Source organism: Leucobacter sp. CX87 (assembly GCF_018682295.1).
Classification (GTDB): domain Bacteria; phylum Actinomycetota; class Actinomycetes; order Actinomycetales; family Microbacteriaceae; genus Cx-87.
In genome coordinates this window covers 285,010-342,026 of the sequence record NZ_JAFIRI010000004.1, presented here as the reverse complement: position 1 = coordinate 342,026, position 57,017 = coordinate 285,010, and the positions used below count along the sequence as shown (strand labels likewise).

At 66.0% G+C, this 57,017-nt stretch carries 53 protein-coding genes, 4 tRNA genes and 1 pseudogene (2 of these 58 only partly in view); 22 read left to right on the top strand and 36 right to left on the bottom strand.

Annotation, left to right across the window (positions count from 1 at the left end; genetic code table 11):
• From KOE53_RS07080 to KOE53_RS07060, 5 genes are all read right to left on the bottom strand, one after another.
• Positions 1 to 516, bottom strand: the 5' portion of a protein-coding gene (locus tag KOE53_RS07080; RefSeq protein ID WP_188057912.1) for a methyltransferase domain-containing protein. Its footprint begins 189 nt before the window's first position; 516 of the gene's 705 nt are visible here — the first part of the coding sequence; the start codon lies at positions 514 to 516; the stop codon falls past the left edge of the window.
• Positions 513 to 1,652 carry a type III polyketide synthase gene (locus KOE53_RS07075; protein WP_188057911.1) on the bottom strand — a complete coding sequence of 380 codons (1,140 nt, stop codon included), beginning with the start codon at positions 1,650 to 1,652 and terminating at the stop codon, positions 513 to 515. The genes KOE53_RS07080 and KOE53_RS07075 overlap by 4 nt, the downstream gene beginning before the upstream one ends.
• Before the next feature lie 130 nt (positions 1,653 to 1,782).
• Positions 1,783 to 1,859 (bottom strand) — tRNA-Met (locus KOE53_RS07070).
• Between the two features lie 4 nt (positions 1,860 to 1,863).
• Positions 1,864 to 1,935: transfer RNA gene (locus tag KOE53_RS07065), tRNA-Thr, on the bottom strand.
• Positions 1,936 to 2,026: 91 nt separating this feature from the next.
• Positions 2,027 to 3,229 carry a M23 family metallopeptidase gene (locus KOE53_RS07060; protein ID WP_188057910.1) on the bottom strand — a complete coding sequence of 401 codons (1,203 nt, stop codon included), beginning with the start codon at positions 3,227 to 3,229 and terminating at the stop codon, positions 2,027 to 2,029.
• 401 nt (positions 3,230 to 3,630) lie between these two features.
• On the opposite strand from KOE53_RS07060, the gene KOE53_RS07055 reads away from it, so the two are divergent.
• From KOE53_RS07055 to KOE53_RS07035, 5 genes are all read left to right on the top strand, one after another.
• On the top strand, positions 3,631 to 4,107 hold the full coding sequence (locus KOE53_RS07055) for a hypothetical protein (RefSeq protein ID WP_353055602.1): 477 nt from the start codon (positions 3,631 to 3,633) through the stop codon (positions 4,105 to 4,107).
• Positions 4,108 to 4,176: 69 nt separating this feature from the next.
• Positions 4,177 to 4,261, top strand: a tRNA-Ser gene (locus KOE53_RS07050).
• A gap of 168 nt (positions 4,262 to 4,429) precedes the next feature.
• Positions 4,430 to 5,602, top strand: coding sequence for a Fic family protein (locus tag KOE53_RS07045; protein WP_188045245.1), 1,173 nt, complete (start codon positions 4,430 to 4,432; stop codon positions 5,600 to 5,602).
• A gap of 330 nt (positions 5,603 to 5,932) precedes the next feature.
• Positions 5,933 to 6,541, top strand: a complete 609-nt coding sequence (locus tag KOE53_RS07040; RefSeq protein ID WP_188057909.1) for a hypothetical protein — start codon at positions 5,933 to 5,935, stop codon at positions 6,539 to 6,541.
• Positions 6,542 to 7,192: a DUF4166 domain-containing protein gene (locus KOE53_RS07035; protein ID WP_188057908.1), complete on the top strand. Its 651-nt coding sequence runs from the start codon at positions 6,542 to 6,544 to the stop codon at positions 7,190 to 7,192.
• 10 nt (positions 7,193 to 7,202) lie between these two features.
• Here the strand turns inward: KOE53_RS07035 and KOE53_RS13825 are convergent, their stop codons facing one another.
• Complete coding sequence (locus KOE53_RS13825) at positions 7,203 to 8,573, bottom strand: glycosyltransferase (RefSeq protein ID WP_188057907.1); 1,371 nt, start codon at positions 8,571 to 8,573, stop codon at positions 7,203 to 7,205.
• A 36-nt stretch (positions 8,574 to 8,609) separates the two neighbouring features.
• Here KOE53_RS13825 and KOE53_RS07025 point away from each other — a divergent pair, with 36 nt between their 5' ends.
• The 3 genes and pseudogenes from KOE53_RS07025 to KOE53_RS13820 form a co-directional block, all read left to right on the top strand.
• Entirely contained in the window at positions 8,610 to 9,311 is a 702-nt protein-coding gene (locus KOE53_RS07025) for an LbetaH domain-containing protein (protein ID WP_188057906.1), read from the top strand.
• A complete protein-coding gene (locus tag KOE53_RS07020; protein WP_188057905.1) occupies positions 9,308 to 10,408 on the top strand; it encodes a DegT/DnrJ/EryC1/StrS family aminotransferase in 1,101 nt (366 codons plus the stop codon). Before KOE53_RS07025 ends, KOE53_RS07020 begins: the two co-directional genes overlap by 4 nt.
• 130 nt (positions 10,409 to 10,538) lie before the next feature.
• Positions 10,539 to 12,743, top strand: a pseudogene (locus KOE53_RS13820) (rhamnan synthesis F family protein); the annotation flags it as partial.
• Between the two features lie 84 nt (positions 12,744 to 12,827).
• Here the strand turns inward: KOE53_RS13820 and KOE53_RS07015 are convergent.
• Positions 12,828 to 14,414: an ABC-F family ATP-binding cassette domain-containing protein gene (locus KOE53_RS07015; RefSeq protein ID WP_188057904.1), complete on the bottom strand. Its 1,587-nt coding sequence runs from the start codon at positions 14,412 to 14,414 to the stop codon at positions 12,828 to 12,830.
• Between the two features lie 177 nt (positions 14,415 to 14,591).
• On the opposite strand from KOE53_RS07015, the gene KOE53_RS07010 reads away from it, so the two are divergent.
• A complete protein-coding gene (locus KOE53_RS07010) occupies positions 14,592 to 14,966 on the top strand; it encodes a PH domain-containing protein (RefSeq protein WP_188057903.1) in 375 nt (124 codons plus the stop codon).
• A gap of 18 nt (positions 14,967 to 14,984) precedes the next feature.
• Here KOE53_RS07010 and KOE53_RS07005 read toward each other — a convergent pair whose 3' ends face one another.
• From KOE53_RS07005 to serS, 5 genes are all read right to left on the bottom strand, one after another.
• Positions 14,985 to 16,271, bottom strand: coding sequence for a dicarboxylate/amino acid:cation symporter (locus KOE53_RS07005; RefSeq protein WP_188057902.1), 1,287 nt, complete (start codon positions 16,269 to 16,271; stop codon positions 14,985 to 14,987).
• 153 nt (positions 16,272 to 16,424) lie between these two features.
• Positions 16,425 to 17,666 carry an LCP family protein gene (locus KOE53_RS07000; RefSeq protein ID WP_188057901.1) on the bottom strand — a complete coding sequence of 414 codons (1,242 nt, stop codon included), beginning with the start codon at positions 17,664 to 17,666 and terminating at the stop codon, positions 16,425 to 16,427.
• A gap of 161 nt (positions 17,667 to 17,827) precedes the next feature.
• Positions 17,828 to 17,915 (bottom strand) — tRNA-Ser (locus tag KOE53_RS06995).
• Positions 17,916 to 17,925: 10 nt separating this feature from the next.
• The gene (locus KOE53_RS06990) at positions 17,926 to 18,744 is read right to left on the bottom strand and encodes an HAD family hydrolase (RefSeq protein WP_188045236.1); all 819 of its coding nucleotides are present in this window, start codon (positions 18,742 to 18,744) and stop codon (positions 17,926 to 17,928) included.
• Positions 18,741 to 20,036: a serine--tRNA ligase gene (gene serS / locus KOE53_RS06985; protein WP_188057900.1), complete on the bottom strand. Its 1,296-nt coding sequence runs from the start codon at positions 20,034 to 20,036 to the stop codon at positions 18,741 to 18,743. Before serS ends, KOE53_RS06990 begins: the two co-directional genes overlap by 4 nt.
• A gap of 42 nt (positions 20,037 to 20,078) precedes the next feature.
• On the opposite strand from serS, the gene KOE53_RS06980 reads away from it, so the two are divergent.
• Positions 20,079 to 21,086, top strand: coding sequence for a diacylglycerol/lipid kinase family protein (locus KOE53_RS06980; protein WP_188057899.1), 1,008 nt, complete (start codon positions 20,079 to 20,081; stop codon positions 21,084 to 21,086).
• Between the two features lie 124 nt (positions 21,087 to 21,210).
• Here KOE53_RS06980 and KOE53_RS06975 read toward each other — a convergent pair whose 3' ends face one another.
• From KOE53_RS06975 to pyrE, 14 genes are all read right to left on the bottom strand, one after another.
• Positions 21,211 to 22,209, bottom strand: coding sequence for a hypothetical protein (locus tag KOE53_RS06975; RefSeq protein WP_188057898.1), 999 nt, complete (start codon positions 22,207 to 22,209; stop codon positions 21,211 to 21,213).
• Positions 22,206 to 22,550: a PadR family transcriptional regulator gene (locus tag KOE53_RS06970; protein ID WP_188057897.1), complete on the bottom strand. Its 345-nt coding sequence runs from the start codon at positions 22,548 to 22,550 to the stop codon at positions 22,206 to 22,208. The genes KOE53_RS06975 and KOE53_RS06970 overlap by 4 nt, the downstream gene beginning before the upstream one ends.
• A 259-nt stretch (positions 22,551 to 22,809) precedes the next feature.
• Entirely contained in the window at positions 22,810 to 23,769 is a 960-nt protein-coding gene (pheA, locus tag KOE53_RS06965) for a prephenate dehydratase (RefSeq protein WP_188057896.1), read from the bottom strand.
• A 29-nt stretch (positions 23,770 to 23,798) separates the two neighbouring features.
• Entirely contained in the window at positions 23,799 to 25,448 is a 1,650-nt protein-coding gene (pgm, locus tag KOE53_RS06960; protein ID WP_188057895.1) for a phosphoglucomutase (alpha-D-glucose-1,6-bisphosphate-dependent), read from the bottom strand.
• Between the two features lie 57 nt (positions 25,449 to 25,505).
• Complete coding sequence (locus KOE53_RS06955) at positions 25,506 to 26,300, bottom strand: sulfite exporter TauE/SafE family protein (RefSeq protein WP_188045229.1); 795 nt, start codon at positions 26,298 to 26,300, stop codon at positions 25,506 to 25,508.
• A gap of 56 nt (positions 26,301 to 26,356) precedes the next feature.
• Complete coding sequence (locus tag KOE53_RS06950; protein WP_188057894.1) at positions 26,357 to 27,901, bottom strand: gamma-glutamyltransferase family protein; 1,545 nt, start codon at positions 27,899 to 27,901, stop codon at positions 26,357 to 26,359.
• Complete coding sequence (locus tag KOE53_RS06945; RefSeq protein ID WP_188057893.1) at positions 27,898 to 28,629, bottom strand: FadR/GntR family transcriptional regulator; 732 nt, start codon at positions 28,627 to 28,629, stop codon at positions 27,898 to 27,900. The genes KOE53_RS06950 and KOE53_RS06945 overlap by 4 nt, the downstream gene beginning before the upstream one ends.
• 72 nt (positions 28,630 to 28,701) lie before the next feature.
• Complete coding sequence (locus KOE53_RS06940) at positions 28,702 to 29,568, bottom strand: ABC transporter ATP-binding protein (protein ID WP_188057892.1); 867 nt, start codon at positions 29,566 to 29,568, stop codon at positions 28,702 to 28,704.
• Positions 29,565 to 30,407: an ABC transporter ATP-binding protein gene (locus KOE53_RS06935; protein WP_188057891.1), complete on the bottom strand. Its 843-nt coding sequence runs from the start codon at positions 30,405 to 30,407 to the stop codon at positions 29,565 to 29,567. The genes KOE53_RS06940 and KOE53_RS06935 overlap by 4 nt, the downstream gene beginning before the upstream one ends.
• Complete coding sequence (locus tag KOE53_RS06930; protein WP_188057890.1) at positions 30,404 to 31,276, bottom strand: ABC transporter permease; 873 nt, start codon at positions 31,274 to 31,276, stop codon at positions 30,404 to 30,406. Before KOE53_RS06930 ends, KOE53_RS06935 begins: the two co-directional genes overlap by 4 nt.
• Positions 31,273 to 32,220, bottom strand: a complete 948-nt coding sequence (locus tag KOE53_RS06925; RefSeq protein WP_188057889.1) for an ABC transporter permease — start codon at positions 32,218 to 32,220, stop codon at positions 31,273 to 31,275. Before KOE53_RS06925 ends, KOE53_RS06930 begins: the two co-directional genes overlap by 4 nt.
• A gap of 70 nt (positions 32,221 to 32,290) precedes the next feature.
• The gene (locus tag KOE53_RS06920; RefSeq protein ID WP_188057888.1) at positions 32,291 to 33,940 is read right to left on the bottom strand and encodes an ABC transporter substrate-binding protein; all 1,650 of its coding nucleotides are present in this window, start codon (positions 33,938 to 33,940) and stop codon (positions 32,291 to 32,293) included.
• Entirely contained in the window at positions 33,940 to 35,160 is a 1,221-nt protein-coding gene (locus KOE53_RS06915) for a M24 family metallopeptidase (RefSeq protein ID WP_188057887.1), read from the bottom strand. Before KOE53_RS06915 ends, KOE53_RS06920 begins: the two co-directional genes overlap by 1 nt.
• 221 nt (positions 35,161 to 35,381) lie before the next feature.
• Positions 35,382 to 35,936 (bottom strand): orotate phosphoribosyltransferase, encoded by a 555-nt coding sequence (gene pyrE / locus KOE53_RS06910; protein WP_188045224.1) that lies wholly within the window; start codon positions 35,934 to 35,936, stop codon positions 35,382 to 35,384.
• A gap of 54 nt (positions 35,937 to 35,990) precedes the next feature.
• Between pyrE and KOE53_RS06905 the strand changes: the two genes are divergently transcribed.
• From KOE53_RS06905 to KOE53_RS06860, 10 genes are all read left to right on the top strand, one after another.
• Positions 35,991 to 36,587: a DinB family protein gene (locus KOE53_RS06905; RefSeq protein WP_188057886.1), complete on the top strand. Its 597-nt coding sequence runs from the start codon at positions 35,991 to 35,993 to the stop codon at positions 36,585 to 36,587.
• Positions 36,588 to 36,692: 105 nt separating this feature from the next.
• A complete protein-coding gene (locus tag KOE53_RS06900; protein WP_188057885.1) occupies positions 36,693 to 37,574 on the top strand; it encodes an exodeoxyribonuclease III in 882 nt (293 codons plus the stop codon).
• A gap of 118 nt (positions 37,575 to 37,692) precedes the next feature.
• Complete coding sequence (locus KOE53_RS06895; protein ID WP_188057884.1) at positions 37,693 to 38,727, top strand: proline racemase family protein; 1,035 nt, start codon at positions 37,693 to 37,695, stop codon at positions 38,725 to 38,727.
• A 135-nt stretch (positions 38,728 to 38,862) separates the two neighbouring features.
• Entirely contained in the window at positions 38,863 to 39,768 is a 906-nt protein-coding gene (locus KOE53_RS06890) for a dihydrodipicolinate synthase family protein (protein ID WP_188045220.1), read from the top strand.
• A 109-nt stretch (positions 39,769 to 39,877) separates the two neighbouring features.
• Positions 39,878 to 40,885, top strand: a complete 1,008-nt coding sequence (locus tag KOE53_RS06885) for a proline racemase family protein (RefSeq protein ID WP_188057951.1) — start codon at positions 39,878 to 39,880, stop codon at positions 40,883 to 40,885.
• Positions 40,882 to 41,859, top strand: a complete 978-nt coding sequence (locus KOE53_RS06880) for an ornithine cyclodeaminase family protein (RefSeq protein ID WP_188057883.1) — start codon at positions 40,882 to 40,884, stop codon at positions 41,857 to 41,859. Before KOE53_RS06885 ends, KOE53_RS06880 begins: the two co-directional genes overlap by 4 nt.
• Positions 41,860 to 41,876: 17 nt before the next feature.
• Positions 41,877 to 42,587 carry a GntR family transcriptional regulator gene (locus KOE53_RS06875; protein WP_188057882.1) on the top strand — a complete coding sequence of 237 codons (711 nt, stop codon included), beginning with the start codon at positions 41,877 to 41,879 and terminating at the stop codon, positions 42,585 to 42,587.
• Positions 42,584 to 43,738: an NAD(P)/FAD-dependent oxidoreductase gene (locus tag KOE53_RS06870; protein WP_188057881.1), complete on the top strand. Its 1,155-nt coding sequence runs from the start codon at positions 42,584 to 42,586 to the stop codon at positions 43,736 to 43,738. Before KOE53_RS06875 ends, KOE53_RS06870 begins: the two co-directional genes overlap by 4 nt.
• Complete coding sequence (locus tag KOE53_RS06865) at positions 43,735 to 44,004, top strand: (2Fe-2S)-binding protein (protein WP_188057880.1); 270 nt, start codon at positions 43,735 to 43,737, stop codon at positions 44,002 to 44,004. Before KOE53_RS06870 ends, KOE53_RS06865 begins: the two co-directional genes overlap by 4 nt.
• On the top strand, positions 44,001 to 45,440 hold the full coding sequence (locus KOE53_RS06860; protein ID WP_215401682.1) for an FAD-dependent oxidoreductase: 1,440 nt from the start codon (positions 44,001 to 44,003) through the stop codon (positions 45,438 to 45,440). The genes KOE53_RS06865 and KOE53_RS06860 overlap by 4 nt, the downstream gene beginning before the upstream one ends.
• Positions 45,441 to 45,549: 109 nt before the next feature.
• Here KOE53_RS06860 and KOE53_RS06855 read toward each other — a convergent pair whose 3' ends face one another.
• The 7 genes from KOE53_RS06855 to KOE53_RS06825 form a co-directional block, all read right to left on the bottom strand.
• Positions 45,550 to 46,353, bottom strand: a complete 804-nt coding sequence (locus KOE53_RS06855; RefSeq protein WP_188057879.1) for an endonuclease domain-containing protein — start codon at positions 46,351 to 46,353, stop codon at positions 45,550 to 45,552.
• A gap of 446 nt (positions 46,354 to 46,799) precedes the next feature.
• On the bottom strand, positions 46,800 to 47,507 hold the full coding sequence (locus KOE53_RS06850; protein WP_188045213.1) for an ABC transporter ATP-binding protein: 708 nt from the start codon (positions 47,505 to 47,507) through the stop codon (positions 46,800 to 46,802).
• The gene (locus tag KOE53_RS06845) at positions 47,507 to 48,331 is read right to left on the bottom strand and encodes an ABC transporter ATP-binding protein (protein WP_188045212.1); all 825 of its coding nucleotides are present in this window, start codon (positions 48,329 to 48,331) and stop codon (positions 47,507 to 47,509) included. Before KOE53_RS06845 ends, KOE53_RS06850 begins: the two co-directional genes overlap by 1 nt.
• Positions 48,328 to 49,452 (bottom strand): branched-chain amino acid ABC transporter permease, encoded by a 1,125-nt coding sequence (locus KOE53_RS06840; RefSeq protein ID WP_215401681.1) that lies wholly within the window; start codon positions 49,450 to 49,452, stop codon positions 48,328 to 48,330. The genes KOE53_RS06845 and KOE53_RS06840 overlap by 4 nt, the downstream gene beginning before the upstream one ends.
• A 2-nt stretch (positions 49,453 to 49,454) precedes the next feature.
• Positions 49,455 to 50,348, bottom strand: a complete 894-nt coding sequence (locus KOE53_RS06835; RefSeq protein ID WP_188045211.1) for a branched-chain amino acid ABC transporter permease — start codon at positions 50,346 to 50,348, stop codon at positions 49,455 to 49,457.
• A gap of 86 nt (positions 50,349 to 50,434) precedes the next feature.
• Positions 50,435 to 51,619, bottom strand: a complete 1,185-nt coding sequence (locus KOE53_RS06830; protein WP_188045210.1) for a branched-chain amino acid ABC transporter substrate-binding protein — start codon at positions 51,617 to 51,619, stop codon at positions 50,435 to 50,437.
• Between the two features lie 293 nt (positions 51,620 to 51,912).
• Complete coding sequence (locus KOE53_RS06825) at positions 51,913 to 52,488, bottom strand: HhH-GPD-type base excision DNA repair protein (RefSeq protein ID WP_188057878.1); 576 nt, start codon at positions 52,486 to 52,488, stop codon at positions 51,913 to 51,915.
• Between the two features lie 122 nt (positions 52,489 to 52,610).
• Between KOE53_RS06825 and gad the strand changes: the two genes are divergently transcribed.
• Complete coding sequence (gene gad / locus KOE53_RS06820; protein ID WP_188057877.1) at positions 52,611 to 53,996, top strand: glutamate decarboxylase; 1,386 nt, start codon at positions 52,611 to 52,613, stop codon at positions 53,994 to 53,996.
• Between the two features lie 119 nt (positions 53,997 to 54,115).
• On the opposite strand, the gene KOE53_RS06815 is transcribed toward gad, so the two are convergent.
• The 3 genes from KOE53_RS06815 to KOE53_RS06805 are packed head-to-tail and all read right to left on the bottom strand — an operon-like array spanning position 54,116 to position 56,102.
• Positions 54,116 to 54,826, bottom strand: a complete 711-nt coding sequence (locus KOE53_RS06815; RefSeq protein WP_188057876.1) for a hypothetical protein — start codon at positions 54,824 to 54,826, stop codon at positions 54,116 to 54,118.
• A gap of 17 nt (positions 54,827 to 54,843) precedes the next feature.
• Positions 54,844 to 55,746: an ATP-binding cassette domain-containing protein gene (locus KOE53_RS06810; RefSeq protein ID WP_188057875.1), complete on the bottom strand. Its 903-nt coding sequence runs from the start codon at positions 55,744 to 55,746 to the stop codon at positions 54,844 to 54,846.
• Positions 55,743 to 56,102, bottom strand: a complete 360-nt coding sequence (locus tag KOE53_RS06805; RefSeq protein WP_188057874.1) for a GntR family transcriptional regulator — start codon at positions 56,100 to 56,102, stop codon at positions 55,743 to 55,745. The genes KOE53_RS06810 and KOE53_RS06805 overlap by 4 nt, the downstream gene beginning before the upstream one ends.
• Positions 56,103 to 56,205: 103 nt before the next feature.
• Here KOE53_RS06805 and KOE53_RS06800 point away from each other — a divergent pair, with 103 nt between their 5' ends.
• Positions 56,206 to 57,017, top strand: partial view of a threonine aldolase family protein gene (locus tag KOE53_RS06800; protein ID WP_370566954.1) — the 5' portion only. It continues 292 nt past the right edge of the window; the window shows 812 of its 1,104 coding nt (coding positions 1-812); the start codon lies at positions 56,206 to 56,208; the stop codon falls past the right edge of the window.

Genomic DNA, 57,017 nt, shown 5'->3' with positions numbered 1-57,017 from the left:
GTACGCCAGGCGGCCGCGCGCGATGTCGGAGTGTATGGCGAGCGTGGTGGCGAGCGCCTCCGAGTCCGCGAGCAGACCCGTGAACTCGGCATCCCGCAGGTGGTGCAGCAGATGGTTCGAGAGCACGATGTCGAACGTCGCCCCCTCAGCGACGAGGTCCCGGCCAAACGCCTGCCGATAGGTGACCCCCTCGGTCTGCGGCGCGCTTCGGGCGACCTCGAGCGCGCGCCCGTCAGGATCCACCCCGATGCCCGTGACCGCGAAGCCGTCGCCGCGGGCACGCAGGACGAGCCGCCGGAGCACGTCGCCGCCACCGCAGCCGATGTCGAGGATGCGCGCGGGGCCGTTCGTCCGAGCGAGGGCGGGGCGCAGGTGCGAGCGGTACACGCCGTCCCAACCGGCGACGAGGCGGTTCACCACCGCGAAGCGCTGGAGCGTGCGCCGCAACCGTTCGGGGTCGCAGCCGGGATCGTCCATCAGCTCTTCGAGATGCTGATCGCGATCCGTGAGGCTCATGCCGCCGCCCGGCCGCTGCCGCGGGGCACGCGGCGGGTGAGCAGCGCCGTCTCGACCGTGAGCCCGGGGCCAAACGCGAGCGCCGCGATCCGGGAGCTCGGGGGAAGCGTGTCGTCCTCGAGAATGCGGCGCAGGATGAACAACACGGTCGCGCTCGACATGTTGCCGTGGTCGCGCAGCACCGCGCGGGAGTGCGCAAGCCGCTCGTCGGGCAACTCGAGGCTCGCCTGCACGCGGTCGAGCACGCTGCGCCCGCCCGGGTGCACCGCCCACGCATCGACGGCGGTCCTATCGACGGCGGCCGTGGGATCCCCGTGCTCGCCGAGCATCGAGCGCACGACCCCGGCAATCTCGCGGCCGATCACTCGCGGCACCTCGGCAGTGAGCCGCATCTCGAAGCCCTGGTCGCCAATGCTCCAGTCCATGTCCTGCTCGCCGTCGGCGGTGATCGACGTCGAAAACGCCCCCACGTCGAACACGGCTCCTGCGGTGCGCGGCTCCTGCGCCGATACGACGGCCGCGGCGGCTCCGTCCGCGAACACCGCTGACGCCACGATCTGTTCCGGATCCTGCGAGGACCGGATGTGGAGGGAACACAGCTCGGCGCAGACGACCAGCACGACCGCGTCGGGCTGACTCTCGCTGATCCGCGTGGCGACGCGGAGCGCCGGGAACGCGGCCGCGCAGCCCATGAAGCCGACGTGGGTGCGCTCGGCGTTTGGCGAGATCCCCAGCTGTTTGACCAGCAGGAAGTCGGGCCCTGGTGCGAAGAAGCCGGTGCACGAGGCGGTGACGACGTGGGTGACCTCGTCGGGCGCGAACTCCGCGCGTGCAAGCGCATCTCGCGCTGCCGCAGCAAAGAGGGGCGGAGCCTCGCGGCGGTAGACCGCGTTGCGCTCCCCCGTGCTCGGCGCCCGCAGCTGCCCATCCTCATCAACAAAGAGGCCGGGCTCGCCCGCGAGATCGCCGAGGACCGTGTACCGGCTGTCGATCGCGGACTGGTCGAATGCCGCCCCGATGAGCCGTGCCGCCAGCCTGCCCATTCCCGCCTGCGCAATGAAGAAGTCTCGTGTCCTCGACTGCGGCAGGTGGAACTGCGGAAGCGCGGTGCCGATCGCGTGGATCTGGGTGGCCATGCCTCACGCTACTCCCGCGGGAGTCGCCGCGTCGAGAGGTGGGGGCGAACGGGGTCAGGTCCAGCGCCAGGATCCTGCCGGAACGCAGAAACCCCCGCCGCATTCGCGACGGGGGTTTCTGGTGAGTAAGTGGTAGCTGAGGCGGGATCCGAACCCGCGACCTCACGATTATGAGTCGTGCGCTCTGACCAACTGAGCTACTCAGCCACAGAGCCCCGACCCAGGTTTGAACTGGGGACCCCTTCCTTACCATGGAAGTGCTCTACCACTGAGCTATCGGGGCGTACATCATCTTGCGATGACAACCGTTAGAGAATAGCACCAAAACTCGTGCCATATGAAATCGGCCAGACGCCCGGGCGTGCTGCCACTCGCTAACGGGAAATTGCGTTGTACTTCTGGAAGAACGGCATCGGGTCGACCGGCTCGCCGTTGATCTGGATCACGAGATGGAGGTGCGGGCCGAACGACATACCGGTCGCGCCCACTCGGCCGATCATCTGCCCGGCGTTCACCACACTGCCGACCTCGACGCGGGTCGATCCTTCTTGCATGTGACAGTAGCGACTCTCGACACTCAGTCCGTCGACCTCGTGCGCGATCTTCACGCCGGTGCCACATCCGTCGGTCGTCGGGCCGCTTTCGAGCACGGTCCCGTCGGCAATGCTCCGGATCGCTGCGCCGTTGCCGGCGGCGAAATCCTGGCCGTCGTGGAACTGCGCGATCGGTGCCGTGCGATAGCCGAAGGGGTCGGTCAGCGGGACGCCCTTGCTGAAGGGGTACTGCACGATGCCGTAGGGGTTGTTGACGAACGTGTCCGCGGAAATCAGCGCCGCGTCGGCCGCGACCTCGGCGCCGTCGACACCCTCCACGACGTCGACGTCGAGATTTGATGCGGTCGATCCGCCGAGGCTGAGCTGCTGGATCGCAGAGGCCTGCGTGCGGTCCTCGCCGCCCATCGGCGCGAGCGACGGGATAGCGGCCGTGAGAATGAGGCCCGCCACGCTCGCGGCCGCCAGAGTCACTGAGAGCGAGCGGCGCAGGATCCCGCCGAGGCTGATCGACGCAGCGTCGGTGACGGCGGAAAGGTCGTCGCGGCCGAAGTTCGGCGCGACCGGGGCGGCCAGCGGGAGAGAGGCAGAGTGCGGAGCGAGCGGGATCGTGCCGATGTCGAAGCGGAAACGCTGCGCTCCGGTCGTGGTCGACGGCTCAGCGACCGCGGGCGGGGCGACCGGCTCGACCAGCGCCGGCGGCTCGGGCGGTGCTTCTGTCGGTGCGGGTGTTTCGATTGCCTCGGTCGACTCGGACGCCTCAACCGGCTCAGGCACCTCTGCCGGCCCTGTTACCTCAATCGGCTCCTCGAGCACCGGCTCCGGCGCTGCAGGAACGGGCGCGGCCACTGGCACTGCTTTGAGCACCGGAGCGGCTGGCTGGGCGATGGCCGGTGCCGCAGAACTTCGCGCCTTGACTGCGGCGCGCGGGCGGATCCTGGGCGGTGCCGCGGACGGAAGAATCTTGACGGCACCCTCGACCGAGACCGGCTCGGTCGGCGCAGGCGCAGCAGGTCCTTCTGTCATCTGGGGGGCTTGTGCCAACTCACGCATGCGGCGTTCCCGGCGCGACTCCGCAGGCTTGGGCGCAGCGGCTGGCGACGCAACAGAGGAGCGCAGACGCTCCTCAGCAAGTCGCGCTTCACGCATGTCCCGACGGGTCAGCGGCGCTGCACGCCGCCCCCGAGGGCGTGAGTGGTCGCTTACGTCCAATATGTCGGTGTCCTTGATGCCAGTGTCAGAATCTGTGGACCGGAGTAAAAGCCGGTGGACTCTGCACGTTACACGACGACCCTGGGCGATGTCACGAGCCTTGACGTTCCCCACAACCGGCCCGACGTCGCGCCGAACTCCGACGCCCCGAGGCACCCGACGTGGAAGAATGGGGCCGCGCGGATACCCCGCGCCAGGCTCGTGGAGGTGGCTTCGTGTTCGCGCAAATTGTGGCGATTATTGGTGTCGTGTTGGCGCTCTGGATGAGCGTCGGGCGCTGGCTGTTCGGCATCGGCGGCGAGCTCACGTGGTGGTATCTCCCGACCATCGGGCTCGTGTTCGCCGGGCTCAGCCTCTGGACCGCGCGCCGCATCCGCATCACCCGCGAGCGAGGTCGTCCGCTCGGACGCGCCCCCATCGTCGCCCTCGTGCTCGCGTGGGCGTGCGCGCTCGCGTTTGGGATCACGGTGCCCGACAACCCGAACGGCGAGCTCGTCTCACTATTGAGCCTCTGGGCGGGGCCCGACGCGCTCGGCATGTCCATCGGCATCTGCAACCCGCTCGGGATCATCGCGTTCGCCTGCCTTATCGCCGCGCTCAGCTTCGCGGCCGCCGCCGGACGCGATCCGCACGTTGACCTAGACGAGCTCGATGGTCAGATGGCGGCGCATCCCCTCGACCCTCGGGCGTAACCCCGGGCGGGACAGAACCGCATGTAGCTTCCGCTAGGATAGAAAGCGTTGGCTGTTCGCGGCCAGCATGGAGGATTCGCCTAGCGGCCTATGGCGCACGCCTGGAACGCGTGTTGGGTTCACGCCCTCAGGGGTTCAAATCCCCTATCCTCCGCAGTAACGAAACAGCCCCTCACCTGGGTTTCCCGGTGAGGGGCTGCTTCGTTTTTTCTCCAGCTTCCCATCGCACTGGAAATTCAGTTTCAGACAAAACTTGCAAATTACGCAGGTGGAATTTCAAACCACCCCTGTCCACATTTCAAATACCGGCTATATTTGAAAAATGGATGTCGCAAATTTCAAATCTTCCCCAGTTGGTTCACTCGAACCAATCAGCGGTTGGGACAATGAGCTTGGGCAGACATACGACCACTACGCATTCGTGCCAACGCCCCTTCCCGCGCGCATTGACATGCGTCAATCAACGGTGAAGTTGATGGGTGAAGCCGACCGTGCACTTGGCTCACTGAACGCACGAATCAAGTTCCTCCCCAATCCAAGCCTTCTCGTCAGACCCGCCCTGAAGCGAGAAGCGCAGGCGACATCCGCATTGGAGGGGACCTATGCGCATCTCGACGAGATCCTTGCGGCAGACCACATTGACCCGCCTCGCCAATCGAATGACGTCCGGGAAGTCATGAACTATGTGGAAGCTGCAATCCAGGGCTTGGAGCTCGCGAAATCGCTTCCCATCTGCCGCAGGATGCTGGAGCAAATCCAGAAAACACTGGTCAGCGGCACACGCGGTGACACCTACGACGCTGGATCTCTCAGACAACGTCAGGTCTTTATTGGAGAAAAGGGAAGGCCCGTAGAAGAAGCTCGATTCGTGCCTTCTCCCCCGGGCGACCTACTCGAGACAGGGTTCTCCGACTGGGAGCGCTGGGTAAACGCCGACGATGACCACCCTCTTCTCGTGAAGTTGGCCTTAACTCACTACCAGTTTGAGACACTCCACCCGTTTAGTGACGGCAACGGTCGACTGGGCCGGCTCATTATTTCCTTACAACTGCTCCTAGAGGGCGAGGTCGAGTACCCGATTCTCAACTTGTCTGCGTGGTTCGAACCGCGAAAAGATTCATACATCGACGCGCTCAAGAACGTGTCTCTGACAGGCGACTTTGATCCATGGGTAGCCATGTTCGCAGAAGCGGTCAGGGACCGCTCACGCCATGCATTGCAACAAATCGACGCGCTGTTCGCATACAGAGATGGTCTCGTTGCACAGGCGGCCGAGAAAGGTATCCGCGGGATTACCACGGAGGTGGCAGAAGTACTTCTCGGCCAGCCCGTCATCACAATCCCAGAGTTCAGCGAAGCCCGGGGGATCGCGTATGGCACGGCTCGATCCCTCGTGCAAAAACTCGAAAGCCTTGGTGCAATTCGTGAGATCACTGCGTCAAATTACGGCCGACTCTACTTTGCTGATGGGGTAGCACGAATATTGGCGAGATAGCGCTTCCGCCCTTGGTGCCAGAATCAACCTGGAATTGAACGCGACGTGTGCACGTTCGTGCTGGCGCCAGATACGCATGAACCAAAGGCAGCAGGATCCGCCCAGGCGATGCCGAGTTCCCGAGTACACGTATTCCAAGAGAGCGCCCTCTCAACAATCCCTGCCCTGTCGTCGAGCAATTCTCCAAATATTGACGATTATTCGTTCCCGCAAGTTCAATTCCCCTATCCTCCGCAGTAGCGAAACAGCCCCTCACCTGGGTTTCCCACTGAGGGGCTGTTTTCGTTTTGGGGCCCATTCGGGCGCCGTCCCGCTGGGTAGGCTCTGAGTATGCGAATTCGACCCCTCCTGCGGCGAGCGCTTTCCGCGGCAACCGCAGTCGCGCTCATGTCCTCGCTGAGCGCCTGCTCGCTGACTGCTCTGGCGGCGAAGTTCGCCGAGGACGCCACGGGAAAGAACGACTCGGTGCAGCCGGCCGAGATTCACAATCGGGCAGTCGCCGACGAGGCGGAGGCGCTGCTCGCATTCATCCAAGACGACGACTGGGCGCCGCCGCTCGGCGGAAATATCCTGAGCCCCTGCGACGCCCCCGACACCTACGCCTTCTATGGATCCTGGTTCTCCTCGGAACCGGCCCAGTCCCCTGCAGACGCGGAGACCGCCGTAGCCGTGATCGATGGGCTCAGTGCGTGGCTCGAGTCCCGTGGTTGGTCAGATATCGAAGAGTTCGATTTCACCACCGATTCGGTCGGTGTGAACGCATTGGGCATCTCCGCCTGGCACGAGAACTTCGGCGTCTACGACATGCAGACGATTTTCTATTACGAGGGCGACATCGGCGTCGATTACCCCCACATCGTGGTCGACATCGACAGCGACTGTCTGCCTGCCGATTTAGAAGCCACGGATCCGTCCCCGACGTTCCAAGCGAGCCAGTAGGTGCCGCGCAATTCCGTGTTCCTCGAGGCGCTTGGGCCGGATGCCGCGCGCCTGCGGCCAGAGGTATACGAATACGTCGCGGGGCCGGCTGCGACGCCCCAGTCCACGGGCGCTCATGGGGTCGGCGAGGGGGTCTTCGAGATCGCCGGGGCGCGGTTTGGGCGTCTGATGACGCTGCTTCGCCCGTTCGTAGGGCGAGACCTGCTCATGACCCGGATCGACCGAAACGTGCCGTTCACGATCGTCAACACTCCGGCCGTGGGCGCCGACGGGCGGATGCGGCTCGAGGCGCTGCGCACGTTCCACTTCTCGGATGGTCCGCAGCAGTTTCGCGACGTGCTCGAGGCGGGTGACTCCCCCGGCACACTCATCAACTACCTCGGCGCATCGAGGCGGCTCTGCCTCGTCTTGACCTGCGTGGCATCGCCGCAGGGCAACCTGGTGATTTCTTCGCGAAGCACCCATGTACGCGTAGGCGGCACGCGGATGCGGCTGCCTCGGCTCCTCGGGGTCAGCGCACACGTGGAGGACGGGTACGACTCGAAGCGTCATCGGCGGACGATCGACGTCGTCATCAAGAACCCGATCGTGGGCGTCGTGATGCAGTACCGCGGCTGGTTCCAGTACCGCTACGTCGACGGACGTCCGTAGCCGCCCAGAATTACTTCTGTGGGTACAGCGCCTCCAACAGGTCGTCAACGTACCGCGGGAAGCTCGCGTACTGTTCAATGACCGATGCTCGACGATCGCGAGCAGCAGCCGTCTCACCCTGAGCGACCTCAAGCGCTCGCCCGGCCAGCTCGTCGTCCGTTTCGCAGAACGTTCCGACCTCTTCGAACACCGATCGAAGACTCTGCAAGCCCAGATCACCCGGAGCAGCGACGAACGGCGTCCCGCGACGGGCGGCATCGACTGCGGTGGTCGGGCCGGGATCCTGCCGGGAGGTGAGCAGATAGACGTCGGCGTTGTCGTACCAGGCCGCTGCATCGGCACGGAACCCGGGGAGCATCAACGGCAGCCCATCCGCGATCGCGCTGTCGGCAATGCCGCGCGCCCACGCGCTGAGCTCGCCCAGCCAGATGAACCCGGCCGCCGGCTCCCGCGCACGGATGGCCTGTGCCGCAGCGACAAACCGGTCGAACCCCTTCCGGCTGTCGGCGTACCCGGCCCCGAGGAAGATCGGGTGGGACGACCCCAGGGAGGCACTGATTCGGTCGCGCACTCGCGCAGTGCTTTGTGGCCCGACGGATACGTGCAGCAGCCCCGGCTGGATCGAAACTACGCGTGACCGGGGAAGCCGACCAATGAGTCCACTGGCGATGTTCGGAAACGACGCCACGACGAGAGGCGACCGTCCCACGTCCTCGATCAACCCCTCACGCATCAAGAACTCTGGCATCTCATGGACAAGAATGCCGCCCGGCAGATCGGAGCCCAGCGCCACGCGCACCGGAGCGCTCAGCGCGGTGTTTCCCACAACAAATGTCTCGGGCGCCAGTGCGTGCCCGAGGCCAGCAATGTCGTACCCCTCGGCAAGAATCAACGTGGGGCCTACGGCTGTGTACGCCGGGAGAAGAGGTCCGGCGCGCAGCAGCAAGATGACGGGCGAGTACCCACGCGCGCGCAGATGTCGAGCGATTTCCAACAGCAGCAGCGGTGCCCCGGCCTGCTGCGCGTCATTCCCAATGAGCACGACCGGGCTACTCAGGCCGGCAAGAGCCTGCCGCATCGCGTCTCGGCTTTCGCTCGCCGAATACTCCCGAGGTAGAGGCAAAAATCCGGCCTCGCGGCCCTCTTCGAGGTAGTGCCGCAGCGCGCCACCCGCTTCGAGCGGCAAGTACGTACTCGCGTAGAAATTGGCGTCAAATCCGGGGCCTGGTGAGCGCCGCTCGCCATCTCCGAAGTCCACGAAATGCTGCCAAGGGTCGGTCCCCGCGGTATCGGGGTAGGTGGCGCGGTACCAATTCGCGTCGAAGAACTCCTGCCCGGCGAGAATAGCTCCGGGAGTCGTGGAAGGATCGTCGTTGGTCACTGGACAAGAATACTGGACGGTGGCTAGCCTAAGCAGATGCTGCAGAGTTCAACCGGTTTCTTGCCGAGCCGGATGCTTTGCTACGGCGCGGGCGGCACCGGGTCGCAGGTGGCTTTCGACCTGCAACACCAGGCGGGACCCGGAATCGAGTTCATGGGATACATCGATGACGTGCGCGATCCGCGACGCATCGTCGAACCGGGACTCCCGATCTACTCGTTCGCAGAGGCCCTCACGCTCGAGGATGTCGGCGTGGTGCTCTCGGTCCACGACCCAGCATTGCGGCGCACGCTGTACCAACGGCTGGTGGACCACGGCGTCCCGATCCTGGGCTCTCGAGGCCTGCCCCACCTGGTGCACCCGCAGGCGGTCGTCGGCACCGGATCCTTCATCTCGAGCACGACCCGGCTCGCATTGTCGACGCGGCTCGGAGACGGCGTCATCGGGCTCGCGGACATGATCGCTCACGACGTCACCGTCGGCGACTTTTCCACCCTCGCGTTCGGCTCGCGGGTGCTCGGGCATGTGCAGATCGGACGCGACGTCTTCATCGGGGCCGGAGCAATCATCAAGAATGGCACGATCAATCGCCCCCTGGTGATCGGGGACGGGGCCCGCGTCGATGCCGGGGCCATCGTCGGCAGGGACGTCCGGCCAGGGCAGACGGTCTCGGGACCAGGCGCGCTCTCCATTCGCCGCTGGAGCGAGATCCTCGCCGCGCGCCCGGTTCGCGCGTGATCACTCTGGGGCAGCCGGTTGCTCCCGACCTCGCGATCCTGCACCAGCTCATCGGCGCCATCACCGCGTCGGGTCGATGGACGAACGGTGGAGCCACGGTTCGCGAACTCGAGCACGCCCTCTCGCAGGATCTCGGCAGCGCCTGCGCCCTGACCACCGCGTCGGGAACCACCGCTCTGACGCTGGCGCTGCTCGCATGCGATCTCCCGCGCGGCGGCGAGGTCATCACAAGTCCCCTCACCTTCCCGGCGACCGTACACGCTATTGAAGCGGCTGGGCTTGTCCCCGTCTTCGCCGGAGTCGATCCGGTGACACTGAACCTTGCCGCCGATGCCGCGTACCTGGCGATTGGGCCGCGCACCGTCGCGATCCTGCCGGTGCATCTCTTCGGGATCGCGGCCGATCCCGAGCTCGACGACATCGCAGCGGCCGCCGGACTCGCCATTGTCTACGATGCTGCGCACGCGTATGGCCTCCCCGAGATCAGTGCGCGCGGCTCGGCTGCGGCGTACTCGCTTCACGCCACAAAGCTCATGCACACGGGCGAGGGCGGCTTGGTGACGACCAGCGATCCTGAATTCGCGGAGCGCTTGTCCCTCGCCCGCAATTTCGGACTCGTGGGCGACCGTGCGCTCACCCCGGGCACCAACGGAAAGCTGTCAGAGCTCAGCGCGGCGCTCGGCTTGGCCGTGCACGCCGGGTTGGCGAGGGAGATCCAGTCCAGGCGGGCCACGCGCGACGCGTACCAAGGAGTGGTGGAAGCGTCAGAGCGCGTTCGCCCGCACGCGCCTGGCTGCCCCCGAGCCCTCGTGATGGAAGCGATTCGCTGTGATCCTGACGACCAGGAACAGTTGCTCGCAGATCTCGCACAGCGAGGAATCGCTGGGCGACGGTTTCCTGCGCTGACAGCAGAGAACCAGCGATACTCGCGGGTTCCGCTGATCGGCGGCGAACGGGCGGATCTCGATCGGGTAGCGGCGAGTGTGCTGGCGATCCCGCTGCACGGTCGCGTCACACAGCAGGCGATCGACGCCGTGGCGCACGCTGTCCGCGCGGCTCCGATGCTTACTCAGGACGCCTCGCTGGCACCAATCTAATGTTGTACTCAGTTGGAGCAAATTCGACTACGCTCATCTACGCACCTTTCACGTGAAGCGTCGACGATTCGCGCCGTCGGCATCCGCGAGAAGGAGCATTCTCCGTTCCTTGGTGTGAGGTATCCCCGCAATGAAGCCCCCTGCGCTCGACTCCGTGCCCGAACCCGCGCGCCGCTGGGTCTCGGGCTTGTCGGCCGACAACGACGCTCTCCGCGCTGATATCGACGCCCTCCACGCCTCGCTCGATGCCGCACACGCCGAGTTGGAGGCAGTACGCGCTCAGCGGGCAATGCAGGAAGCACAAGCTTCGGTCGAAGCGGCGGAGCACGTGAGCGAGGTAGCAGGACTGCGCGCCCAACTGGGCGCACTCGAGCGAGCCGCGCGCGAGTCCGATGCGGCCCGCGAAGCCCAGGCCTATCGAGACGAGGTCGAACGCCGTGCCCGAGAGCTGAGCGAGTCCGCCCTGCGGGACTTCTCGACCTCGGTGCATCAGATCGCGCACGATATCGAGGGCGCACGGATCCGGCACGCGCACCACGCAGCACATCTGCAGGCCGAGATCGAGGCGCTCCATCGCACGCTGTCCTGGCGCGTCACCCAGCCGCTGAGGGCAGTGCGCCGGGCGTGGAACGCGAGCATCAGCACGATCTCGCGCGGGCGCTGGCAGTTCGCCGTTGCGCGCACGGTGACCCCACCCACCGCCACAGCCATCCCAGCACCAGTGCCGATCCTGCCGAATGAGTGGCTGCTGGACCCGGATCACTATCGGCGCTGCTACCCAAGCCTGGATCTCTTAGACGACCTTGAGTTGCACGCGCACTATGTGCAATTCGGCCGGGCGGAAGGTCGCACCTCGCTCTCGCCTCTGCGCAGCGCCATCGTCGTCAGACGAGACCTGGATGCGGATCGGGAAAACGTGCTTGTGCTCGTGCTCGGCGATCTCTCGCCCGACATCGGCAGTGAGTGCGTTTCAATCGTGGAACGGCTCTCCCTGACCAACAATGTCGTTGTCGTCGTCGAATCCGATGCGCCACAGCTCGTTTGGGGAGCGGTTGAACCCAGCATGCTGGTGGTGCTCGGAAGTCGAATGGGCCGCGTGGAAGATGATTTGCGCGCATTCGCCGCGGAGATCGCGGCAGCGACCACACCTCAGTACGCACTCACCCTCGCAGCGTCTCAACACCCAGTCGCCACCGCGCTCACGCACGAGGGTGTTCCTGTGGTTGACGTTCATGGGGTGGCTGGACCGCCCCCGCGACGCGACGCGACACAGGCAGACCGTTTCTCCTACGCCGCGACGGCCGAGGCGCTGGGACTTCGTGCCGCGCGCGCAGCGGCCCGAAGCGACGAGGACCTGGCGGTGCTGCTCGGCCCGGGCGGCTTCGACGCTGCCTACGCGACCGGCGACTCGGGGAACGACCGCGCCCAACTTGCACAGGACTATCTCCGGCAGATTCGTGCACTGACGCCGCTCCGGAGGCCGACCGGACCCGTCGGCCTGATCCGGCCCCGCGCGGGGTTTCACCCGCTCGCATACGCCGAGTCAGCACCCAACTTTCCCGACGACGGGCGCGATCCTCTCGCCCACTATCTACAGAACGGCGAGCCGGCCGGCCGGTGGAGCCGGCGACTCATCCGGCCCACGGAGCCGTGCGCCGTCGCAGAGACGGACCTGCGCGTCTTGATCCATGGGCACTTCTTCTACCCCGGCCTTGCGGTCGAGCTGCTCGATCTGCTCGCGATGAACTCGCGGCCAAGGACACTCGCCCTGACGACCCACTCGCCCGATGCCGCACGCGAGCTCGAAGAGATACTCCGCGCCCACCCAGCTGGTGGGAACTCGAACGTCTTTGTGGTGCCCAACCGCGGTAGAAACCTCTCGGCACTCTTGAGGGGACCTGTGGCCGCGTTGGCGCGCGAGCATGACCTTGTCCTCCACGTACACGGCAAGCGCAGCCCGCATGCCCCGACCGACGTCGGCGAGCAGTGGCGTCGGCACATGTGGACGCATCTCGTCGGCGACGGTACTGCGTTTGCAGATCAGATTGTCGCAGATTTCTCGGCGTCCCCCACCCTCGGGCTGGTTGCCCCCGAGGATCGTCGCCTGCCCGATTGGGATGGAAATCGCGAGTTTGTGCCTGACTGGCTGGGGCGTTTAGCTCCCGAACTCTCGACGAGAATCGACATCCCCACGCACTTCGATTTCCCGGTCGGTGCCATGTTTTGGGCACGCTCCGAGGCGCTCGGACCGTTCCTGGACATGAATCTCTCCGAGGGCGACTTCCCGGAAGAGCCGCTCCCGGTAGACGGCACATCACTCCATGCGCTCGAACGCCTCATCCCGCTGGTCATCGAGCATCAAGGCTATGAGTTTGCGAAAACGCATCTTGGCCCGCTGCCCGCTGAGGGAACCACGTCCCTACGCCGCCCGAACCTCGATCTCGCCGACGGCGGCGCCCTCCGCGCCGAACACGAGGGCGTGGTTCGCGACCTTGTCCGTGAAGAAACGGTCATGGCTGACCACGACGACCGCCCCGGGGAAGTGCACGAGCGCGCGCTCCATCACCTGCGTGCTCGCGAGGTCCAGGTGGTTCGTGGGCTCGTCGAGCAGCAGCACTGAGGCGCCGGACAAGAGGCACTGCGCCATTGCCACGCGGGCGCGCTGGCCGCCCGAAAGCTCGCGGATCCGCTTTTTGAGGTCGGCCTCAGAGAACTGGAACATCGAAAGAAAGCGCCCCACTGACTTCCGCGTCGCCGTCAGCGCGAGGCTATCGGGCATCGCGTTCACGGAGTGCGTGACGGTGTCGTCTGGGTCGAGGTCTTCGAGCACCTGGTTGTAGGAGACGACCTTCGCGCCTGACGCCCAGGCAACGTCGCCGGCGTCGGCCTGCTCTTCGCCAGTCAGCACGCGCAGCAGGGTGCTCTTGCCCGAGCCGTTCGCGCCGAGCACGACGATCCGGTTGCCCCGGCGCACCTCAAAGCTGAGACCTTCGAACAAGAGATGCTCGCCGTACGCCTTCCCCAGCCCGTTCACGCGGCACAGCACATCCTTGACGTGCAGCCCGCCGTAGATCTCGGTGATGATCTGGTCGACCGGGCGGGGCGCGCGCGACTTCTTGATATTCGAGAGCTGCTTGCCCAGCTTCTTGCTCCCGCCCTTTGCCGCCTCTCGTCGGTCGGCGATGCCCTCGGCTTCGAAGGCGAGCAGCTCGGACTCATGCACGAACTGCGACTCGAGCGTCTTCAGCCGGAACTGCTTCTCAATGATGTACGCGCCGAAGTTCCCGGAGTACTCGTGCAGGTGGTAATTCTCGACCTCGATGATGCGGTTCGCCACCGCGTCGAGGAACTTGCGGTCATGCGACACGATGATCGCGGCGCCCTTAAAGTCGCGGAACCAGGATTCGAGCCACTCGACACCAGCGACATCGAGGAAGTTGGTCGGCTCGTCCAGCAGCAGCACGTCGGGGTCTTCGAGCAGGATCTTCGCGAGGGCGGCGCGGTTGCGCCACCCTCCCGAAAGCTGATCGATGGAGCAGACCCGTCGCGCCTCGTCGAACCCGAGGGTCGTCAGCGCCTGGTCGATCTTGCGGTGATAGTCCCAGCCGTCGAGCCGGTCCATCTCAGTGAACAGCTCGGACTGGCGGTGGATGAGCTCGTCGAAGTCGGCGGGCATCGCGGCGATTGCCGCCTCGATCTCGGCGAGCTCCTTCTCGACGGCGTGCACCTCGTCGAAGAGCCCGTCGAGCACCTCGGTGATCGTAGCCTCGCCGTTGAGCTCAGAGAACTGCGAGAAGTACCCGATCCGGGTGCCGGCGTCGACACTCACGGTGCCCGAGTCAGGCTGCACCTGGTCGAGCACCAGCTTCAGCAGCGTCGTCTTGCCCGATCCGTTGCGACCGATGAGCCCGACGCGATCCTTATCTTCGAGGCGGAAGAACGCCTCGCGCAGGATCTGCGCGTTCTCGTAGCGGACGCTGACGTCATTGAGTCTGACGAGGCTCATGCAGTGTTCTCCCTTAAGGAATGTTCGGAAATGCAGGGCGCATAGGCGGGCAGTGCCGCCAGCGCTTCCTCCTTCAACCGTAGGTCACGCCCCGGCGCCGGGCGACCATGCTCTTGCTGTGTACGGTTGCAAGCATCGGGACCGAACCGCGGGCCCACAAAACTCAGGAGTAAATCTGTGGAGACCGCACCAATTCTGGCCTGGACGCTGCGTAGTGAAATCGCGACCCCGAATGACATCCTGACGATGCTGGCCGAAGGCGAACAGCCGGTCGCCTCGTTCCAAACGTTCCGGGATTCTGCGACGTTCACGACCAAGCGACTTATCGTTCGTGATGCTCAAGGTATGTCCGGCAAGAAGGTCGAGATCTACTCGCTCCCGTACAGCTCCATCAACATGTGGTCGAGCGAGAACGCTGGAGGCATCCTCGATCGCGACGGCGAAATCGAACTGTGGACGAGAGCCGGACACATCAAGGTCAAACTCGGCAAGGGAGCCGATGTGCGCCGGATCGACAGCCTGATCGCGTGGGCAGTGCTGAACAACCACTAGCCTGCCCCCGCCCGCGAGCTACGGCTTCGGCAGCGAGTGCTGCGCTACGACGTCGCCCTCGAGCGGGTCGATGTCCTCGTCTGCCTCGTCCTGCGCCTGCGCGCCGAGCTTGCCCCGTGTGAGTCTGTTGACGATCATCGCGAGGGCCCCGTCACCGGTGACGTTGGTCGCGGTGCCGAAGCTGTCGAGGGCGATGTACGCGGCGAACATGAGGCCCACCTCGATGTCGCCAAAGCCGAGCATCTGCACGAGCAGCCCAGCGGCGGCGGCGATCGCGCCGCCAGGGACGCCGGGGGCCGCAATCATCATCACGCCGAGCATGAGGATGAACGGGAAGTAACTCGCGAACGAGACGTCGCCGCCGGTAAGCAGCAGCACCGCGATCGAGAAACAGGTGATCTTCACCATCGAGCCGGACAGGTGAATCGTCGCGCACAGCGGTACGACGAAGCCGGCCACCGCATCGGCAACCCCGTTCTTCTTCGTCGAGGCCAACGTGACCGGGATGGTCGCCGCCGACGACGAGGTGCCGAGCGCAGTGAAGTATGCGTCGCGCATGTTCCACAGGGCCTTGAGCGGGTTTACGCCCGACATTGCACCTGCGATCGAGTACTGCACGAGCAGCACGACGAGCGTCAGCCCGAACGAGACCAACACCACGACGACGAACTTCGTCACGACGGTGATGGCCGAGCCACTGGCCGAGAGGTCCATGAAGATGCCGAAGATGAACAGGGGGAGCGCCGGCACGATCACGCGGCGGATGAGCGCCTCGATGATGGTGCGGAACTCGACGGCACCGCGGAAGATGACGCGACTGCGGAAGCTGGTGAGGCCGATGCCAACGACGAAGGCGAGCACGAGGGCGCTCATGACGTCGATGACCGGCATCAGCACGATGGCCGTCGCGGAGTCGCTTCCGCCGGTGGTGAGGGTGATGTACGGCGAGAAGCCGGATCCGGAGCCCTCGCTCAGCGCTTCGAGCCCGCCGCCAGCCAGGCTCGGGGCGAAAAGCCACCGGCTGACGAAGTAGGCGAGGAGGCCGGCGAGGACGGTCGAGCCGTAGGCGAGCGCGGCGGTGACTCCCAACCACTTACCGGCGCCCTTGCCGAGCTCGGCGATCGCCGGCGTCACGAGGCCGAGGATGATGAGGGGAACGGTGAAGCTCAGGAACCCGGAGAAGATCGAGTTGTAGGTCAGGAAGACGCCGCCGAGCCAGCTGGGCATGACCGGACCGGTCACGATTCCCAGGACAATCGCGACGACGACCCAGACGAGCAACGGCATTGAGCGCAAGAACTTCATGAGGCTCCTCAGCCCTAGATGCGGACGTCCCGCCGTTGCAGGCGCACCCCATCGGGGTCACGCCCCATCGCGGAACGACTTAACCCTAACCCGCGCGCCGCCCGCGAACGCAAGCGGGGCGACCCAGAAGGACCACCCCGCTTGCGATACTGGCTAGAACTGTGTGCGCCCCTGCGAACAGGTCACCGTCGCGGCGGACTGGCCTGTGATGTTCTCAGGCAGGGCACCCGCAGGTGGAGCCACCGGTTCGACCGGCTCACCCTCGACGGGGGCAACGGCGTTCGGGTCAACCGGTGCGACCTCGCCGCCGACGACCTCGACCGCTTCACCGGTGGCCGACACGGTGATCGGCTGGCCTGCCCGCAACAGGTCCATCATGGTTTGTGCCGATGCCATGTCCGGGGCCAGGCGACCTGCCTGATACGGGTGCGTGTAGTTCGGGAACTGCACGAAGTTGATGTTGTTGAGATCGATGTTCTTGAGGGTCGACGCGACCTGCTGCATCATCGAGATTGAGGTGAATCCGCTCGAGAGCGTCATGTTCTCGACGGCGGCCTTCGCCAGGCCGTACACCTTCATCGGGTCAGACAGCGTCTCGGCGCTCTTGAGCTTGCGCACCATGCTCGACATGAAGATCTGCTGGTTACTGATGCGGCTCGTGTCGCCGCCGTCGCCGACTCCGTGGCGCGTGCGCAGGAACTGCAGGGCTTCAACGCCCACGAGGGTGTTCTCGCCGGCGGGCAGCACCAGGCCGGTGTAGGGGTCGTCAATCGGAGCCGTGAGACAAACGTCCACGCCGCCGACGGCGTTCGAGATGTTGATCACGCCGTCGAAGGTAACGACGCCACCGTAGGGAATTACGAGGCCGGTGAGCTCCGAGACCGTCTCGACCACGCAAGACAGACCGCCCTGACCGAGCGTGGTGTTGAACTGGCGTTCGCTTGCCGCGGGGTAGTAGTCCTCTTCGCCTTCCGGACCGGTGCAGCTGGGGACCGGCACCATGAGGTCGCGGGGGAAGCTGATGACGGTCGCGTTCTGGTGATCGGCCGATACGTGCAGCAGCATCGTGACGTCGTTGAGCTCGCCCTCCTCGCCGTCGTCGAGTGACTGTCCGGCGCGGCTGTCCGAGCCCACGAGCAGGATGTTGAGCTCGCCCTCCACCGCCTCAGACCCTACCTGGGCGGCGTCAGGGACCTTCGTGCCGAGGTCGACGGTCTGCACCTTATTCGCAAGATCCCACACCGCGTAGGCGGCGACCGATACGCCGCTGAGCACGAGCACGAGGGCCGTGGTGGCGACCACGCGGAGGCCGTTCATCCACGCGTTCGACCGATGCTGGCGCCCGTGGCGCACATTCGATCGACGCGCGGAGGCGTCCTTCGGGTGCTTCGCCATCAATCCTGCTTCCTCGTGAAAAAGTATGCGGCGAGGCCGCGGTTCGCAAACCTCGCAGGACGACGCTACCCCGCAGCGCTGGGTGCCCCCTTTGAAGAGCCTGCGCATTCGCGGCGAGAATAACGTTCCCCGGTGCACCTGGCACCGGGGAACGATTCACTTGGCGGAGGGTAGGAGATTCGAACTCCTGAGGCGTTTCCGCCCACTTGTTTTCAAGACAAGCTCCTTCGGCCGCTCGGACAACCCTCCACGTGGAATCTTAGCGGGGTGCGAGAATCTCCGGAAACTCGGCCTCAAGCGCGGCGGCAAGTCCGCCGTCTTCGACCGTGCCCGTGACGTGGTTCGCGACCGCCTTGACGTCCGCCGGGGCCTGCCCCATCGCGACGGCGACGCCTCGGTGGGCGGCCCACTCGAGCATCTGAATGTCGTTGCGGCCATCGCCGGCCGCGAGCACGCGGTCGCGCGGAATCTCGAGCCGCGCAAGGATGCGCTCAAGCGCCGAGGCCTTCGTCACGCCGTCCGGCGCGATGTCGAGCCACGCGGTCCAGCCGATAGCGTACGAGACGCTCGACAGTCCCATCTTCTCGACGACTCTGAGGAATTCCTCGAGCTGGTGGTCGGGCGACACGACGACGACTCGCGTCGCCTGCACGCCGAGCAGCTGCTCGAACGGGACCTGACGCTTGCGCGTCGGCAACGTCGCGTCCGGGATCGCCTCGGTATAGAGGAACAACCCGTCCGCATCCTCGATCGCGTAGCGCGCCGTGAGCAGGTGGGTGCGGATGCGTGTGAGTACCTCGGTCGTGTCGAACGTCTCGGAATACTCGACGCGGTAGCCGCGGTTTGCCAGCGGGTCGCGCGCGAGCACGACCGCGCCGTTGCAGGCGACGACCCAGCGCGGCTTAATCTTCAGCTGCTCAACGATGGGGAGCGTCGCGTCCACCGATCGGCCTGTTGCGATGACGATCTCGTGGCCCGCGGCCTCGAGCAGACGCAGTACCTCCGCGATCCTGGGATCGAACGTGCCGTCATGGAAGAGAACGGTGCCGTCGAGGTCGAGCGCAATCAGGCGGGTCACTCGGAGGCGCTCCCAGCGGCGGTCATAGCACCCTCGGGCACGAGCACCTCGAGGCCACCCAGGTACGGGCGCAGCGCCTCGGGAACGCGCACGCTGCCGTCCGCCTGCTGGTGGGTCTCCAAGATCGCGACGATCCAGCGGGTGGTCGCGAGGGTGCCGTTCAGCGTCGCCACCATCTCGGACTTGCCGTCTTCGTTACGGAAGCGCGTCTTCAGACGGCGAGCCTGGTAGCTCGTGCAGTTGCTCGTCGAGGTGAGTTCGCGGTACGCACCCTGGGTCGGCACCCACGCCTCGATGTCGAACTTGCGGGCAGCGCTCGAACCGAGGTCGCCCGCGGCGACGTCGATGACGCGGTAGCTGAGGCCCAGCGCCTGCAGCATCGCTTCCTGCCAGGCGACGAGGCGATCGTGCTCGGCCTCGGCCTCGGCGGGCGTCGTGTAGACGAACATCTCGAGCTTGTTGAACTGGTGCACGCGCAGGATCCCGCGGGTGTCCTTGCCGTGCGAACCCGCCTCGCGGCGGTAGCAGGTGGACCAGCCGGCGTAGCGGATCGGCCCACGCGTGAGGTCAAGGATTTCGTCGGAATGGTACCCGGCAAGCGCCACCTCGCTCGTGCCCGTGAGGTAGAGGTCGTCCTCGGCGAGGCGGTACACCTCGTCGGAGTGCTCACCCAGGAAGCCGGTGCCGCGCATGATCTCGGGCTTGACGAGCGTCGGCGTGATGAGCGGGATGAAGCCGTGCTCGAGCGCCTGGTTCAGCGCCATCTGCATGATCGCGAGCTCGAGGCGCGCGCCGATGCCACGGAGGAAGTAGAAGCGAGCGCCAGACACCTTCGCGCCGCGCTCCATATCGATCGCGCCGAGTGCCTCGCCAATCTGCAGGTGGTCGCGGGCCTCAAAGTCGAAGCTCGGGATCTCGCCGACCTCGCGCAGTGTGACGAAGTTCTCCTCGCCGCCGGCAGGGACAGCATCGATCACGACGTTCTCGATCGTGAGGGCGATGTCGGCGAACGCGGCCTCAGCCTCGCCCGCACGCACGTTGGCCGCCTTCACCTGCGCCGCGAGATCGGAGGCGCGGGCGAGCAGCACCGTGCGCTCGTCCTTGGATGCCTTTGCGACCTTCTTGCCGAACTGATTTTGTTCGGCGCGCAGCGTCTCATACTCGCTGAGGGCGGCACGACGCGCGTCGTCCGCGGCTATCGCGCGGTCAACCACCGACTCGTCGTTTCCTCGGGCGCGCTGCGAGCGCTTGACGGCATCGGGGTCAGTGCGGAGGAGAGTGGGATCGATCACACAATGCAGTCTATTCGAGCGCGCGGGCGCTACCCTGGCCCCATGCCAGAACCACGCTTCAACACCCTCCCCCGAGCGGTCGTTGTGTACCACCCGCTGAAGACGAACCTGGCCCAGCTGCGCGTCGCGGTGGACCACCAGGAGGCGGCTGCGGGATGGGCCCCGACCGAGTGGGTCGAGACCGCGGCGGAGGACGCCGGGCTCTCGGCGGCACGCACAGCGGCGAAAAGCGGGGCAAGCGTCGTGCTCGCCGCGGGCGGCGATGGGACGGTGCGCGCGGTCGCGGAGGGCCTACGCGACAGCGAGACGGCGCTCGCCGTGATCCCTCAGGGCACGGGGAACCTGCTGGCACGGAACATCGGAGCCCCGCTCAATGACCTCGAAGAGGCGGTGCGCGCCGCGTTCCATGGGGTGAATCGACCGCTCGACCTCGGCGTCGCCACGATCGTACGTCCCGATGGGACGGAGGACGAACACGTCTTCCTCGTGCTGGCGGGCATGGGGCTCGACGCGCGCGCCATCTCGCTCACGCGAAGCAATCTCAAGCGACGTGTCGGCTGGCTCGCGTATGTCGATGCTGGCCTGCGCACCATGATCAAAGACGCCGCGCTGAAGGTGCGCTACTCCGTCAACGGCTCGCCCGAGAAACCCCTGACGGTGTACACCGTGATGATCGGCAACTGCGGCCTGCTGCCAGGGGGCGTCCTACTGATCCCCGATGCGAAGATCGACGACGGCGTGCTCGATGTCGTTGCCCTGCGCCCGCTCGGCCCCTTCTCATGGCTCCATATTTGGAGCAAGCTCAGCTGGGAGAACGGGGTGCTGCGGAAATCAAAGACGGGCCGCAAGATCATCAACCTCGTGAGCGACACCCGGCACGTCACCTACTTGCAGGCGCGCACCTTTTCGCTGACGGTCGCGAAGCCCGAACCCGTGCAGCTCGACGGCGATGACTTCGGCGAGGCCCTCGCGGTGCGCGGCAACGTCGACCCCGGGGCGCTCCGCCTGCGGGTGCTCCCGGGCTGGGCCGACAAGGTTCAGCTGGGCTGAGCTTCCGCGGCGGGCGGGCAGGATCCTGCCGGGTCGAGATCTCCCGCGACGGGGGCATATCCCTCCGGCTGCGGGACTCCGGTAGCGGCCGGGGCGCGGTGAAACGCTCCCCCGGCCTCGCGGGTCACTCCGCCTCCGGCGTCGCCTCGGGCTGCCCCTCAGCGCCGGCGCCGGCCGTTGCGCCCTTCGCTGCGACTTCGGCTTCGGGCTGATCTAACGGGCAGTCATGACTGAGCGCCGAAGCCTTCGCGAACGGCGGCTTGGTGGGCCCGAATCGGCCCTGTTCCGCGAGCGGGAAAACGTTCCACGCGTCCGGCCGAGACGCGAGAGCGTTTGGCACCATCGGGAAGTCCTGCTGCGCGACCTCGTCCCAAGTAGACATATTTTCGTCAGCGTTGAGCGGCTGGCCCTCCGCGTCGAAAAGCTGCACCCCGTCGATTGGATTGCCCGCGCAGTCATATGCGAACACGTTCTCGACGGGAACTCCGTCAGCCACGAGCCCCGGCGGCACCCACGGCTCGCTGGCTTCTGCTTGGCCACCGATGGCGAACCAGCTCCCGAGCATCATGAACGAGGCCGGGACGAGTGCAATCACCGCTCCCACCGAGGACGCTCGTCGCAGGAAGACAATGAAGCCGTTCGGCTGCCAGCGGCCTCGACCCCACTGCACGCTGATCACCACTGCGGCGGCGGTCAGCAGCAGCGTCAGGAGGCCCAGCCCACGGAACAGGACCGTGAACACGAGCCCGACCATGAGGCCGCGGGCGACCCACCAGACCGGGGTCAGCGTCACCATGAAGTCGGCGACGCCCCGACGCCGGGGAGTCGCGACCCACCAGCGCTGAGCTGCGGACCACGCGTCGCGCAGGCTGGCTCGCTTCTTCTCATTACCCTTCGGGGGCAGCCCGGCGGCGGCGCGCAGCTCGGCGGCGTACTCGGCCGGGTCGCCGAGATCCGCTCCCTCGCAGAGGCGATCGACGAGGTCGGCGCCGAGCCCGTCAGTCAGCTCGTCGATCTCCTCGGCCGGCAGGTCGGCGCACTGGCGCCGGATTTCCTCGATGAAGGCGAGGGCGGCGACCGCGTGGCTGCCCTGAGGGAGTGGGGTGGTGGGCGTAATAGTCATGCGGGGTCTCCCGTCGTGAGCGAGGCGGTCCCGAGGAGGGAGCCCAGGGTGTCTGAGAATCGCGACCAGTCGGTGCGCTGCTGCTCGAGCAGTTCCTCGCCGGCCGGCGTCATACTGTAGTACTTGCGGTGCGGCCCGCCGTCCGAGGGGACGACGTAAGTGGACAGGGCCCCCGCGGCGTAGAGCCGGCGCAGTGTGCCGTACACCGAGGCGTCGCCGACCTGGTCGAGCCCGGCATCGCGCAGGCGGCGCAAGATGTCGTAGCCGTAGCCGTCCTCGTGTTGCACGACCGCGAGCACTGCGGCGTCGAGCACCCCCTTGAGGAGTTGCGTGGTGTCCATCCGGTTCCCTTCGCGCGGCGTCGTCGCGGCTTGTTGCTGCGCTTTACGGTTCACACACTACTACGCAGTGCGCAATAGTGCGCAATGGGGAAGTGTGCGTGCCGCGGGCGTGGGCTGCTTTGCGTGCGTGAGCCGAGCGGCTCCGCGCCGCAGAATGCACCCCTTCGGCAGGGTGTTTCGGCTCAACACCCTGCCGAAGGGGTGCATCTTCGGGACGGCGGGGACTGCTGGGCGCGGCAAACCGAACCCCGCCCGGACGCTAGTTCAGGCCGTCGGCCGTGCCCTCGATCACGCCACGCAGCCAGTCGCGGGCGTCGCGGAACGTGTCGTCGTCCTGCTGCGAGCGAATCGTCGCCGGCAGCTTGTCGGCGCGGGGGTAGGAGCCCAGGAACACGACGAGCGGGCTGAACCGCTTCACGCCGAGCAGCGCGTCGGCCACACGTTCGTCGAGCACATGCCCCTCGGCGTCGATGACGAAGCGGTAGCGGCCCATCCGGTCGCCGATCGGGCGCGACGCAAGCAGCGTCAGGTTGACGCCGCGGGTCGCGAACTGTTCGAGGAGCTCGAGCAGCGCACCGGCGCGGTCCTCAGGCAACTCGACGATGAGGCTCGTCTTGTCGGCCCCCGTGGGAGTGCCGATCGGGGCCGTGCGCGAGACGAGGACAAAGCGCGTCATGGCGTTCGGGTTGTCGCCGATGCCGGTCGCGAGCACGTCGACGTCGTAGTGATCGACGATGCCGGGGGGCGCGACGGCGGCGTTGACTCCGGAATCCTCGAAGAGGTCGGCCGCGGCCTGCACGTTCGACGACGCCGGGATGTGCCGGTGGCCCGGGGTGTTCGCGTCGAGCCAGTTGCGGGTCTGCCCGTAGGCGACCGGGTGCGCGGCGACGACGCTGGCCTCCTCGAGAGTTGTGCCGGGTCGGGCGACGAGCAGGAAGCGCACGGGCACGAGGTACTCGCCGATGATACGCAGGCCCGGGATCGTCGCGAGCGCGTCCTGCGCGACCGTCACCCCTCCGTCGACCGAGTTCTCGATCGCGATCATCGCGGCATCGCTCGCCCCCGAGACGACGTCGGCGAGCGCCTCTCCGACGTTCGCGACCGGGTGCCAGTCCTGGCCGACGGCCTCGGGCACCTGCGCGAGGGCGGCCTCCGTAAACGTGCCGGCCGGGCCCAGGTAGCTGTAGCGGCGGCGGGCGGGGTTCACGTGATCGGACATGAGTTCAGCGTATCGGGCAGTTGCCCGCTCTAGCTCGCGAGCGCGCGCGACACGATCTCGCGCGCCGCCTCCTGCACCTGGGCGAGGTGCTGCGGGCCGCGGAACGACTCGGCGTAAATCTTGTACACGTCCTCGGTGCCCGAGGGGCGCGCGGCGAACCAGGCGTGTTCGGTCTGCACCTTGAGCCCGCCGATCGGGTCGCCGCTCGGCGCTTCCGTCATGATCGCCGTGATGGGGTCACCCGCGAGCTCGGTGTCGGCGATGTCCGCCGCCGAGAGCCCCGCAAGGCGCTTCTTCTGGGCGGGGGTCGCCGCCGCGTCGACGCGCGCATACGCGGGTTCGCCGAGCTTCGCGGCCAGTTCGCGGTAGCGCTCGGACGGCGACTGACCGGTGACCGCGCGGATCTCCGCGGCCAGCAGCGCCAGCAGGATCCCGTCCTTGTCGGTGCTCCACGCGGATCCGTCGAAGCAGAGGAAGGAGGCGCCGGCGCTCTCCTCCCCGCCGAACATGACCGAGCCGTCGGCGAGGCCGGGGACAAACCACTTGAAGCCCACGGGCACTTCGAGCAGGCGACGCCCGTGCATCGCGACCACTCGATCGATCATCGCCGACGACACCAGGGTCTTCCCGATCGCCGACTCCACGGGCCAATCGGGGCGGTGCTGCAGCAGGTAGTCGATCGCGACCGCGAGGAAGTGATTCGGGTTCATCAGCCCGCCGTCGGGCGTGACGATGCCGTGCCGGTCGGCGTCGGCGTCGTTCGCGGTGACGACATCGAAGCGCTGTTGGTGCTCGAGCACTGACGCCATCGCGTTGGGCGACGAGGGATCCATGCGGATCTTGCCGTCCCAGTCGAGCGTCATGAACGACCAACGCGGGTCGACACCCGGGCCGAGCACCGTGAGGTTCAGCTCGTGCCGGTCGCGGATCGCGGCCCAGTACGCGACGCTCGCCCCACCCAGCGGGTGCGCGCCGATGCGCACGCCGGCCGACCGGATCGCGTCGAGGTTGATGACGTCGCCCAGCGCGTCGACGTAGTCGCCGAGGAAGTCGGCGCGGCCGACCGGAGTGCCGATCACACCGTGCGTGCCCGAGCGGGGCACCGCCTCGACGCCTGCCTCGAGCAGTTCATTCGCGCGCGCGGCGATCCAGTTCGTCGCGTCGGAGTCGGCGGGGCCGCCGTGCGGGGGGTTGTACTTGAAGCCGCCGTCGCGCGGCGGGTTATGGCTCGGGGTCACCACGATTCCGTCGGCGCGCCCCGGGTCGTCGGTCGCGCGCGCCCGGTTGTGTGCCAGGATCGCCCGGCTCACCGCGGGGGTGGGCACGTAAATCTCGTCGCCCGAACCGGAGCGCGCGAGCACGTGCACGCCCGCGGCGGAGAGCACCTCGCGGGCAGTGTGCTCGGCCGGGGCCGAGAGCGGGTGCGTGTCGGCGCCGAGAAAGAGGGGGCCGGAGATGCCCTGGCCTGCCCGGTACTCGGCGATCGCGACGCAGATCGCGACGATGTGCGCCTCATTGAACGAGGCAGAGAGCGAGCTGCCTCGGTGCCCCGAGGTGCCAAACACGACCCGCTGGGCAGCGATCGCCGGGTCGGGGGTGACGTCCGTATAGGCCGCGAGAAGCGCCTCAAGATCGATGAGGTCTTCGGGCAGGGCAGGGGTTCCGGCGCGCTCGTGCATGGACCCAGTGTCCCAGATCAGCGCTCGAATGCGCCGGTGCCCACCCCGCCGATGCCGCTACTTTCCCTGCTGTTCCTGTCGCTTCGCCTGGATCAGCTTCCACAGCAGCTGCGCGAAGATGAAGACCAGGAAGACCGAGAACGCGATGTTCGAGACCTGCGGCTCGATGCTTCCCGCGATGATCGCGCCGACCGGCGAAAACGCGCTCGCGGCGACACCGACGATGGCGGCCGCCCGCAGGTCGACGTTCTTCCGCCGGAAGTTGGCGAACGTGCCCGAGATCGAACCGGGGATCATCATGAACAGCGAGGTGCCCTTCGCAATGAGATCGCTCGCGCCGAAGAAGAACATGAGCACCGGCACCACGATGACGCCACCGCCCACCCCCAGCAGGCCCGAAAGCACACCCGTGAGGAAGCCGGTCACGATCAGGCCGGGCACCGAGATGACGGTCAGGTCCATCACGTCGCCGCGCTGCGGCACGACGAACCAGAGGCTCACGATGACGACGAGCAGGAAGCCCAGGAAGAGCCACTGGAGCATGCGTACCGGCAGCTTCGACAGCAGGTGGCTGCCGACCTGCGCTCCCACGATGATGCCGACGGCAAGCAGCGCCCCGGCGATCCAGTCAACCTGCCCCTGAATTCCATAGGTGATCGCGCCGACGACCGCTGCCGGCAGGATCGCGGCCACCGAGGTGCCCGCCGCGAGTCGCTGGGGCATGTAGAGCAGGAGGGCGAGCGCGGGCACGATGATGACGCCGCCGCCGATCCCAAAGAGTCCGGAGAGCGTGCCGGCGGCGATACCGAGCAGCAGGAGGGGGAAGAAGCCGGGGCGAGAAGTCTGGTTCATGCGGGGTACATCTCAATTCAGTGCGAAGCGAATAGGAGGCTCGGTGCGGGGCGCACTCAGCCCGTCTCGCCCGGCACGACCTGCGCAGACCCGTTTGAACGCGGGTCACTCGCGGCCGAGTACCCGTTCGCGTCGATGCGGATGAGGTTTGAGTGCCCCAAGTCTTCACTGTACGTCGGCACGACGTCGAGCGTGAACCCGGAGGCGGCGATGAGCTCTTGTACCTCGGCGGGCACGTCCGATTCCACGGTCACCACGACGGTGCCGTCCGCCTTCGGCTCCTCAACCACCCAGCGCGGTGCGTCGGTCGCCTCGGCCGGGGTGGCGCCGGCGAGCGAGCGCAGCAACAGCTGGGTATGGATCTGCGGCTGCGCGGACCCGCCCATCGTCGACGGAACCCAGGCCAGCTCGTCGCCGCGCATCACGAGCACGGGCATGAGCGTGTGGCGCGGGCGCTTGCCCGGCGCGAACGCGTTCGGCGAGGCAGGGTCGAGCGAGAACGAGGTGCCCCGGTTTTGGAACAGGATCCCGGTGCTCGGCTCGACGATGCCGGCGCCGAAGCCGTAGTAGACCGAGTTAATGAGCGAGATGGCCCAGCCGTCCGCACTCACCGCGCTCAGGCCGACGGTGTCGCCCGAGGGCTTCGGCCGTCCGGGAAGCGGGTGGGGTGGGGCGGTCATGGCGATGAGTTCCTCGCCGGTCTTGCCGCCGAACTCCGGGTCTGCGAGCTCAGCCGCGCGGACCGCGTTGCTCTCCGCGAAGACGCGCGCGAGCGCGCCGGCGCCGGCGCCGAGGGGGTCGTCGATGCCCGCCTCGATTGCGCGCAGCGCACGCAACAGCATGAACCCCGAGGTATTCGGCGGCCCCGTGAACACCCGGTGCTCCCCGAATGCGCCTGCGAGTGGCTCGCCCCAATAGGCGGAGTAGTCGTCGGCGTCGGCCAGCGTAATCTCCGAGCCGAGGGCAGCGAGGCCCGCGATCCACTTCTGGGCGAGCTCGCCCGTGTAGAACTCGGCGGATCCCCCCTCAGCGAGGCTTCGCAGCGAGTCCGCGAGCGCGGGTTGCGCGAGCGGAGCACCCTCGGCCAGCGGCTCGCCGCCCGGGTAGAAGATGTCGCTTGCGCCGGGATCCTGCGAGAAGAAGTCGCGGTTCTCGATGAGCGCGTCGGCCACGGAACTCGCGGTCGGCACGCCGTCGGCCGCGTACCGGATCGCGGCGTCGAAGTGCTGCGCCCAGTCGCGGGTGGCGCCGTATTGGTGCAGCGAGTTCCACCCGCAAACGCCGCCGGGCACGGTCACCGTGTCGATCCCGCGCAGCGGAAGCTGCTCGCCGTGCCGCTCGCGCAGCGCCTCGAGTGTCTGGTTCGCGGGCGCGGTGCCGGTCGCGTTGAGGAAGCGGACGACGCCGTCGGGGCTCCTCACGAGCGCGACGAGGTCGCCGCCGAGCGCCACGTTGTTCGGGTAGACGACGCACAGCGCTGCGGCGGCGGCGAGCGCGGCGTCGATCGCGTTGCCCCCAGCCTCGAGCGCGGCAGCTCCGGCCTCGGTCGCGAGGTGGTGCGACGTCGAGATCGCGCCGCGGGGGTGGGTCAGGGTGCTCATGCGGTGGCTCCGTTCTTCGCGGCGGCGGCGCGCGCGGCTTCGTTGATCTGCTGGCTGATCGAGATGACGTGCGTGCGGGCTTCGGTCTCGGCCAGGTCGCCGTCACCGGCGGCGATCGCCTCGTAAATGCGACGGTGAGCCGCGCTGGACGCCGCCCGCCGGGCCTTCGTCTGGTACCGGTTCGCGCGGCTCGGGGCGATCTCGTTCGCGATCTGTTCGGTCAGGAGCGCCAGCAGCGGGTTGTGGGTGTACTGCGCGATGGCCTGGTGGAACGCCCGGTCGAGTTCGGAGTAGCGCTCCTTCGAGATGTCCTGCTCCATCGCGCGGACAAGCTCCTCGAGCTGGGTGAGATCGCGCACGCTGGCCCGGGCCGCGGTGATGCGCGCGATCGGGGGCTCGATAATGGCGCGCAGCTCCATGATGTCGCCGAGCTCGCCCTCCTCGATCTGATACTTGCCGAACCCTGCGGGCACCGACGCGTGCTCCTCCGGGCTCAGCACGATCGTGCCGCGGCCCGGCTTACGGTCGATGAGGCCTCGCGTCTCGAGCTCGTGCAGCGCCTGCCGCACCGAGACGCGGGAAACCCCGAGGTGCTCGGCCAAGTCGCGCTCGGCTGGCAGTCGCTCGCCCGCGGCGAGTGAGCCGTCCAGGATGAGGCGCTCAAGGTCGATCGACAGCCGGTCGGGCACGGAAAGCGTCGTCGCTTGACCCAAACTACTCCAGTCCATTTCGATCTCGCTTTCCTAGTTCTTACGCCCAAGGGCGTGTTTTCGTTTCATGTAAGACGCCCGATCCAAGCGTCAGGTGTATTTCTGTGACGGCAGTTGTGACCCGCCCTCGGGAATCACCCGACCCGCGATACTCTCGAGCACTCCATCTTGCCTCCAACTCATCGAGGGAACGCTGTCGCGGAGCACCTGTGTATATGCATGCTTGGGCTCAACGAGCACTTGAGAGGTCGCACCTTGCTCGACTACTCGACCGTCTTGCATCACCAACACATCCTTAGTCAGGTGGGCGACAACGGCGAGGTCGTGAGAGATCAGAACGTACGATGTCCCGGTTTCTTGCTGAACATCAAGCAGCAAATTCAGTATCTGCGCCTGGATTGAGATATCGAGCGCGGCAACTGCTTCATCAAGCAGAATCAGCTGCGGCTCGACCGCTAGCGCCCGCGCAATTGCCACGCGCTGGCGCTGTCCGCCCGACAGGTCTCGAGGGCTTCGCGCCTGTTGCGCTGCGCTGAGCCCCACAAGGTCACACAGCTCGGCGGTTCGCCTTTCCCGCTCAGGTCTATTTCCAAAACCGTGAATTGCCAGCACCTCTTGAAGACAGGAGTCCACCGTCTGACGCGGATCAAGTGAGCCGAAGGGATCTTGGTACACCATCTGCGTGAGCTTGGCCCGGCGTTTCCGGACCGCTCGAGTTCGTGCTGTCTGGAGCATGTCCTCGCCACATACCTCAACGGTGCCAGAGGTGGGCCGTTCGAGCCCCATGATCATTCGTGCCGTCGTCGACTTCCCCGAGCCTGACTCCCCAACAATCCCAAGGTTTCGCCCCCGAGTCATCCGGAAAGTAACGTCGTCAACCGCGACGTGCTCTCGACCGCCTCGCTTAAACACCTTGCGAAGCCCCTCAGCCACAACGATTGGTTCCGCATCAATCATGCGCCCATCACCTCCGCGTCGATTTCTGCCCGCATCTCGTCAGTAATGGTTGCGAGCCTCGCGCCATCGCTACTCAAAGTCGGACGCGCCTTCAACAGTGCCTGCGTGTACGGATGGTGAGATTTCATGAGCGCTGTTGCGGGGGCCTCGTCGACGATGCGACCGCGGTACATGACATAAACCCGATCGCACAGTGCCGCTGCCAACTCAAGATCGTGCGTGATAAACATCATTCCTAATTCACGGGTGCGTACTTGCTCGCGAAGGATCCAGGCGACTTCCGCCTGCCGAGTGACGTCAAGTGCCGTCGTGGGCTCGTCCGCAAGAATGAGTCGGGGTTCAGTGATCAGCGCCGCAGCTATCACTGCGCGCTGCAGCATTCCGCCAGAGAACTGATACGGATAGCCGCCGAGCTGATACTCGGGGTCTTGTATTCCGACCTCCCTGCAGAGTTCATATGCACGTTCATAGGCGTCAGCTTTGCTGACTCTCCGATTCACCCGCAACGCCTCAACGATGAAATCGCCCACGGAATGCACCGGATTCACGCTCGCTCGGGGATCCTGGTAGATGAGCCCCAGCTGCTGGTCGCGAAACTTCCGATAGGCATTTCGGGAGAGTGTCAGAAGCTCTTCACCCTCGTACCTGACGGACCCTTGGGCCGTGATACCTCCAGGCAACAGCCCCGAGATCGCTTTCAGGGTCATCGATTTCCCTGATCCAGATTCGCCGATCACGCCGACGATCTCCCCATGGTCGATTCGCAGCGAGGCCTTCGAAACAATCTCAGTTCCATCAGACGCCGTAAGCGTCAACCCAGATACCTGCACGAGGCTCATACTTTTGTCTCCCTTACGCTGCCCACGCGGTCCGCATATCGGTCACCAATCATCGAAACCGCAGCAACTGAGGCCAAGATCACGAGGCCGGCCGCAACCGTCTCTTCCCATCGCCCCTGGATGACGCCCTGTTGGCCTTCCGAGACCATCAATCCCCAGTCAGCGGTTGGCGGCTGAACGCCCATTCCCAGGAACGACATTGCTGCGAGGTCAACCATTGCGTACCCGTACGAGACCGTCACCTGTGCCATCGCGGTGGGGAGCACCGCAGGCAGAATGTGCCGCACTGCGATTGCCCAACGAGACTGGCCGACGTTGAATAGTGCATCCACGTACGGCAGCGACATCTCGCCAACCGCCACGTTTCTCACCATTCGGCCTATGAAGGGAACATAGGCAATTGCGAGGGCCACTACCACCGGCGTCGCCCCGGCCCCGAACATCGTGACCGCAAGAATTGCCAGGAGCATCCCGGGAAAGGCAAACCCGATGTCGAGGACTCGGCTCAGCACCCGATCCACGACCCCTCCAGCCACTGCCGAGGCAATTCCGATCACGGTACCCAACAATCCCGCCACAATCACGATCACCGCGGGCGCGACAAGACTTACTCGTCCCCCGTGGAGAATTCTGCTGAAAATGTCGCGGCCTGAACTGTCTGTGCCGAGAATGGCCCCCGGTTCGATTGGCCGGTACGTACGCATGAAATCAGAGGCCGTGGGGTCGTACGGTGCAATGAGTGGGGCAAACACGGCCCCCAGAACGAGAAGGACAAGCACACCCACCGAAAGCAGGAGGGGAACGTCGCGCTTACGCTTGAATGTGCCTCGGGAAGCAGTCTCGCGGAAACGAAGAATTGCAGTGCTCATCGGGCGACCACCTTCGCGCGCACGCGTGGATCAACCAGCACCTGCACGATATCGACTATCAGGGCAACGACCACGACGAAGGCGATCAGAATCAACGTGATGCTTTGCACAATTGCGAAGTCCTTCCGCAGCACTCCTTCGGTCAGCAGTAGTCCAATCCCGTCAAGCGCGAATGCCTTTTCAATCACGATCGTGCCGACCACCATGCTTGTGAGCGTCACAGCGACCACCGTCGCAATCGGTGTCAACGCGTTGTGAACGATGTGGTGCTGCACAATACGCCTCCGTGGAAGCCCGCGCCCGATCGCAGTCTGGACATGCTCTTTCTGCGCTTCTTCTCGGAGCGAGGCACGCGTGACTCGGGCAACGTACGATCCAGCCGAAATAGTGAGTGCGATAACCGGGAGCGCCAGATGGTGAAGCCTGTCCGCAACGCCATCACCGGCCCCAAACGTTGGGAACCAGCCAAGACCAACCGCGAAGACCGTAATCAGAAGGGTCGCCGCGACGAACGAAGGGACGGCAACTCCAATTGAGGTGAACCCTAAGAGGAGATCACTGATGCGACGCCCCGACATTGCGGCCACGATTCCCAGCCCAACCCCGACCACGATAATCAGGAGCAACGCCAGGCCAAGAAGTGTCGAAGTGGTGCCGAGTCGTGGCTCAATTAGGTTCCAGACATCGTCACGGTATGTCAGCGACCGCCCCAACTCTCCGCTGAACACATCACCCAGCCAGCCAAGCCAACGAGTGAAGAATGGCTCGTCCAACCGGTACTGCTCCCGCAGACTGGCGATTGTCTGATCGCTCACCGTCCGATTCCCGATCAAGATGGCAATCGGATCTCCCGGCGCGAGAAACAGGGCCGCGAAGACGACGAGTGACGATGCAATGAGCGTCACGAGCCCCTCGACCAAGCGCAATAGAACAAATCGAATCATGTTGATGAGGTGTGGGGAAGCGACACAGCGCCTTCCCCACACCACCCTCCTTGGTAGCTACCGGGAATTGTTACTCGGGTGAACCAATGTTCGCGGCCCAGGGGAAGTACAGGCTTGCCCGAGAAGCAGTTGCACCGGTAATCCGATCGTTCTGATACACGCGGTTCTCGAGTGTGACCACGTTAATGAGCGGCAAATCCTCGACCATGCGGGCCTGGCCCTTGACCAGAATCTCTGCACGAGCGTCAGGGTCCAGTGTGGTCAGCGCATCCGCAACACTCTGCGTCAGCACCTGGTCGTCATAGTTTCCGTAGTTGTAAGCGCTCAGCGGCGTGAACTCACTCATTGAGACCACAGGGTCAGCAACTCCCGCGCCGTACTCCCAGACGATGAATGCGTCGTACGCCTCGCGCGCTTTTGCATCGAAATAGAGTTCAGTAAAACTCGTGATTGGGATGACCTCGACGGCGACCTCAATGCCAATCTGTCCTGCGCCAGCCGTAAGAATCTCGGCGATCTTCTTCTCCGCCTCGCTGTCGCTGGGAATCGCGATCTTGACTGATGAACCCTCAAGCCCAGCCTCCTGCACGATCTTCTGTGCCTGCTCGACGTCGAATTCTGGAGCGGGAAGCTCGTCAGCGGCAGCCTGCCACACGTCCTTCGCGTACCCCCACGCACCGGGTTGGATCGGGGTGAGTGACGCCTGTGCGGTGCCACGGAAGACTGCCTGCGCGACCGCATCTCGATCGAGAATGAGGCTCAGCGCCTGCCGCATCTCGAGCTGGTGCATCAACCCTTCCTTTTCGGTCGGCCGTATCGCCACCCAGTCGGTGCCCAAGCCGAGAGCAAACGTTCCGGTGTCTGAGGTTGCGAGCTTTTCGGTGGCAGAGAGCGGTGGCATGTAGGTTCCGTCCAAGTCACCCGAGAGCAGGCTGTTTGCCACGGTTGATTCGTCCGTCACGAATGTGAGCTCCAGCTGCTTTGCCAGCGGCACTAGCCCCTGGTCCCAGTAGCTCGGGTTCGCGTCGAGCACGATCTTGGATCCCGACTGCCAAGATTTCAGCGAGAACGGGCCGGTGCACATGATTCCGCCACTCGCAGTGCCGTAGGCCTCACCGGCGTTTTCCACGAAAGACTTGCTGCCGACAATTCCGGCGGCGGTCGCGAGCATGCGCTCAAACAGCGAGTCCGGCTGGGTAAAGCGGACAGTTACTTCGTGCTCACCGGTAACTTCGATAGCACCCACGTTGTCGTAGAACGGGTCACCCCAGTACGATCCCGAGTCCGGGTCCATATGGCGGTTCAGGCTGAATGCAACGTCCTCAGCGGTGAGAGGGCTTCCATCCCAGAACTGGACTCCCTTACGAATCTCAAAGACCGTGGTCAGGTCGTCCACATGGGTGACCGTTTCCGCCAGGGCAGGAGACAGAGTCATGTCCTCGTTCTGCCGCATGAGGCCTTCACACATGTTGGCGAGGGTCGTGTTCTCAGAGTCTGCGTATGCGTAGATCCAGTCCAATGAGGAGGGCTCCCCCCAGGTCAGGTTCCATCGGACGACGTCGACAGCGCCTACCCCCGCCGGGGTACTTGCGAGACCACGCTCAAGATCTAGCTCAACGGGCTGATTCTGGACCGGCGCCGCCGAACATCCAGCAATGAGCAACATCGGGATCATCAGTGAGCTGGCGAGAACTTTCTTCGTGCTACTGGAAATGCGCATTATGCCTCCCTCGTACCGTTCTTCGGCGTCCAGAAGTCCTGAACCGCCACCAAATCCTCCGGACCGTTCTCAGTGATCAGGACGTTTCGCTCGAATGTCGCCGCAGTGCCGTCAATGAACACGAACTGTTCGATCGAAATCACCATCCCCGGCTCAAGTACCTCCGGGCTTTCATCTCGAACCCATGGGCTTTCAAAGCCGAGGCCCAGGCCGTGCCCGCGCGCCGGGAACTCGGCGTCCTCCGGGTCGAAGCCTCCATCACGCAACAGTTTGCTTCCGACTCGAGCTGCCTCCCCCAAGACGGCGCCCGGACGCATTTCGGCAACGACCGCGTTTACCGCACCTTGAGCGAGGCCATACGCGCGCTGCTGTGCCGGGGTTGGTTCAGCCCCAACAACAATGCTTCGCGCAAGATCAAAGTAGTAACCCGCATACGTACCACTGAGGTCGACGGTAAAGAGGTCACCGGCCGAGAACGGACGGCTGCTGTGCGTCGGGAGCCGGTTGTCCTCATCGTCGCCTTCGAGCTGGGCGGTGTAGACAAAAGCGTTCGCAAGCACTGCTTCATTCCGGGCCACCACCTCAGCCATCTTCGCCACCACCGCGGACTCGTTCACGCCGGGGGCAATCAGGGCGAACCCTGCTTCGAGCGCCTCCTCGGCGATCTTTGCGGCATGTCGCATGAGCGCTATCTCGGCAGCAGACTTATGCATGCGTAGCGGCTCAACGAGTGTATTGTTCCAAGTCACCTCTCGGCTGGTGAATCGGGCATCACTCAGCAGTGCATGGGCGTGTTGACCGGACATTGCGTCACCTGCAACGACCACAATGCGCTCAAGTTCGGGACGACCGTCGAGCTGCTCGAGCAGATCGCCAACCATGCTCCGGCTACCCACACCATGACGCACACTGACGGAGGTCGTTCCCGTTGATGCTTCTGCAGCGGCAGGGTCATCAGTGAATAGCACCAGCTCCTGGTGGGTCACCAGCAATGCGCAGAGACCCCGATCACTCCAGACACCGGCAACGTCACGAATCGTCGGAAACACCGGGTAGAAACCCGTCAAGTACCGCACGTCTGCCGCACGGTCCTCGGTGCCGCCGCCGCGCCCCCACACGAGCGCTGCATCCACGTTCTCCTCAGCAAGAAGTTCTCGAAACTTCTGGATTCGCTGCTCATACTCCTGAGGAGCGATGAGGTGTCGGTGTGTCTTTGGCATAGCTGTTCGCACTCCTTGCACGTCGTTGTGGGATACAGAACCGGGTCTCGGCATGAATCAAATGCACTTCCCGTTGGTCAGACCATCGGTCAAACAGTTCAAATGTATGCGCTGCCAGCAAATCAGTCAACCCCATTGACTCTCCCGCTCTGCGCCTATCCAAATAAAGCGGGGCGGCCACCGAAAAGGTGACCGCCCCGCTTTATGCGTATTGGTGAGGACTACTGCGGCGCGAGCCCGAGGTCGTCGAGGCCGATCGCGTAGCGGTACTCGTAGCCCGCGGCCTCGATGCGCGCCTTCGCGGGCGCCTGGCGGTCGACGACCACCGCGACGCCGGCGACGATCGCTCCGACTTTCTCAAGCGCCTCGATCGCTGCGAGCGGCGAACCGCCCGTCGTCGAGGTGTCCTCCACGACGATGACGCGCTTGCCCTCGAGGTCGGGGCCCTCAACCTGTCGTCCACGGCCGTGGTCCTTCGGCTCCTTGCGCACGACGAACGCGTCGTATGGGGTGCCGCGCAGGACGCCCTGGTGCAGGATCGCCGAAGCGATCGGGTCGGCGCCCATGGTGAGCCCGCCCACGGCCACGACGCCGTCGACGTCGGCGATCAGGTCGAGCATGACCTGGCCGATCAGCGGGGCCGCGCGGTGGTCCAGGCTGAGCTTGCGCAAGTCGATGTAATAGGTCGCCTTCTTGCCGCTCGTAAGCGTGAAGTCGCCGTGGAAAACGGCTTCGGTCGTGATGAGGTCAATGAGCTGGGCACGCGCGTCGGTCATGTCCTCATTCTAGATGCCTGGCTTTGCGGGCACCCTGGCCCCTACGCTGGCCGCATGCCCGACGAAAAAGAGACCCTCCGCATGACTTTGGAACGCCAGCGCGAGGCGCTGCTGTGGAAGCTCGACGGCTTGAGCGAGCGTGACCTGCGTTGGCCGCTCACCCAGACCGGGACAAACCTGCTCGGGATCGTGAAGCACGTCGCCTCCGTCGAGCTCGGCTACCTCGGCGAGGTGTTCGACCGACCCTCTGGCATTCCGACCCCCTGGCTTGACGACGAGAGCCCCGTCAACGCTGACATGTGGGCCACTGCCGAGCAGTCAAGCGCCGAGATTATTCAGCTGTACCGGGACGCGGGCGCCCACAGCGAGGCGACAATCGCCGCGCTCGAGCTCGACGCGATCGGATACGTGCCGTGGTGGTCGCCCGAGACGCAGCAGGTGACCCTGCACCAGATCCTGGTGCACATGATCGCCGAGACGGCACGGCACGTGGGTCACGCCGACATCATCCGTGAGCTCACGGACGGCGCGGTCGGGCTGCGCGAGACCAGCACCAATCTGCCGAGCATCGGCGCGGTCGGTCTCGCGACGTACCGCAAGCATCTCGCAGAGGTTGCCGAGCAGGCCACAGGCCCGGGCACGCTCGGGTAGCCCCCATCGAGCCGTCACATTTGGCTGCTCGCCGTGACCTCGAAGAGCCAAATGTGACGGTTCGCGAGGGTGAGGTGGGCCACGAACCCGGATACGCTGAGAAGCATGCGCATCGCCACCTGGAACGTCAACTCCGTCCGCGCCCGAGTGGGGCGCATCGTCGATTGGATGGTGCGCGAGGACATCGACGTCCTCGCGATGCAGGAAATCAAGTGCCGGCCGGATCAGTTCCCCGCCGCCGAGTTCGAGCGCGCCGGGTACCAGCTCGAGATTCACGGCCTGAACCAGTGGAACGGCGTCGCTTTCGCGAGCCGCCACGAGATGACGGACGTGACCCGCGGGTTCGATGGCATGCCCGGGTTCGGCAAGCCCATCAAGGGCCAGGAGGACGTACAGGGCACCGGCCCGAACGATCTTCCCCTCGAGGCCCGCGCCCTCGGCGTGACCGTCGGCGACCTGCGCCTCTGGAGCCTCTACGTTCCGAACGGCCGCGGACTCGAAGACCCGCACTTCGCATACAAGCTCGAGTGGCTGCGCGTGCTGCGCGAAAACACCGAACGGTGGCTCGCCGACCACCCCGACCTTCCCCTCGCGCTGATGGGTGATTTCAACGTCGCCCCCTTCGACCACGACATGGGCGACCCGAGCTTCGAGGTGGGCCGCACGACCCACGTGTCCCCCGTCGAGCGCGCGGCCATCGCCGCATTCAGCCCACTCGTGGAGGACGTCGTGCGCCCGCTCGTCCCCGAGGGATTCACTTTCTGGGACTACACGCAGCTGCGCTTCCCCCGCAACGAGGGCATGCGCATCGACTTCATCCTGGGCTCACCCGCCTTCGCGAGCGCGGTCACGGGCGCCTCACACCACCGCGAGGAGCGCAAGGGCGACGCCCCGTCCGACCACATCCCGGTGGTCGTCGATATCGACCCGACCCTGCTGGGCGAGACGTTTGACGACGAGGACGACCGCCCGATGATCTTCGGCTAGCGCCCGCGTGTGCGGGGCGGCCCACCAACGGCCGGCTCGCACGGGCGACCCTCTCGATTCTGTGCAATGTCACACGGTATACTGGCGTCACGTATCCGTTCAAAGGAGAGCCCGAGATATGCCCACCCCGCTCGCAGCACGCTGGATCAACACCACCGACTACCACACGGCCGGCGAGCCGTTCCGCATTGTGCACGAGGGAGTGCCCCAGCTTCCCGGGACAACCGTCGGCGAGCGCCGCGTCGCAGCGATTGCCGACGCAGGCGGCGCCGACTCCTTACGCCAACTCCTCTGCAACGAACCCCGCGGTCACGCCGATATGTACGGCGGATTCATTGTGCCGCCCGACGACGATGGCGCCCATCTGGGCGTGTTGTTCTGGCACAAGGACGGCTTCTCGACCGCCTGCGGCCACGGCACGATCGCGCTGGGTGTTTGGGCGACCGACACGGGCCTCGTCCAGTCGAACCCCGACGGCATCACCGAGGTGCGCATCGACGTGCCCTCGGGGCGCGTCGCCGCGCTCGTCGAGCGCTCGGGCGGCAAGCTCGTGGGGGCGACCTTCCGGAACGTGCCCTCGCATGTCATCGCACACAAGGTCGCCGTCAAGACATCCCGCGGGCGCGTGCTCGCCTCGCTCAGCTTTAGCGGCGCCATCTACGCGCAAGTCCAGGCATCCGACCTCGGCCTCACGGTGTCCCCCGAGCACTACACCGAGCTCATCGCGCTCGGGCGCGAGATCAAGTGGGCCCTCAACGACTCAGCCGAGGCCCAGCACGCCGACGACCCCAGGCTCTCGGGCGTCTACGGCACGATCCTGTGGGACGACCTCGGCGCGGGACCGGACGGACCAGCGCAGCGCAACGTCACGGTGTTCGCCGACGGTGAGGTCGACCGCTCGCCCTGCGGGTCGGGTACCGGCGCTCGCGTAACCACTCTCGCCGACCTCGGCGCCCTGCCTCTCGGTGCGACGCTCGAGCACCGGTCGATCGTCGACACGGTGTTCCACGCGAGCTGGGTCGCCGGAACCCCCCGCCCCGACGGCACCGCGACCGTGATCCCGTCCGTCACCGGCACCGCCTACATCACGGGCGAGCAGCGCTTCATCCTCGACCCCGCCGACGCGCTTGGCACGGGTTTCACGCTGCGCTAGCCACCTCCCGGGCGCAGGAAGCAGACCACGCTTCCCACGCCCCCGCATCGCATGGTACGCTGTGCAATGTCACACGCCACACACTGAAGTGCGGGGAGTTTCCGCCCGCTCGTCTCATCTATCGGAAGGATTCTCGTGACCGAGAAGAAGCCCTGGCACGGAGTCATCGTTGCCACCGCCCTGCAGTTCAAGGACGACATGTCCGTCGACTACGACGCCTTCGGCGAGCACGTCGCCTGGCTGGCCGCGAACGGCTGCGACGGCGTCGCCCCCAACGGCTCACTGGGCGAGTACCAGAACCTCAGCGACGTCGAGCGCGCGCAGGTCATCAAGACCGCCGTCGACGCGTCCCCTGAGGGATTCACCGTCATGGCGGGCGTCGGCGCGTACGGCGCCCTGCAGTCGGCTCACTGGGCAACCCAGGCGGCCGAGGCCGGCGCGAGCTGCGTCATGCTGTTGCCGCCGAACACGTTCCGCGCGAACCACGAGCAGGTCAAGGAGCACTACGCCACCGTCGCGAAGGCCGGCCTGCCGATCATCGGCTACAACAACCCCATCGACACCAAGGTCGACCTGGTTCCCGAGCTGATCGCCGACATCTTCCACGCCGGCAACGTCGTGGGCGTGAAGGAGTTCTCGGGCGATCCCCGTCGCATCTACGAGATCAAGGAGCTCGCTCCCGAGATCGACATCCTGATCGGCACCGACGACACGGTGCTCGAGGTCGGCCTCGCCGGCGCGGTCGGCTGGGTGTCCGGCTACCCCAACGCGATCCCGCAGACCTGCATCGAGCTGTTCAACCTGTGCACCTCGGGCAATGTCCAGGATCTCGTCCGCGGCCAGGAAATGTACCGCGACCTGCACTCGCTGCTGCGCTGGGATTCGAAGACCGAGTTCGTCCAGGCGATCAAGCTGTCGATGGACGTCGTTGGCCTCAAGGGCGGCAAGAGCCGTCCGCCGCGTGGCCCGCTCTCCCCCGAGATCACCGCGCGCATCATCGCCGACACCGAGGCCGCAGTCGCCAAGGGTTACGGTAAGTAACACGTTTCACGCTTCACCCGGCCGGGGCGTGCCGCGCCATCTTGGCGCGCCCCGGCCATCCACCCACGCTTCTCGGGCGCATGATGCCCGTCCTGGACAGGAGGCCATGATGCGCACATCCCGCGTCTTCCACGCCGTCGATTCCCACACAGAGGGCATGCCCACCCGCGTCATCACCGGCGGCGTCGGCGTCTTTCCCGGGGCCACCATGGCCGAGCGACGGACCTGGTTCATGGAGAACTCGGACCACATTCGTACCCTCCTCATGACCGAGCCTCGCGGCCACGCCTCGATGAGCGGCGCGATCCTGCAGCCCCCGACGCGTCCCGACGCCGACTGGGGAGTGCTCTACATCGAGGTCTCCGGCTGCCTGCCCATGTGTGGGCACGGCACCATCGGCGTCGCCACCGTGCTGGTCGAGACCGGGATGGTCGAGGTGACCGAGCCGATCACCACTATCCGCCTCGACACCCCGGCCGGCCTCGTCGTGGCAGAGGTCGCCGTCGCGGACGGCAAGGCCGAGCACGTCACCATCACGAACGTTCCCTCCTTCTCGGTGCGCCGCGGCGCGCAGGTCGACGTGCCGGGCCTCGGTAGCGTCACCTACGACCTCGCCTTCGGCGGAAACTTCTACGCGATCGTCACGCTCGACTCACTGGGCATCGAGTTCCGGCAGGATCGCAGCAACAAGCAGCAGCTGCTCGACGCGGGCCTCGCGATCTCGGAGGCGATCAACGCCGCCGACGAACCGGTGCACCCCGAGCGCCACGACATTCGCGGCTGCCACCACGTGTACCTCGAGGCGCCCGGGTCGAACGCGACGCTCTCGCGGCACGCTATGGCGATCCAGCCCGGCTGGTTCGATCGCTCCCCCTGCGGCACCGGGACGAGCGCCCGGATGGCGCAGCTGCACGCCCGCGGCGAGCTGCCCCTGCACCAGGACTTCACGAACGAGTCGTACATCGGCTCTCGCTTCGTCGGCCGCCTGATCGGTGAGACGGAGGTGGCCGGGATCCCCGCGGTCACCCCGACCATCACGGGCCGCGCCTGGATCACGGGCACCGCCCAGTACATGCTCGACCCGAGCGATCCGTTCCCGACGGGATTCTCGCTGTGAGCCTCGCATTCCTCGACGCGGACGCGGTGCGCCGCGCCCTCCCGTTCGGCGTGGCAATGGATGCGCTCGACGCGGCGCTTCGCACCCACGTCGATCCCGAGCTGGACGGGCCACGACTGTTCAGCGACGCCCCCGGCGGCGAGTTCCTGGTCATGCCCGCCCAGGGGGCCGAGTTCAGCGGCCTCAAGGCGCTGACCGTCGCACCCGGCAACCCCGCGCGCGGGCTCGAGAAGATCCAGGGCCTCTACCTGCTCTTCTCGTCTGACGCGCTCGCCCCGGTCGCCGTCCTCGAGGGCGCCTGCCTGACCGCCATTCGCACGCCGGCCGTCACCATCTCCGCAGTCCGGGCGCTCGCGGCGATCGCTCCTGCCGGCGGCGAGCTTCCGGCCGCCCCGCGCATCCTCGTGTTTGGCGCGGGCGTCCAGGCGCTCAGCCACATCCGGGCTGCCAACGTCGCCTTCCCGGATGCCACGTTCGAGCTCATCGGCCGCCGACCTGAGCGCGTGACGGCGCTCATCCAGGAGTTTCAGGGCGACCCCGAAAGCGCGTCTCTCGAGGTCGCTGACCGCACCGGCGACGTGGACGCCGCAGTCGCCGACGCGGACATCATCATCTGCGCGACGAGCGCGAGCGCGCCGCTCTTCGACGGCCGGCTCGTGCAGGATCACGCCATCGTCGCCGCTACCGGCACCCACGGCCTCGATATGCGCGAGGTCGACGACCACCTCGTCACCCGCAGCGACCTCGTGGTCGAGGGGCGCGGCTCGGCCGAGCGCGAGAACGGCAACCTGGCGACCACCTGGAGCGAGGCCGACTGGCGCGAGCGACCCCCGGCGAACCTCCGCGACCTCGCGCTTGGGCGCATGGCCCGTTCCGCCGGTCGGCCCGCCCTCTACACCGGCGTCGGCATGTCGTGGGAAGATCTTGTCTGCGCTACCGCCGCATACGCGACGTACCTTCACTCCTCGAAGTAGCGCGGCAAGGAGCCCACATGTCGATCGAGTCTCAGACCTACTCAGCCAGCTTCAACCCGCTGCGTCGCCCGTTGAACCTGCGTGAGTCGGTCCTCGAGCAGCTCCGCACCGCGATTATCACGGGCGGGCTCGCGGAGGGCACCGTGGTGTCTGCACCAACGCTCGGTCAGGCGCTCGGAGTTTCGGCAACCCCCGTGCGGGAGGCGATGATGGACCTCGCCCGCGAGGGTCTCGTCGAAACGATCAAGAACAAGGGCTTCCGGATCACGGCCATGTCCGACAAGGAGCTCGACGACCTCGCGGCGATCCGTCTGCTCATTGAGCCACCATCGATACACGGCGTCGTCGGCAAGATCTCCGCGACCGGGTTCGCCGAGCTGCGCGAGCTCGCCGACCTCTGCCTGGAGGCCGCGATCGCGGAGGACCTCGAGGCGTACCTGCGCCACGACCGCGAACTCCACGCGCGCCTGCTGAGCTACACCGGCAACCCGCAACTCGTCGACCTCGCCACCAAGCTTCGCCTGCGGACCCGCATGTATGGCTTGTCGGCACTCGCCCGTAACAAGAAGCTTGCGGACTCGTCCCGCGAACACCACGAGCTTCTGCGCTTGCTGCAGGATGACGATGGCGCCGGCGCCGAACAGCTCCTGCGCGCGCACATCAGCCACGCCCGCGAGATCTGGGCGACCGGCGGCGACAGCGAACCACCCACGGAGGGCAGCGCGTGACCCAAACCTCTGACGTTGTCATCATCGGCGCTGGCATCATTGGCTGCGCGACCGCGTACTTCGCGGCTCGCGCGGGACTGTCCGTCACGGTGGTCGAACGGGACCTCCCCGCGGGCGGCACCACCTCACGCTGCGAGGGAAACATCCTCGTCTCGGACAAAGAGCTCGGCCCCGAGCTCGAACTCACGCAGTACTCGCTCGGCATCTGGAAAGGCGAGCTCGCCGAGTTCGGCCACCTTTGGGAGTTCGAGGCCAAGGGCGGCATCATCGTGGCGTCCGAGGAGTCGAGCCTGAAGACCCTCGAGCGGTTCTCGTCCGCCCAGCGTGGTTTCGGCATCAACGCCCAGCGCCTCGATAGCGGCGAGCTGCGCGCGCTCGAACCGAACGTCACCGACCGTGCCCTCGGCGCGGCTTTCTACCCCGAGGACAGCCAGGTGCAGCCCATCCTGGCAGCGACCCACCTCCTGCGCCTCGCCCAGCTGGCCGGCGCGACGCTCGTCACCCGCGCGCCCGTCACCGAGCTGCTGCGCGACGGCGATCGGGTCACCGGGGTGCGCACCCCGCGCGGCGACTTTTCCGCCGCCCACGTCGTCAACACGGCAGGCCCCTGGAGCGGCGAGGTTGCGAAGCTCGCCGGAGTCGCGCTGCCGATCCTGCCCCGTCGCGGCTTCGTGCTCGTGACCGAGCCGCTGCCACCCCGGGTATTCCACAAGGTCTATGCCGCCGAGTACGTCGACAACGTCGCCACCGCCGACGAGGGCCTGCAGGCCTCACCCGTGGTGGAGGGCACTCCGGCCGGCAGCATCCTCATCGGATCGAGCCGCGAACGCATCGGCTTTGACGGGACGGTAAGCCCCGAGGCGCTCGCGACCATCGCGCGAAACGCGATCACCCTCTTCCCCTTCCTGGAGCGCACGCGGATCCTGCGCCAGTACCACGGGTTCCGCCCCTACTGCCCCGACCATCTTCCGGTCATCGGGCCCGACCCCCGCACTCCGGGTCTCTGGCACGCCAGCGGGCACGAGGGCGCCGGCATCGGGCTCTCCGTCGGCACCGGAAAGCTGCTCGCGCAGGCGCTCGCCGGCGAGCGCACCGACCTGCCCCTTGCCGCTTTCCGTCCCGAACGATTCGATGAGGAGCGTGCCGCATGAGCGAGACGACCCCCGACCGCGTACAGGCCACCTTCGAGGGCGAGCCCATCGAGGCCGACGCCGGCGCGAGCATCGCGGCGGCCCTGATTGGCTCGGGGCGCCAGGCGTGGCGCACCACTCGCGGCGGCACGCCGCGCGGGCTATTTTGCGGCATCGGCGTCTGCTTCGACTGCCTCGTCGAGGTCGATGGCGAGTCGGGCCAGCGGGCTTGCATGATCCCGCTCGCCCCCGGCATGGACGTGCGCTGCCACGGTGGCGAACAGTGAAGGCTGTAGGCGCGCCCCCGCGGTTTGACGTTGCGATTGTCGGCGCCGGCCCCGCGGGACTCGCGGCGGCAGGATCCGCGGTCGCCGGCGGCGCCCGCGTCGTCGTGATCGACTCCGGAACGCAGCCCGGCGGTCAGTTTTGGCGCCACCGCTCGGAGGCCGCAGGCATCGTCGACGACGGTGCGTTCCACCACGGGTGGGCCGAGTACCGAGAGTTGCGACACGCGTTCGACGCGGGCCTCGCCTCAGGCGCCCTCACCTACCTCCCCGGCACAAGCGTCTGGCTCGCGCGCCAACGCGACAGCGGCGAGTTTCGCCTCGACCTCGCCCCGAGCTTTGGCACCGGATCGGCCGCGACGCCCGCCCTCCGCGCCGACCGTCTGGTGCTCGCCACCGGCGGCTACGACCGCCAGCTGCCCGTGCCCGGCTGGGACCTCCCCGGCGTCATGGCGGCCGGTGGTATCCAGGCGCACGTAAAGCAGAATGGCGCGCTGCCAGGCTCGCGCTTCGTCGTCGCCGGCACCGGCCCGTTTCTGCTGCCCGTCGCGGCGAACATCACCCAGGCAGGCGGCAGCGTCGCGGCCGTGCTCGAGTCATCGAATCTCGCCGGCTGGCTCCCGCGCGCGCACCGCGCCGCGGTCGTCCCCGCGAAGGCCATCGAGGGCGCCGGCTACATCTGGACCTTCCTGCGCCACCGCATCCCGTACCGCACCCGCACCGTGCTCACCGAGATCCTGGGCGACGACCACGTGACCGGGGTGCGCACCGCACGCGTGCGCGCCGACGGGCAGCTCGTCCCCGGCAGCTCGCGCGAGCTCACCGGTATCGACGGGGTCGGCCTCGGCTGGGGCTTCACCCCGCAGCTCGAGCTTCCCGTGCAGCTCGGCGTGCGCACCGCTGTCGACGCCGACGGCTCGCTCATCGCTCCCGTCGACAGCGAGCAGCGCAGCAGCGTGCCCGGGCTCTTGCTCTCGGGTGAGCTCACCGGCGTGGGCGGCGCCACCCTCGCGGTGCTCGAGGGCCGAGTCGCCGGCCGCGTCGCCGCGGCCGAGGCCCTCGGCGGGACGGCCGAGGCCAGCGCCTCGGAGCTGCGCTCGATGCGTCGCCAGCGGGGGTTCGCCGAGGCGATGCACCTCGCGCACCCCGTCCCCGCCGGCTGGCAGGAGCGGGTCACCGACGACTGCCTCGTCTGCCGGTGCGAGGAGGTCGACGCGGGTACCATTCGCGCCGCGCGCACCGAGCTCTCGGGCGACGATCACCGCTCTCAGAAGGGCGTCACCCGGGCCGGAATGGGTTGGTGCCAGGGCCGCGTCTGCGGGTTCTCCGCCGCCGCCATCGCCGGCGCGGGTGCCCCCTCCAGCGCCTCGCTCGCGAGCGCCGCGAAACGCCCGATCGCGCAGCCGGTGCCGCTCTCGGCGCTCACTGAGCTCGACTAGCAAGGTCTCTCTCGCCACCTGAGCCCGCTCGGCCCCCGAGCCCGCTCCGCCCCCGTCTTATGAACGCAATATGCTCGTTCGCCGGCCTCGAAGCAACACATTGCGTTCACTAGACGAAGGGTGAGCCTCCGTGGGCGAGTAAGGCATTCTTGAGTACGTGCGGACGAAGGTCGACGCCCAAGGCGGAGGCGACTCGCGTCGCCGTTTCAAGTGGTCGGTCGAGGACGTCACCGCTACGAAGGCGAATGACGGTATAGCCCGCAGCGCGAGCGCGATCAAGTCGCAGCAGGTCCTTCTCGTACTGCGTCTTATCGGTGCGGTGCTGGTCTCCATCAAACTCAACGATGACGCTGCGCTGATGATCGACAAGATCGAATCTGCCAAACCACCCATCGGCGTCTTCGAGATCAACCTGCAGTTCAAAGTATCCCTCGAGCCCAAACGCATGCAGGACAAGCCGAGTTAGCGACTCCATCCGCGACTCGGCACCAAGCCTCGCAAGTCCCAGCGCGAGCCGGAACGTCTTGCTGCCATGTCCGTGATATTTCTCGGCGGAGTGGAGAAGGTCTTCAATCGTCACCGGCGCTGGCTGGCTTCTTGCGTACCCCGGTGGCCGCACCAAATGGTCAATTGCCACCACCAACTCCCGCAGCGAGAGCATCCGTGCACTGTGTGTCAGCGCAGTCTTCGCGAACACCACAGGAATACCCTGCAATTGCGTGACCGACGTCTGTGTCAGGTGCCGGTGTCCACGGACGCCACGTGAGCGGTTCTGGCCCTGATGCGGTTGTGCAGTGACGTGCAACTCAGACCCGACCCGAATTGGGCAGCCGTACATCAGGAGAGCTGAGGTGTGGCTGACCGCCTCGCCCTCCCGAATACGGGGAGCGAAGAGCCTCGCGGCATTCATCATTTGCTCTTGCAAATTGGCGTTCGCGGCGAGCTCTGCGGAGTCAGTTCGTACTCCATGGTGCGGCTTGGTCAGCGACGGACGGCGAAGGGAACCTCGGCTGGCCCCGGAATCCAAAGCCTCTCGAACGCTATACGGGCGGGGAAATGGCGGCATCGGACGCCTCGGAGCAGGCATACCCCGATTCTCGCTGCCGGTTTCCCGTTATGGGGGCCCGGCAGGGATCTTGTGGACAAGTCGCCCAACTCGCCTCTGTGAACGAGGGATGGATGATCTCGCAGGAACGCCTCACTTGTTCATCTCCTGAGCACAATATGCTCGTTCGCAGGCCGGGAAACGACACTTTGCGTTCACCAGATACGGGGGTGTGGGTGCACGCAGGCAGACAGACGCACGCACGCACAGGGCGGGGGCGCGATCATCGCACCCCCGCCCTCGCCATGCGTCGTCTACGAGCCGAGATACGCCTCGATAACGCGCGGATCCTGCGCCAATTCCGCAGCCGGACCCTGCATCGTGACGCGACCCGACTCGAGCACGTACGCCCGGTCGGCGATCTGCAGCGCCGCACGGGCGTTCTGCTCGACGAGGAGGATGGTGGTCCCCTCGGCGTTGATCATCTTGATGATCTCCATCACCTGCTTCACGATCAGCGGCGCAAGCCCCATTGAGGGCTCGTCCAGCAGCAGCAGCTTCGGGCCACCCACGAGGGCGCGGCCCAGCGCCAGCATCTGCTGTTCGCCGCCCGAGAGCGTGCCGCCCTGCTGATTGCGCCGCTCCGCAAGACGAGGCATCAGCTCGTACGCGTGATCGGCGCGGTCGGCGACCAGCTTCTGGTCCTTGACCAGGTAGCCGCCGAGCAGCAGGTTCTCATGCACTGACATCGTCGAGAAGACGCGACGACCCTCGGGAATGTGCAGGAGGCCAGCCCCCACGAGATCCCACGGCTGCTGCTTGGTGAGATCGCGATCTCCCCAGGTCACCGTGCCGCTCTTCGCCCGCACGAGCGCCGAGATCATCGACAGCGTCGACGTCTTGCCCGCGCCGTTGTTGCCGAGCAGCGAGACGATCTCGCCCTCGTTAACTTCAAGGGAGAGGTCCCGCAGCGCGTGCACTCGGTTGTAGTAGAGCTCGACATTTTCAAGGGTGAGTTTCATCAGTCTTCCTCCCCCAGGTACGCCGCGATGACGACCGGATCGTTCTTGATCTGTTCGGGCGTCCCATCGGCGATCTCTTTGCCGTAGTTGAGTACAACGATGCGCTCGGAGATCTGCATCACGAGGCCCATATCGTGCTCGATCAGCACGATACTCACGCCCAGGTCGCGAATCTTCCGGATCAGGTCGATCAGCTCGGCCTTCTCGTTGTGGTTGAGGCCGGCGCCCGGCTCGTCCAGCAGCAACAGCCGCGGCTGCGTCGCCAGGGCGCGCGCAATCTCGACTCGGCGCTGCTCGCCGTAGGGCAACTGCGTGACGAGCAGCTCGTCGTCGGCACGGAAGCCGACGAAGTCGAGCCAACCCTGCGCGTCGCGCGTGCACTGCTCTTCGCTGCGCCGGTAGCGCGGGCTCTGCAGCATGGCGTCGAAGATGTTCTGGCCGAGGGTGGCGTGCATCCCCGTCTTCACGTTCTCGAGCACCGACATGTCTGAGAAGAGGCGCACGTTCTGGAACGTGCGCGCCATCCCCTTTTTCGTGATGTACGACGGCTTCTTGCGCGTCATCGGCTCACCGTCGAACGTCACCGATCCTGAATTAGGCCGGTAGAACCCCGAGATGCAGTTGAACGCCGAGGTCTTACCGGCGCCGTTCGGGCCGATCACCGAGACGATCTCACCCTCGCGCACCGAGAACGACAGCCCGTCGACGGCCTTGATGCCTCCGAAGGCCACCGCGAGGTCAGAAACCTGCAGGAGCACCTTCTTCTCGCCCCCGGCAGAAGCCTGCGACTCGGCTGCGGGCGTGTGCAGCGTTGACTCACTCATTTCTTGTCCTCCGCTTCGCTCGGAAGCTCACCGATCACGGTCACCGTCGAAGTTTCGGGGGGCGGTGGAATCTCACGTTTTTTGAGGAACGGCAGGATCGCGTTCGCCGGCCAAATGCCCTTCGGGCGGAAGATCATGACCACCACGAGCAGCACGCCGAACATCAAGAAGCGCCACTCAGAGAACTCACGCAAGAACTCGGGGGCGAGCGACACGAAGAGTGCACCGATGATGACCCCGGGCACTGATCCCATCCCGCCCAGCACGACGGCCATCAGCACGAGCGCCGAGTACAAGAACTCGAAACTGTTTGGCGATATCGCGCTTAAGTGGGCCGCCATCAGCGTGCCCGCGAAACCACCCCAGACGGCACCGATGATGTACGCCATGAGCTTCGTGGCGTAGCCGTTGATGCCCATCGCCTCGCTGACGTCCTCGTCGTCACGCACGGACTTCCAGGCGCGTCCCATCTTGCCGCGGCCCAGGCGGGCGACGGCGACCACGGCGATACCAATGCCGATGAAGAGCACGAAGTAGTAGAACAGGACCTTCGAGTTGAACTGCACCCCGAACAGGTTCAGCCCGTCCGAGAACGACCAACCGAAGAACGACATCGTGGGAATGCCGTGGATGCCCGAGGGGCCGCCGGTGACTTTGAGGTTGTTCGCGGTGATGCGAATGATCTCACCGAAGCCGAGCGTCACGATAGCGAGGTAGTCGGAGCGCAACCGCAGGGTCGGGCCACCGATCACCACACCGGCGATGACACAGGCGAGCACGACAAACGGGATGGTCTCGATCATCGAGAGCCCGAACTGAGTGGTGAGGATGCCGCTGGTGTAGGCGCCCACCGCCATGAAGGCGATGTAGCCGAGGTCGAGCAGGCCGGCATAACCGACCACTACGTTGAGCCCCATCGCGAGCACGATGTAGATGAACGCCGAGGTCAGGATCGAGATTAGGTAGGGCGCCGCCGAAACGAACGGCAGCACCGCAGCGCCGACGAACAGCACCGCCGCAACGATCTTCATGAAGGTCGCGGGGGCGAGGGCGCCCTTGGGCTGCGGGGGCCGCGTGATAAACGGCATCGGGGCGGGCAGGCGGTTCAGTGCTTTTGCCATGACTAGACCCTCTCTACTACGCGCTCGCCCAGCAGGCCGGTCGGCTTGAAGATGAGCAACAGGATCAAGAACCCGAAGGCGAAGACGTCGCGCCACTCACCGCCGAAGAAGTTCGTGCCGAACGACTCAAGGAGGCCGAGCACCAGCCCGCCCAGCATGGCGCCATAGAGGTTGCCAATGCCACCGATCACGGCGGCGGTGAATGCCTTCAACCCGATCACGAACCCCATCAAGAAGTCGATCGAGCCATAGTATGCGGCAGCCATCACACCGGCCGCGCCGGCGAGGGCGGAGCCGATGAAGAAGGTGCGAGAGATGACCTTGTTGACGTTCACGCCCATCAAGAGCGCCGCCTTTTGATCGAGCGCGATGGCGCGCATGGCGCGACCCTCACGGGTGTGCATGATGTAGCGCTGCAAGAAGAACATGAGGAGCGCTGCGACCACCATGAGGACGATCTGCGCAACGGTGATGCGGGCCCCGAGAATGTCGATCGGGTTGCCCGAGAGCCGAACCGGGAAGACCTTGGGGTTCGGGCCGAAGATCTGGCGCACCGCGTACTCGAGCGTGAACGAGACGCCCACAGCCGTGATCAGCACGGCGAGTCTGGGGCTCTTGCGCAGTGGCCGGTAGGCGATGCGCTCAATGACCACGCCGATGCCACCGGTGAGCAGCATCGTGATAAGCAGGACGAGCAGCAGCACCGGGATCGAGACGACGCCCAGCAGGCCCGTGAGGCCGCCGACGATGATGAACGACAGGAAGGCGCCCACCATGTACAGGTCGCCGTGGGCGAAGTTGAGCAGCTTGATGATGCCGTAGACCATGCTGTAGCCGAGAGCGACTAGAGCGTAAAACGAGCCGACGAACAGGCCGTTCCAAATAAGTTGAAGCATGAATTACCTCTCGCTTGAGGCTGACCACCGACACAATTCGGGGTGGGAGCGCGCACGCTGCCACCCCGAACTGCTGTCAGATGTGGTTAGCCCTGCAGGTCGTCGTGGAGAACGAACGTGCCCTCAGGTCCGACCTTGACGATGACGAAGCCACCGCCCGAGAGCGTGCCGTCCTCGGTGAACTTCAGCGGACCGGAGAAGAGCTCGAGGCCGTCGATCGCCTGGATGGCGTCCTTGACCTTCGTGCCGTCGGTCGAGCCGGCGTCCATCATGCCCTGTGCCACGACGCGCACGGCGTCGTAGGCCTGCATCGAGTAGGGGCCCGGGGCGTCGCCGCCGGAGACCTTCTCGTAGTCGGCGATCCAGGTGCCCGCGTTCTCAAGCATGTCGGGGGTCTTGGTGAAGGTACCGAATACGTTCTCGGTGAACTCCGTGCCCGCGATCTCCGAGAACTGAGCATCGACCGTGCCGTCGCCGACGAGGATCGGGCCGGTGTAGCCGGCCTCGCGCAGCTGGCGCGTCAGCAGGCCGCCGGCCTGGTAGTAGCCGGTCCAGACGACGAAGTCGGGGTTCGTGTCGGTCACAGCCTTGACGTTGGCCGAGAAGTCCTTGTCGTCGGGGTTGACGGCGCCGTCCAGCACGACCTCGGGCGAACCCGCGGCCTCGGCGTCGGCGATGAAGGTCGTCGCGAGGTCCTTCGAGTAATCAGTCTGGTCGTTGAGGACGGCAACCTTCGTCGCGCCTTCCTGCGTCGCAAACTGCAGCCCCGACGCCGCCTGCTGTGCGCCGGTGCCGTTAATCATGAAGGCACCCTGGCCGACGAGCGCGTTCGAGTTCGCTGCCGGAATGACCATGGGGATGTTCGCCTCGGCGAAGATGGGCAGCGTCGGGAGCGTTGCGCCCGAGCAGTAGCCACCGACCGAGCCGAGCACGCCGGCGGTCACGAGCTTTTGCGCCGCAGCGACGGAGGCCGTCGCGTCACAGGCATCGTCCTCAACAACGAGTTCGAGGTCGCGGCCGTCAATCCCGCCGTCAGCATTGATCTCATCGATCGCCAGCTGAGCGCCGTTCTTCATGTAGTCACCGAAAGCGGCTTCCGAGCCCGAGAACGGGGCCAGCATGCCGAGCTTGATGGGGCCTTCACCGCTGTCGCCGCCGGCATCGCCCGAGGCGAGTCCGCCCGAGCAGCCCGAGAGCACGAGTGCGGCACTGGCCGCGAGGGCGGTGAGGGCAATTGCGCCCTTGAACCGCGAGTTGGACTTCGAGAACATTCAGTTTTCCTTCCGTTGAAACGCCTTTGATTCTTCGGACCTGCGAGATGTGGTGCCCCCGTGACACACAACCATGGGTGCTCGGAATCTCTGGGCTCAACCTACACGAACCACTAACAGTGCAATGGTACAGATTGAACCACTCGGCGTGTCATTCGGGCATACGCTGAGGAAAACCCGGACAAAAATGCCGAAATTCCGGGAGAAAAGCGAATTCGCGTGCTGCGGTAACTATCCGGTATCAATCGCGCATCTGCCTCGAGAGACGAGGTTGTGTGCGCCGAATCCGGCGCCTACTGGCTCGCTTTCTTCGCCGCGGCCTTTGCGGCGCGCTTATGCTCCCGCACCATGAGGAGGGACTCCGGGGACACAATGTCGGCGACGCTTCGAAACGATCCTGCCTCGCCGTAGGCGCCCGCGGCCTCCCGCCAGCCAGCCCCCTCGAATCCGCACTGCTTGCCGAGCAGCGCAAGAAAAATCTTGGCCTTCTGCTCGCCAAACCCCGGAAGCGCCTGCAGCCGCTTGAGCACGGTCGGGCCGTCGGGGTTGCCGTCCGTCCAGAGCGCGCTCGCGTCACCCCGCCATTCGTCGACGAGTACCCGACAGAGCAATTGCACCCGGGCCGCCATCGAACCGGGGAAGCGATGCACGGCCGGGGTCTGCTTGAACACCTCAATGAGACGTTCCGGATCTGCTGCAGCGATGGACGCTGCATCAAATGCCCCAAGGCGCTGCTGAATCTTGAGCGGGCCGGAAAACGCAAGCTCCATCGCGACCTGCTGATCGAGCAGCATCCCGACCAAGAGCGCCAGGGGATCGTTCGTGAGCAGCTCGTCGGCGGCGACGTCGTCAGTGAGGTGGATTGCCATGCGGCCAGTCTCCCACCAGCGGGTGCCGCGCGGAAGCAACAGAGACGACCTCCCGATGTTCAACAGAACTGGTTAGGGTGTGGGAAACGCGCCCAGCGTGGGGCGCCCGAGCAGGGGGCGAAATGACGAACCGAGATCAGCTCACGATCAACCCATTGCACCACCGGGCAGGATCCGGCCAGGCAGAGCCCGTGCGAGTCGAGAAGCACCGGCTCGCCGATACCGGCATGGACCCGAAGACCGCCGCCCACCTCGTGCGCGACGAGACGATGCTCGACGGGAACGCGCGCCTGAACCTCGCGACCTTCGTGACGACCTATATGGACGACGAGGCGGACGAGCTGTACCGCTCTGCCTACGACAAGAACATGATCGACAAGGACGAGTACCCGCAGACGGCGGCGATCGAGCAATACTGCCAGCGGATCCTCGCGGACCTCTGGCACGCGCCGGACCCCGCCAAGGCCCCCGCGACCTCGACGATCGGCTCAAGTGAGGCCTGCATGCTCGCCGGCCTCGCGCTCAAGCGGCGCTGGCAGCACGCGCGCGAGGCCGCCGGCCTCGACACCGCTCGTCCGAACCTCGTGATGTCGAGCGCCGTGCAGGTGTGCTGGGAGAAGTTCTGCAACTACTTCGAGGTTGAGCCTCGCTTCGTCCCCGTCAGCGCGGATCATCCGGCGCTCGATGGCTCACAGCTGGACGCGTACGTCGACGAGCATACGATCGGCGTCGTCGCGATCTTGGGCGTCACCTATACGGGAGCCTATGAGCCGGTAGCCGAGATCCAGGCGGCGCTCGACGAGATCGAGAGGCAACGCGGGCTCGACATTCAGATCCACGTCGACGGGGCCTCGGGCGGAATGGTTGCGCCATTCCTGCAGCCCGAGCTGCTCTGGGACTTCACCCTGGCGCGCGTCGCCTCGATCAACACCTCGGGGCACAAGTACGGCCTCGTCTATCCCGGCCTGGGCTGGGTGGTGTGGCGAGACGAGGCCGCCCTGCCCGAATCGATGGTGTTCCGCGTCAGCTACCTCGGCGGGGATATGCCGACACTGGCATTGAACTTCTCGCGCCCGGGCGCGCAAGTGCTGCTGCAGTTCTATCTCTTCCTCAGGCTCGGCCGCGACGGCTACACCGAGGTGCAGGGCGAGTCGCAGCGCGTGGCAATGCACTTATCGAGCGGCATCGGCGCGATGGACGCGTTCGAGCTCGTCAGCGACGGCTCGACCATCCCGGTCTTTGCGTGGCGGCTCACCCCCGGGCACACCGAGAATTGGACGCTCGACGACCTGTCCGATCGGCTGCGCATGCGCGGCTGGCTTGTGCCGGCATACCCGATGCCCGAGGACCTCCAGGAGATCACCGTGCAGCGCATTGTGGTGCGCAACGGCCTGACGCTCGACCTCGCGAGCTCGCTGCTCGACGTGATCCGGCAGGAGGTCGCTTACCTCGACGCGCTTGAGTCTCCGCTGCCCCGCCCGACGGTGTCGCGGGGGTTCGCGCACTAGGGAGCCGGGCCGGATCCTGCCGCTTCCCCGCCGGGTCCTTTTCCGACGCAGGGGTGGGGACGGCGAAAGCACATCGGGCCCCGGGGACTCTTCCCCGGGGCCCGCTGTGCTTTCCAGAGCTACCGAACCGCCGTGCGCCGCATGCAGAGCCAGGTGGCTCCGATCGCAAGCAGCGACATCACTGCGGCGGTGCCGGCCACCATGGCTCCCGTGACCGTCGGAAGGAAGGTGGGAAGCGACGGAGCGGTGATGAGCAGCACGATCGCGAGGAGTAGGCCGAGCCCGATACCCAGAAAGACCGGGCCACGAGCGCCGAAGCGCACCCAGATGGCCCCGAAGAGCCCGCCCACGCTCAGCGAGGTGAAAGTGCCGAGGAACGCGGTCACCGCGAGCTGCAGGAAGTTGCCCGAGCCCAGGCCAAACGAGTCGAGCATGTAGATATTCGCAAACCAGTGTCCCGTGGCCAGCTCGATCGCGAGCAAGATGACCATAATGATGGCGATGTACGCGGCGAGTATGAGGTTGGCGACCGCGGTCCCCGCGACGTAAGCGCGTCGGGTGCTGCCCAGTGCCAGCGCGTAGGGGAAGGTCGTGGCGACTGCCTGCACCCCGAGGTAGACGAGGAAGCCCGGAAGCGACCAGACCGCCCCACCGTTCGACCGGGCGCCCTCCTCGAAGTTGGGATTGCTCGGGTCGAACCCGACGCGCTGCAGCGTGAGGCTGATAATCGCCGAGACGACCAGCACCAGCAAGAGGATGAACAGCGGCACCAGGAAGGAGACCTCGGGCTTGTTCAGGTGAAGTCGGACGACATTCTTGACGTGACGCATGATGAATTCCTTCCGGGCTAGCGAGCGGTCGGGGCTGATGAAGGGGTGTCGGATCCGTCGAATCCGTAGGCGGCGACGAGCTCTTGCAACGTCACCCGGCCGATTTCAAGGCCGAGCGCCGATGCGGCGGCGCGATCCTGCGGGGAAATCGTGCCCTCAATGACGGCCGAGCCGAGCCCACCGACGACGTGCCGCGTCAGCACCGTGCGGCCCCCGCTGTAGTCCTGCACCGCCGACGACAGCCCCGAGACGCGATACGAGGCGCCGCGAAGGTCCTCGACCTCGGCGTCATGGAGCACGCGGCCCTGGTCGAGGATGATGACTCGCTCAAGCAGCTGGTCCATCTCGTCGATGAGGTGGGTCGAGAGCACGATCGTGCGGGGGTGCGCGAGATAGTCTCGCATCAGCACGTCGTAGAAATGGCCGCGCGCGGTGGCGTCGAGCCCGAGGTAGGGCTCGTCAAAGAAGGTGATCGGGGCGCGCGAGGCGAGCCCGACCACGATGCCGACGGCCGAGAACTGACCGCGCGAGAGCTTCTTCACCTGCTGCTTCCTCGGAATCCGAAACAACTGGACAAGCTCGTCGGAGAGCGCCTGGTCCCACCCTGGAAAGAATGCCTTGGCCGCGCGCAGCACGTGCTTCAACGAATAGTCGTCAGGGTAGCGCTGGTTGTCGCGGATGAAGCACATGTTTTCGAGCACGTGCGCGTTCTCGAACGGGTGCTCGCCCTCGACGAACACCTCGCCGGAGGAGGCTCGATCCTGCGCGGTTACGAGCGACATGAAGGTGGTCTTGCCCGCTCCATTGCGGCCGAGCAGACCCGTAATGGCGCCTCGCTTGATCTGGACGGAGACGTTGTCGAGGGCGCGCACCTCGCCGTGCGTGCGGGTGAGCCCGCGGGTTTCAATTGCGTAAGTCATCGCTTCGCTTCCTGTTCAATCAGTGAAATTGTCTGGGGGAGACTCAGCCCGAGTGCCTCGGACTCAGCCAGGAGTGGCCGCACGAAGCCGGTCAAGAAACCGGACTCGCGCTCAGCGGCGATCTTGCTCTTCGCGCCTTCCGCGACGAACATGCCGATGCCGCGCTTCTTGAAGAGGATCTGTTGATCAACGAGCAGGTTGACGCCCTTCCCGGCCGTCGCCGGGTTGATGCGGTAGAAAGCCGCGAACTCGTTCGTGGAGGGAACCTGCGCGCCCTCCGCGTACGTACCCTGCAGGATGTCGTCCGCGATGCGTTCGGCCAGCTGCAGGAAGATGGGCTTCGTATCATCGAACACTCGGCACCTCCGCTTCGTTCATTGGTTAGTTACTTCACTAATGAACCTAGTGACCCCGCGTCGCAGTTGTCAAGGACCAGTTCGTCACCGGCGCGCCGCTAGGCTGGCGCCCGTGAATGCATCTCTCTCAGACGCCGCCGTGCTCTCCTCCCCCTCCGACCGGTCCTTTGCCTCGGACAATTACGCGGGCGCACACCCCGAGGTACTCGATGCGGTCGTCGCGGCGAGCACTGGCCACGCCCCCGCGTACGGCGACGACGGCTGGACCGCGCGCCTCAGCGAGGTGCTGCGCGGCCACTTCGGTCCGGATGCCGAAGCGTTCCCCGTCTTCAACGGCACGGGCGCGAACGTGCTCGCACTGCAGGCCGCGCTTCCCCGCTGGGGCGCCGTCATCTGCGCCCAGACCGCACACATCAACGTCGACGAGAACGGCGCCCCCGAGCGGGTCGGCGGCGTCAAACTGCTCACCGTCCCGACCGAGAACGGCAAGATCACGCCCGAGCTGATCGACCGTGAGGCCTGGGGCTGGGGCGACCCGCACCGCGCGCAGCCGCTCGCCGTCTCGATCACGCAGACCACCGAGTACGGCACCTGCTATTCCGTCGACGAGATCCGGGCGATCACCTCGCATGCGCACGATCGCGGCATGATCGTGCACATGGACGGCTCGCGCATCTCGAACGCGGCCGCGCACCTGGGCCTACCGCTCGCCGCGTTCACAACCGACGCCGGCGTCGACCTGCTCAGCCTCGGCGGGACGAAGAACGGCCTGATTGGGGCCGAGGCCGTTGTCACCTTGCGCCCCGGCGTCGCCCCCGGCTTCGAATACATCCGCAAAATGAACATGCAGCTCGGTTCGAAGATGCGCTTCCTCTCGGCCCAGCTGCTCGCCCTGTACGACGGCGACCTCTGGCT

Coding starts and splice junctions, on each gene's coding strand:
- KOE53_RS07075 (WP_188057911.1), bottom strand. CDS start 1,652: ATGGCCACCCAGATCCACGCGATCGGCACCGCGCTTCCGCAGTTCCAC.
- KOE53_RS07060 (WP_188057910.1), bottom strand. CDS start 3,229: ATGACAGAAGGACCTGCTGCGCCTGCGCCGACCGAGCCGGTCTCGGTC.
- KOE53_RS07045 (WP_188045245.1), top strand. CDS start 4,430: ATGGATGTCGCAAATTTCAAATCTTCCCCAGTTGGTTCACTCGAACCA.
- KOE53_RS07040 (WP_188057909.1), top strand. CDS start 5,933: ATGCGAATTCGACCCCTCCTGCGGCGAGCGCTTTCCGCGGCAACCGCA.
- KOE53_RS07025 (WP_188057906.1), top strand. CDS start 8,610: ATGCTGCAGAGTTCAACCGGTTTCTTGCCGAGCCGGATGCTTTGCTAC.
- KOE53_RS07015 (WP_188057904.1), bottom strand. CDS start 14,414: ATGAGCCTCGTCAGACTCAATGACGTCAGCGTCCGCTACGAGAACGCG.
- KOE53_RS07005 (WP_188057902.1), bottom strand. CDS start 16,271: ATGAAGTTCTTGCGCTCAATGCCGTTGCTCGTCTGGGTCGTCGTCGCG.
- KOE53_RS07000 (WP_188057901.1), bottom strand. CDS start 17,666: ATGGCGAAGCACCCGAAGGACGCCTCCGCGCGTCGATCGAATGTGCGC.
- KOE53_RS06980 (WP_188057899.1), top strand. CDS start 20,079: ATGCCAGAACCACGCTTCAACACCCTCCCCCGAGCGGTCGTTGTGTAC.
- KOE53_RS06975 (WP_188057898.1), bottom strand. CDS start 22,209: ATGACTATTACGCCCACCACCCCACTCCCTCAGGGCAGCCACGCGGTC.
- KOE53_RS06970 (WP_188057897.1), bottom strand. CDS start 22,550: ATGGACACCACGCAACTCCTCAAGGGGGTGCTCGACGCCGCAGTGCTC.
- pheA (WP_188057896.1), bottom strand. CDS start 23,769: ATGTCCGATCACGTGAACCCCGCCCGCCGCCGCTACAGCTACCTGGGC.
- pgm (WP_188057895.1), bottom strand. CDS start 25,448: ATGCACGAGCGCGCCGGAACCCCTGCCCTGCCCGAAGACCTCATCGAT.
- KOE53_RS06955 (WP_188045229.1), bottom strand. CDS start 26,300: ATGAACCAGACTTCTCGCCCCGGCTTCTTCCCCCTCCTGCTGCTCGGT.
- KOE53_RS06950 (WP_188057894.1), bottom strand. CDS start 27,901: ATGAGCACCCTGACCCACCCCCGCGGCGCGATCTCGACGTCGCACCAC.
- KOE53_RS06945 (WP_188057893.1), bottom strand. CDS start 28,629: ATGGACTGGAGTAGTTTGGGTCAAGCGACGACGCTTTCCGTGCCCGAC.
- KOE53_RS06940 (WP_188057892.1), bottom strand. CDS start 29,568: ATGATTGATGCGGAACCAATCGTTGTGGCTGAGGGGCTTCGCAAGGTG.
- KOE53_RS06935 (WP_188057891.1), bottom strand. CDS start 30,407: ATGAGCCTCGTGCAGGTATCTGGGTTGACGCTTACGGCGTCTGATGGA.
- KOE53_RS06930 (WP_188057890.1), bottom strand. CDS start 31,276: ATGAGCACTGCAATTCTTCGTTTCCGCGAGACTGCTTCCCGAGGCACA.
- KOE53_RS06925 (WP_188057889.1), bottom strand. CDS start 32,220: ATGATTCGATTTGTTCTATTGCGCTTGGTCGAGGGGCTCGTGACGCTC.
- KOE53_RS06920 (WP_188057888.1), bottom strand. CDS start 33,940: ATGCGCATTTCCAGTAGCACGAAGAAAGTTCTCGCCAGCTCACTGATG.
- KOE53_RS06915 (WP_188057887.1), bottom strand. CDS start 35,160: ATGCCAAAGACACACCGACACCTCATCGCTCCTCAGGAGTATGAGCAG.
- pyrE (WP_188045224.1), bottom strand. CDS start 35,936: ATGACCGACGCGCGTGCCCAGCTCATTGACCTCATCACGACCGAAGCC.
- KOE53_RS06905 (WP_188057886.1), top strand. CDS start 35,991: ATGCCCGACGAAAAAGAGACCCTCCGCATGACTTTGGAACGCCAGCGC.
- KOE53_RS06900 (WP_188057885.1), top strand. CDS start 36,693: ATGCGCATCGCCACCTGGAACGTCAACTCCGTCCGCGCCCGAGTGGGG.
- KOE53_RS06895 (WP_188057884.1), top strand. CDS start 37,693: ATGCCCACCCCGCTCGCAGCACGCTGGATCAACACCACCGACTACCAC.
- KOE53_RS06885 (WP_188057951.1), top strand. CDS start 39,878: ATGCGCACATCCCGCGTCTTCCACGCCGTCGATTCCCACACAGAGGGC.
- KOE53_RS06875 (WP_188057882.1), top strand. CDS start 41,877: ATGTCGATCGAGTCTCAGACCTACTCAGCCAGCTTCAACCCGCTGCGT.
- KOE53_RS06865 (WP_188057880.1), top strand. CDS start 43,735: ATGAGCGAGACGACCCCCGACCGCGTACAGGCCACCTTCGAGGGCGAG.
- KOE53_RS06855 (WP_188057879.1), bottom strand. CDS start 46,353: ATGATGAATGCCGCGAGGCTCTTCGCTCCCCGTATTCGGGAGGGCGAG.
- KOE53_RS06850 (WP_188045213.1), bottom strand. CDS start 47,507: ATGAAACTCACCCTTGAAAATGTCGAGCTCTACTACAACCGAGTGCAC.
- KOE53_RS06845 (WP_188045212.1), bottom strand. CDS start 48,331: ATGAGTGAGTCAACGCTGCACACGCCCGCAGCCGAGTCGCAGGCTTCT.
- KOE53_RS06840 (WP_215401681.1), bottom strand. CDS start 49,452: ATGGCAAAAGCACTGAACCGCCTGCCCGCCCCGATGCCGTTTATCACG.
- KOE53_RS06835 (WP_188045211.1), bottom strand. CDS start 50,348: ATGCTTCAACTTATTTGGAACGGCCTGTTCGTCGGCTCGTTTTACGCT.
- KOE53_RS06830 (WP_188045210.1), bottom strand. CDS start 51,619: ATGTTCTCGAAGTCCAACTCGCGGTTCAAGGGCGCAATTGCCCTCACC.
- KOE53_RS06825 (WP_188057878.1), bottom strand. CDS start 52,488: ATGGCAATCCACCTCACTGACGACGTCGCCGCCGACGAGCTGCTCACG.
- gad (WP_188057877.1), top strand. CDS start 52,611: ATGACGAACCGAGATCAGCTCACGATCAACCCATTGCACCACCGGGCA.
- KOE53_RS06815 (WP_188057876.1), bottom strand. CDS start 54,826: ATGCGTCACGTCAAGAATGTCGTCCGACTTCACCTGAACAAGCCCGAG.
- KOE53_RS06810 (WP_188057875.1), bottom strand. CDS start 55,746: ATGACTTACGCAATTGAAACCCGCGGGCTCACCCGCACGCACGGCGAG.